This window comes from Massilia sp. DJPM01 (genome assembly GCF_030348125.1).
Taxonomy (GTDB): domain Bacteria; phylum Pseudomonadota; class Gammaproteobacteria; order Burkholderiales; family Burkholderiaceae_D; genus Telluria_A; species Telluria_A frigida.
The window spans coordinates 55,542-112,093 of record NZ_JAQOZV010000021.1 but is presented as its reverse complement, the minus strand read 5'-3'; the positions used below and the strand labels follow the sequence as shown (position 1 = coordinate 112,093).

Below are 56,552 nucleotides of genomic sequence, written 5' to 3'. Positions count from 1 at the left end.
TTCATGCTTCCTCCTGGTCTGTGTCAGTCAGACCGCGTCCATCCAAACCGGGTTCAGCCGTTTAAGCCGGCATTTGCGCCCGCTCAAACGGCCTGCGACCAAAGGCGGACAGGTCTGTCGGCGCAATCCTAATAGCCATTCCATCTATGCAAATAAGAAATGCTTCGTTTGCTTTATGTGATTCGAGTGCGATTATTTCTGCCTATTAGACGAATTTGTAATAAGAGGCCCCATGTCCGCCGTTCACCCCCTTCCGAGAAAAACGCCGCGCCGGGTCTTGCCCGGCTTCGGCCTGACGCTCGGGTTCACCGTTTTCTATCTCTGCCTGATCGTCCTGATCCCGCTGTCGTCGGTCTTCATCAAGACCTTCAGCATGACCTGGGCGGCGTTCTGGGAGGTGGTGGCGTCGGAACAGGCGCTCGCTTCGTACCGCCTCAGTTTCGGCGCTTCCTTCATCGCGGCGCTGATCAACACGGTCTTCGGCGGCATCGTCGCGTGGGTGCTGGTGCGCTACGAGTTCCCGGGCAAGCGCTTCATGGATGCGCTGGTCGACCTGCCGTTCGCCCTGCCCACGGCGGTGGCCGGCATCACGCTCACCGCGCTGTACTCGAGCAACGGCTGGATCGGCAAATACTTCACCGAGCTTGGCATCAAGGTCTCGTACACCCCGCTCGGCGTGGTGGTCGCGCTCACCTTCATCGGCTTGCCCTTCGTGGTCCGCACCGTGCAGCCGGTGCTGGAAGAGCTGGAAAAGGAACTCGAAGAAGCCGCCGCCAGCCTGGGCGCGAACGCCTGGCAAACCTTTTCGCGCGTGGTGTTCCCGGCCGTGATGCCGGCCCTGCTGACCGGCTTTGCGCTCGCGTTCGCGCGCGCCACCGGCGAATTCGGTTCCGTCATTTTCATCGCCGGCAACCAGCCGATGATTTCCGAGATCACGCCGCTGCTTATCTACATCAAGCTCGAAGCGTACAACTACGCCGGCGCCACCGCCATCGCCGTGGTGATGCTGCTGGCCTCATTCGTGCTGCTGTTGGCCATCAATCTGTTACAGGCGTGGACCCGCGCCAGGACGGGGAAAAAATGAGCACCGTATTGAACCAGGCGGCGACGCCCGCCGGCAAAGGCGCCGCGCCCAAGCGCCGCTCGCTGCGGGAACTGTTCCTGCGCCCCTCGCATCCGCTCGAACCGGTCTGGGTCAGCGCGCTGCTCAAGCTGGTCGCCTTTGCGTTCCTGACCCTGTTCCTGTTCATTCCGCTGGCCGCCGTCTTTGCGGAAGCCTTCAAGAAGGGCATCGAGACCTACGTCAAGGCGATCACCGACCCGGACGCGGTGGCGGCCATCAAGCTGACCCTGATCGCGGCCTTCATCTCGGTGCCGTTCAACCTGGTGTTCGGCGTGTGCGCGGCCTGGTGCATCGCCAAGTTTGAATTCAGGGGCAAGGCCATCCTGCTCACGCTGATCGACCTGCCGTTTTCGGTCTCGCCGGTGATCGCGGGCCTGATCTATGTGCTCATGTTCGGCGCCCAGGGCTGGTTCGGCGGCTGGCTCGCCGCGCACGACATCAAGATCCTGTTCGCGGTGCCGGGCATCGTGCTGGCCACCGTCTTCATCACCTTCCCGTTCGTGGCGCGCGAACTGATTCCGCTGATGCAGTCGCAGGGCAACGAGGAAGAAGAAGCCGCGCTGGTACTGGGCGCCTCCGGCTGGAATACCTTCTGGCGCGTGACGCTGCCCAACATCAAATGGGGCCTGCTGTACGGCGTGATCCTGTGTAACGCCCGCGCCATGGGCGAATTCGGCGCGGTGTCGGTGGTGTCGGGCCATATCCGCGGCGAGACCACCACCATGCCGCTGCACGTCGAAATCCTCTACAACGAATACAACTTCGCGGCCGCCTTTGCCGTCGCCTCGCTGCTGGCCATGCTGGCGCTGGTGACCCTGGCGATCAAAACCTTTGTCGAATGGCGTTTGCGCGAAACGATCGCGTTCACGCCGAAGCACGCAACATGGAGCACGGATCATGACGATCGAAGTCAGTAATATCAACAAGCGGTTCGGCGATTTTGTCGCCCTCGACAATGTCTCGCTGCAGTTCCCTTCGGGCGAACTGACCGCGCTGCTCGGCCCTTCCGGCTGCGGCAAGACCACGCTGCTGCGCATTATCGCGGGCCTGGAGCATCCCGATAGCGGGCGCGTGCTGCTCGACGGAGAAGATGCGTCGGACCGCCACGTGCGCGAGCGCCAGGTCGGCTTCGTGTTCCAGCATTACGCGCTGTTCAAGCACATGACCGTGTTCGAGAACGTCGCCTTCGGGCTGCGCGTCAAGCCGCGCAAGGATCGTCCGAACGAACAGCAGATCCGCCACAAGGTGCAGCAGCTGCTCGAACTGGTGCAGCTCGACTGGCTGGCCGACCGCCATCCGCCGCAGCTCTCGGGCGGGCAGCGCCAGCGCATTGCGCTGGCGCGCGCGCTGGCGGTGGAGCCGCGCGTGCTGCTGCTCGACGAGCCGTTCGGCGCGCTCGACGCCAAGGTGCGCAAGGAATTGCGGCGCTGGCTGCGTCGCCTGCACGACGACCTGCACGTGACCAGCATCTTCGTCACCCACGACCAGGAAGAAGCGCTGGAAGTATCGGACCAGGTGGTGTTGATGAACAAGGGTAGGGTCGAGCAGCTCGGCTCTCCCGAGCAGGTGTACAACAATCCGGCGTCGCCCTTCGTGTACGGCTTCCTCGGTAACGTGAACCTGTTCCATGGACGCGTGAACGACGGCATCATGGCCAGCGGCGACGCCAGTTTTTCGGTGCCGGGCAATGCGTCGGCCAGCAACGGGCAGGGCATCGCCTACGTGCGCCCGCACGATCTTGACATCGACCGCTATACGCCTGGCGCCGATGGCATCGTCGTCAAGCTGCGCCGCGCGCACGCGATCGGTCCGCTGGCGCAGCTCGACCTGGAGCGCGCCGACAACGCCGAATTGATCGAAGCGGTCATTCCCCACGAGCGATACCGCCAGTTGCAATTGAAAGAAGGCGAAACCCTGGTGGTGCGTCCGCGCCGGATGCAGGTGTTCGTCGACCAGGGAGCGGCGATATGAATTTCCAACAACTGCGCTCGATCCGCGAAGCGGCCCGGCGCGGCTACAACCTGACCGAGGTCGCCAATGCGCTGTTCACCTCGCAGCCGGGCGTGAGCCGCCAGATCCGCGAACTCGAAGACGAACTTGGCGTGGTGATTTTCGAGCGCAACGGCAAGCGCCTGACCGGGCTGACCGATCCGGGCAAGGGCATCCTGAAAATCATCGACCGCCTGCTGGTGGAGGCCGAGAACCTGCAGCAGGCCAGCATGGAATACGCGGGCCAGAACAGCGGCACCTTGACCATCGCCGCCACCCACACCCAGGCGCGCTATGCGCTGCCGAAGGTGGTGCAGTCGTTCCGCAAGGACTTCCCGGAGGTGCGCATCGCGCTGCAGCAGAGCGCTCCCGATCATATCGCCGAGTGGGTCCTGTCGGGCAAGGCCGATATCGGCATCGCCACCGAGGGCCTGTCGCAGTTCCCCGACCTGGTGTCGTTCCCGTGTTACCGCTGGAGCCATCTGATCGTGGTGCCGGACGGGCATGCGCTGCTCAATTGCTCGCCGATCCGTCTGGAAGACCTGGCCGGCTATCCGCTGATTACCTACGATGTGGGCTTCACGGGGCGCGGGCATATCGATGCGGCGTTCGCCAAGGCGGGGGTGGGCACCGACATCGTGCTCACGGCGATGGATTCGGACGTCATCAAGCAGTATGTGAGCCTGGGGATGGGCGTGGGGATCGTGGCCTCGATGGCCTTCGATCATGGGCGCGACAAGGGCTTGCGCGCGGTCGAAGCGTCGCATCTGTTCGCGCCCAACGTGACGCGGCTGGCGGTGCGGCGCGGCGCCTATCTGCGCGCGTATGCGTATCACTTCATCGAGCAGTTTGCGCCGGATGTCTCGCGCGCCGATATCGAGCGCGCGCTCGACGCCGACGCGCCGCGCGAAGCGGCGTAGTGTTTGCGCGTGGGGGACTTGGATTTCCCACGCGCGCCGCCTTGGCGCGGGAGCGGCGCAGGATGCGCGGCACGTATGCGACATGGCTTGCAAATGCGAATGATTCTCGTTTATACTTGATTTCAGCAAGCCATCCACCCACGCATAGCCCGCCGCCGCCAGCCACTGCATACCGTCAAGGAAGCATCGTGCCGAGCAAACATCCACAGAATCCAAGCGAACCTTGCCAGCATGTGACGATCGCCGACAGTACCATCGGCCACGTCAGCATCTGCCCCGAATGCAGCGTGCTGCACCTGTCGCTGAACCACGTCTCGGTGCGCTTCACGCCGGAAGCGTTCCGCGCGCTGTCCGGCATGGTCGGCGACGCCCAGGCGCGGCTTGACCACGTTGCCCAGTCCAACGCCGCTGCTGCCGCCGCCGCCGTCATCGACGACGCGCGCCACGGCCCCAAGCTGCATTAAGGAGTAGCGCATGTGCGACCACGATGCCAAAAAGCCGCTCGCGCGGTTCTTCCCTCCCGACGGCGAAGCGGCTTCGCGCACCTCGTCGTCGCGCCGCCAGCGCCTGTGGGAGCTGCCGGCCAATACCCACTGCCCGGTGATCGGCGTGTGCCTGCCGCTCGGCGCGCTGCGCAAGCTGGTGAACAAGGGCGTGCGCGGCCAGGCGCTGGCCGACGACTACGAAATCCATGTCGGCGCGGTGGCCGAATGCGCCAGCCGCAACCGCATCTCGAACCTGCTGCAGGATGCGCTCGACCAGCGTTACGCGCTGGTGCTGCTGCGCTTTCGCGACGCGCGCAGCGGCGACGCCGTCATGCTGCTGTGGCGCCAGGCGATCGCTCAGGGCGACGTGGCGGGTGCCTTCTGGGCCGCGCTGACGCACCCGCGCAGCGATTTCCTGGTGCAGGACATCGTGCTGCGCGAGATGCACATGATCCAGCACCAGGCCGGGGCCAACACGCGCATCGACCACGCGCACTACATCGAGCTGCAGGAAGAGCATGCGGCGCTGGCGGCCGAACTGGCGCAGTCGCAGCAGCGCCACGTGCGCACCCTGGCCGACAAGGCGCGCGAGCTGGAACAGGTGCAGGGCCAGTTGATGCATGCGCGCGCCGAGCTGGTGGCGCGCGACAGCAAGTTTGCGTTCTTGCAGGCGGATATGGCGGAACTGAGCGCGTCGGTGCCGGACCTGGAAGCGCGCACGCGGCTCAAGCAAAAGCTCGACGAGGCGGCGCAGCGCCTGGCCGCGCGCGATGCGCAGCTGGCGCAGTTGCGCCAGCAATTGGCGGCGACCACGCGCCAGCTCGACGCCTTGCAGGCGGCGCGCCCGCCCGAGGCGGTGGTGTGCGAGGAAGATGCGGCCGAAGCGATCGCCGCGGCGCAGCTGGCCGACAAGACCTTGTTGTGCGTCGGCGGCAGGAGTGCCAGCGTGGCCAGTTACCGCTGCATGACGGAGGAGGCGGGCGCCAGGTTTGCCCATCACGACGGCGGGCAGGAGCACGGGGCCGATTTGCTCGATGCGAACCTGGCGGCGGCCGACCTGGTGATTTGCCAGACCGGGTGCATCAGCCATAACGCTTACTGGCGCGTGAAGGAGCATTGCAAGCGCACGGGCAAGCAGTGCGTGTTTGTGGAAAATCCGAGCAGTACGAGTTTTTCGAGGGGGCTGCGGCAGATCGCGATTCTGGCGGAGGGGTAGGAGCAGCCGCGTCTGTGCGATCATGTACAATATTAGTAGCTGGTAAATGTTGCAATATGATTCTTCCAGTCGCATGGTGTCGCTTGACTATCCCTCCACCGCCCGTGAACTGAGTGACGATGCAATCCTTTTCCCCCTGCCAAAGCATGACAACCGAGGCCCTCCTCGCTGAAATCAGCATCGCCTTCCCGCCCGTCAAGATGCCGGGGAAATCAGATCTTCGCTTTCATCGGGACAGCTGCTTCCACTGCGATTACCTGGCGCGCGACCTTGAGACATTCAGGGGGAAACCCGTTGGCGCCGCGGTCATCTGGGTGCTCCATCGGGAACTGTCGTCGCTGTCGGCGAAGGGGTGGGCGTGGGCGCTCCCTCACTACCTGCCGTTCTGCCTCTCGCCAGAGGCGCAGGACAAGCGGACGGAGACCGAGTTTCTGCTGTATAGCCTCGCTCCGGTGGAGAAGTTCGAGGCCGAAACGCGGGTTCGTCTCTCGGCGTTGAACGGGCCGCAGGTGACCTGCCTGGTCCACTTTGTCGAGTGGTGCAAAGCGCATCCCCATTGGGGCACCTACTGTCCTTCGGAGATCGAGGATGCCTTGAATTTCCTTAAAAGGATGCAAGCCTGATCTGCTGATCGGGCGGCACGCTGGCGCGCCGCCCTCTGGTCTGCGCAGGCATGCGCACGGCGATCATGCGCCCGGATTGGTCATGCGCGCGTGAATGGCGTCGATCGCGGCCACCACCTCCGGGGTCAGGGTCACCGACATCGCATCGATATTTTCCTTCAACTGTGCCAGGCTGGTCGCGCCGATGATGGTCGAGGCCACGAACCAGCGCGAGTAGCACCACGCCAGCGCCATTTGCGTCGGCGTCATGCCGTTCGCGCGCGCCAGCGCCGTGTACTCCTTCACCGCCGCCAGCACCGGCGCGCGCAGATAACGCGGGCTCCACGAGGCCGGGAAAATCGTCAGGCGTCCGTTCGCCGTGGGGTCATCGAGGTACTTGGCGCTCAACTGCCCGAACGCCAGCGGACTATAGGCCAGCAAACCCACGTCCTCGCGAAAGCAGGTCTCGTCCATCAGGCTGGTCTCGAAACTGCGCGCGGTCAGGTTGTACAGGTTCTGGACGCTGGCGATGCGCGGCAACCCGCGCATGTCGGACTGCTTGACAAATTCGCTCACGCCCCACGCGCTCTCGTTCGACAGGCCGATATGCCCAATCTTGCCAGCCTCGATCAGCTGCGCCAGCGCAGCGAGCGTCTCTTCGACCGGAATGGCGGCGCGCTCCTTGGCCGGGTCGAACGCGGTCGCGCCGAAAACCGGCACGTTCCGGCTCGGCCAGTGCAGCTGGTACAAATCGATATGATCGGTTTGCAGGCGCCGCAGGCTCTCTTCCACTGCCGTGCGCAGGCTGGCGGCGTCGAGGTTCTGTTTTCCTTCGCGGACCCAGTGCAGGTTCGGATTCGGGCCGGCCGCCTTGGTGGCCAATACGATGTCGCCGCGCCTGCCGCTCTTTTTCAGCCAGCTGCCGATAAAGCGCTCGGTGTCGCCCTGCGTCTGCGGACGCGGCATGACCGGATACATTTCGGCGGTGTCGACAAAATTGATCCCGCGTTCGAGCGCGTAATCGAGCTGGCTGTGCGCATCGGCCTCGCTGTTTTGCTCGCCGAAGGTCATGCTGCCGAGGCAGATCTTCGATACCTCGAGCGGCGTGCGTCCGAGCCTGGTCTTGATCATGCTGGGTTCCTTATGGTCGAAGGGCCTGCGCGCATTCGCGGATCAAGCCGGGTCCCTGATATATCAGGCCAGTGTACAGCTGCACCAGCGAGGCGCCGAGATTCATCTTTTCCTTGGCATCGGCGCCGCGCATGATGCCGCCCACGCCGATAATCGGCAGCGCGTCGCCCAGCTCCTGGCGCAGCGCGCGGATCACGATGTTCGACAGGTCGAACACCGGATCGCCCGACACGCCGCCGGTCTCCTGGCCGTGCCGTGCGCGGTCGACCAGGCGGTGACTGAGCGTGGTGTTGGTGGCGATGACGCCATCGATCTTGTGGCGCAGCAGGGCGGCGGCGATATCCTTGATCTGGTCGCCGTCGACGTCCGGTGCGATCTTGAGCGCCAGCGGCACGTAGCGCTTGTGCTGGTCGGCCAGGCGCAGTTGCGCATCTTTCAGCCGCGTGAGCAGCGCGTCCAGTTCCGACGCGCCCTGCAGCTGGCGCAGGTTGGCGGTATTCGGCGAGGAGATATTGACCGTCACGTAGCTGGCGTACGGGTACACTTTTTCAAGGCAGTGCAGATAGTCGTCGACCGCGCTCTCGATCGGCGTGCTGGCGTTCTTGCCGATGTTCAGGCCAAGCACGCCGCGCTTATCCTGGTAAAACTTCGACGCCTGCACGTTCGCCACGAAGGCGTCGACGCCGCCATTGTTAAAGCCCATGCGGTTGATCACGGCGCGCTTGGACGGGATGCGGAAAATGCGCGGCTTGGGATTGCCCGCCTGCGGCTTGGGCGTGACGGTGCCCACTTCGATGAAGCCGAAACCGAGCGCCGACAGGCCGTCGATGTAGGCGCCATCCTTGTCCAGTCCCGCGGCCAGGCCGACCGGGTTGGGGAAGGTGATGCCCATGACGGTGCGCGGATCGGGCGCAGGTTTGCTCAACAGGCCGGTCAGGCCCAGCGCGGCCGCGCCGCGCAGCGCGGGCAGGGTGACATTGTGCGCCGTCTCCGGATTGAGGGTGAACAGCAGGGGACGGCCTAAGGCATACAGCAGTTTCTGGGACATGGAGTGCTCGGGTTGGTGCGGGTCCCGGCATTTTACCGTGTGCCGGCGCTGCCCGCCCACAAGCTGTTATCGGTTCAACAGGCTCCAGATGCCGTCGATGCGCGTTTCGAGCGGGCGGAAGTTGGTCTTGTAGGCCATCTTGGGACTTTGTTCGATCCAGTAGCCCAGATACACGAAGGGCAGTTTCAGTTCGCTGGCCTGGGCGATCTGCCACAGCACGTTATAGGTGCCGAAGGAAGCGCCGCCGACATCGGGATCGAAAAACGTGTACACCGACGACAGGCCGTCGGAGAGCACGTCGATGATCGAGACCATGCGCAGTGCGCCGTCGCCGGGTTCGCGAAACTCCACCAGGCGCGTGTTGACGCGGCTTTGCAGCAAAAACTGCGCGTACTGGTCGCGGCTATCCTGGTCCATGCCGCCACCGACGTGGCGCGTGGTCTGGTAGCGCAGGTAGAGCGCGTAGTGTTCGTCCGAAAAACTCAGGTTGGCGACCGTGGCCACCAGGCCCGCATGGCGGGTCCAGGCGCGCCGCTGGCCGCGGCTGGGCGCGAATTCGGCGGCGCGCACGCGCACCGGGATGCAGGCGTTGCAGCCGTCGCAGTAAGGGCGGTAGGTGAAGATGCCGCTGCGCCGGAAGCCATTCTTGACCAGTTCGGAGTAGACGTCGGCATTGATCAGGTGCGAAGGGGTGGCCACTTGCGAACGCGCTTGCCGTGCGTCGAGGTAGCTGCACGGGTAGGGCGCTGTGGTGTAGAACTGCAGCGTCGAGAAAGGCAGGTCGTTTAAGTGCGTCATGCAGTCGCTTTCGATACGGCGTGGTTGCGATCGGTGGCCCTGGTTGCTTCCTTCGTTGCTATTGTAGCGAAACTTTACGCTGTTTACCGCGTCTGTGTAAATGGCGATCCCGGTTTCCACTCGGCGATGCCCGGTTTGGCGATGGCGTCGCGCAAATGCGCCAGGAAGGCGGCACGCGCGATGGGGGCGGCGCCCAGCGAGGCCAGGTGCCCGGTCTCCTGCTGGCAGTCGACCATGGCCACGCCCTGGCCGCGCAGGAAGGCGACCAGCCACGCCAGCGCGATCTTGGAACCGTCGGTCACGCGCGCGAACATCGATTCGCCGTAAAACATGCGGCCGATGCACACGCCATACGCGCCGCCGACCAGTTCGCCATCGAGCCACAGTTCGGAGGAGTGGGCGTAGCCCATCGCGTGCAGGCCGGTATAGCCGGCAATGATGTCGTCCGAAATCCAGGTGCCCGGGCCATCCTTGCGCGGCGCGGCACAGGCGCGCATCACGTCCTCGAAGGCGCTGTCGAAGCGGATCTGCCAGCGCCCGCCTTCTTCCATGCTGCGCTCGACCCGGCGCAGGGCTTTGCGCAGACTGTCGCTGATGCGAAAATCGGCAGTCATCAGCACCATGCGCGGGTCGGTACTCCACCACAGGATGGGCTGGCCTTCGGAAAACCAGGGAAAGATGCCGTGCCGGTAGGCGCTCAGCAGGCGCTCGGGCGACAGGTCGGCGCCGGCCGCCAGCAGGCCCGGTGCGTCGGAGGTGAGCGCTTGGGAGACGTCGGGAAACGGCGAATCGGTTTCAAGCCAGGGAATCATGGCTCAGTCGGGATCGCTGGAGATACGCATCGGGCGCACGATGTCGTGCGTGTGAAAGCCGAAGCCGCCATCGTCGCGCATCCTGGCGCAATCGGCGAAAAACAGTTCCAGCGTCTTGCGGATGGTGGGGAAGGCCAGTTCCTCCCACGGAATCTCGTGCTCGGCGAACATGCGCGCGTCCAGGCTTTCGATGCCGGGCGCAAAGTCCAGGCTGCGCAGGCGGGCCAGGTAGAACAGATGGACTTGATGCACCTGGGCCACGTTCAATAGGCTGAACAGGCTGCCGATCTCGATGTCGGCGCCGGCTTCCTCTTCGGTTTCGCGCACGGCGGCTTCGGCCGTTGTTTCGCTGTTTTCCATGAAGCCGGCCGGCAAGGTCCAGAAACCGTGGCGCGGTTCGATGGCGCGCTTGCACAGCAGCACGCGGACCTGTTCGCCTTCCGGTTGCCAGACGGGAATGGAGCCGACGACGAGTTTGGGGTTCTGGTAGTGAATCGCCGCGCATTGCTTGCAGACATAGCGTGGACGGTTATCGCCCTCGGGGATGAGCAGGTCGACGGGATGGGCGCACTCGGAACAAAATTTCATAGGGAATGGGAAGAATGATTTTCGCTTACTTTACACCGATTGCCGGGCCAATGCGGTTCGCGCAGAGGGTAAACCGGACCTGCCGCCCCTGCGCCGCGTCCGCTTCGGGCCTATCGCAGCTCTTGATTGGATTAACATTGCCTAATTCTGAAAAGCCCCCTATAATAGCTACATACAGACGCGGGGTGGAGCAGTCTGGCAGCTCGTCGGGCTCATAACCCGAAGGTCACAGGTTCAAATCCTGTCCCCGCAACCAAATACAGCAAGCCGCTGATTCTCTTACAGGAATCAGCGGCTTTCGCTTTTGCGGGTGCTGGTATTGGCGCGCCGGCATCCAGCCCAGGGCCTGGTTTTTTCCTGCTTGTCGTTGCCGCTACCGTTTTGGCGCTCGCCGCCTTTGCTTGTCCGCGCTTTGAGCGCAAATTTGCCAGGTCCGCAGTCCGGCGCAGGCGTCATGTGGGTCCAGGGATGTTCTCGCCTGCCGAGGCTGGACAAGAACACCGCTTTATCGGATGCAAGAACACCGCTTTGTCGGATGGCCGGGCGCGCGCCGTTCAGGAGTTCTGATGCACTGCCGCCATGGCTTGCCCGATGTATGCCTTCATTTCATCGGTGATCCAGCTGCCGATCATCAGCAGCGGCTCCTTCTCGTAAGCGACGCGCACTTTCGCGTGGGTGGCGGGATCGTCGCCGGCGAAGGACTGCGACAAATCGATCCACTCGCGCATCAACTGCCCGACCTGGGGATCGGCCGGCGCGGCGCCGCTTGCAATCGCCTTGCGCACCCGCGCGATCAGCGCCGGCCACTCGTCCATGCGGATGCGGTAGTGCGCATCCATGTATGCAAACTCCTCGGGCGACAGGTATTTTTTGAACATCGCCAGGCGCGACTGCACGAACGCTTCCTTCAGATAGGCCTCGACGTCGGGCGTGACGCCGTTCTGCTCGCGCATGGCCGGTTCGTGCGCCTGCATGGCGAGAATGCGCACCATCACGTCCGGGTCGCCGTTGGTGTCGCGTTCCATCTTGAGCATCCATTCCTGCGACAGCGTTTGCGCTTCGGCGGCCGATGGCGGCGTGCCTGCGGCGATCATCTGCTTGAAGCGCGCCACCATCGCATCCCACTCGGCGATGCAGGCGGCGTCGCCGGCGAAAAAGGGCAGCTGTTTCAGTTCTTCTTTTGAAAAATAAGTATCGACCATCGTCATCAACTCCAAAGTAGTGAGCCACGCGGCCAGGTCGGGCTCCACGCCGGCATCGAGTTCACGGTGCAGCGTTGTCAGCTGCTCGCGCAAGATGCCGGCCTGGTCGATCTGCCGGGTCAGTGCGGCGATCTGCTGCTCCACGATGGTCGACAGGCTGGCGCCCGGATTGGCCAGGAAGGTTCCGATGTCGGCCAGCGACACGCCGAAACGGCGTAGTGCCTGCACCTGGTGCAGGCGGGCGATGTCGTCGCGGTTGTACAGGCGGTAGCCGGCCTCGGAACGCGCCGAAGGGGAGAGCAGGCCGATGCTGTCGTAATGATGAAGCGCGCGCACCGTCAGTCCCGACCGTTTCGCCAGCTCGCCTATTTTCAACTTCATCGAATCACTCCTTGTCTTCATGCGTCAGCGCAGTGTGGAGTCTGACGTGGCGTCAGGGTCAAGCGGCTTGTTGGTCGTCGCGCGGATGTAGGCTGGCCCACAGGTGGGCCGCGGCCATGGTACGGTGCGGCGCATAGCGCGCCAGCAGCGCTTCGGTGCGCGCCATGTCCGGCTTGGCGTCTTCGCCCAGCAGGTGCTGGAACGCCGCGCGGATCGCCACGTCGCCATGCAGCGAACAGTCGGGGTAGCCGTAGCCGCGCAGCAGGGCGTAGTTGACGGTCCACGGGCCGATGCCCTTGACGGCCAGCAGCGAGGCCGCCACGTCGGCCGCGTCCTGGTGGCGATCGAGCGTCAGTTCGCCGCTGTCGACCAGTTGCGTCAGGCGCAGCAAGGTATCGGCCTTGGAGCGCGAGAATTTGCGGCCGGTCAGGACCTCGGCGCCGAGACGGGCCACGTCGCGCGCCTCCGGATAGCACCACAAGCCGCTGCTGTGCTGGCGTCCAGCCTGCAAAATGAAGGTGCGGCGCAGCGCAATGGCGAAGGTCAGGTTGATTTGCTGGCCGATGATGGCCCAGGTCAGCGCCTCGAAAATCGTGGCTGACTGCACGATGCGCAATCCGGGCTGGCGCTGTGCCACGGGCCCCAGCAGCGGATCGCCCGCCACCGCCGCCAGGAAGGGCGCCGGATCGATGCGCAGCGCCAGGATATTGAGCAGGGCGTCGTCAATCTGGCGCAGGTCATCGGGCGTCAGTGGCCCGTCGGCCTGCACCGTGCAGTGCGCCACGTCGGCGCCCAGGGCGATATCGAGCAATACCGGCACGCCGCCGATCATCACGCCCTTGCGGATGCGGGCCGGCTCCACCTGTTCGGCCACGGCCTCAAGGTCGCGGCTGTGAAAGGCGAGGATATCGGCGCTGCGGTAAAGCGCCGGAAGGGGAATCGACGTTTGCAAGCGGCTGCCTATTTGCTGGTGGGGGAGGGCGCAACGATAGCACGCGGCCCGAACGGCGTGAATCCAGTCACCAGCGCCGTGCCGGCGATGACCACGGCGGCACCGGCGACGGTGTACCAGCCCACGTGTTCCGACAAGAACAGCACGCCCCACAAAATGCCGAACAGGGGACTGAGGAAGGTGACCGTCAGCGCGGAAGTCGGGCCGACCTGCTGTATCAGCTTGAAGTACATGATGTAGGCGATGCCGCTGCAAAGCACGCCCAGCGCGAGCGCGGCCGCCATGATGCCCGGCGTGGCCGCGGCGGGAGCGGGGAAGAATGGCAGCGCCGGAATCACCAGCACGGTGGCGGCCCACATGCTGCCGTGCGCGTTGGCGTAGGGTTCGACGGTTTTGGCCGACCTGGCATAGGTGCTGGCCACGCTGTAGCAGAAGGCGGCCAGCAGGGCCGCCGCGATGGCCAGCGGCGCGCCGGGGCGCGCGCTGACGTCGTCGAAGCCGACCAGCAGGGCCACGCCGCAGGTGCCGAGCACCAGCCCGAGCACCTGCTTGCCGGCGATGGCCTGGCGCGACCAGAACGCGCCGATCAGCGCGCCCCATATCGGCGCGGTGGCGTTCAGCACCGACAGCACGGAGGCCGACAAGGTGCGCGCGGCAAAAGCGAACAGCAGAAAGGGCAGGGCGGAGTTGATGAAGCCCAGGATCAGGTAGTGCTTCCAGTTGGCGGCCAGGTCGAGGCGCTTCTTGAGGATCACGCCGACGATGGCCAGGAACAGGGCGGCAAAGGCGACCCGGTATTCGATCAGCACGGCCGGCCCGAGCACCGGCGCGGCGATGCGCATGAAGAGAAAGGAACTGCCCCAGATGGCAGCGAGGACGATCAGGCGAAGCAGATTGGCTGTGTTCATGGGTCGACTCTCAATGCGCCCCTCGCGCTCGATAATGAAGCGGCATTGTCCACCGCCGGCGCCTTGCGGGATAGCCCATTCTTGCTATTGTTATTACGCTTGCTGTTGAATCAGCGCCACCGCGCACACCCCGGTGCTGGCCGGCTCCAGCGCCGCCGCATGGCGTACCTGGAGGTCGGCCGGCACGCCATTCTTGACGGCGGTGAGCTCGGCCAGGATCGAAATGGCGATCTCCGAGGGCGTCTTGCTGCCGATGTACAGGCCGATCGGCCCGTGCAGGCGGGCCAGCTGGTGGTCCGACAGATCGAACTCCTTGAGCCGTTCGCGCCGTTTGGCGTTATTCAGGCGCGAGCCGATCGCACCCACGTAGAACGCATCGGACTTGAGCGCTTCCATCAGCGCCAGGTCGTCCAGCTTGGGGTCGTGCGTGAGCGCCACCACGGCGCTGCGGTGGTCCAGGCGCGATTCGAGCACCAGGTCGTCCGGCATCATGTGCACCAGTTGCACGCCCGGCAGATTCCAGCCGGAGCGATATTCCTCGCGCGGGTCGCACACGGTGACGTAGTAATCCATGGCCGTGGCGATCTGCGCCAGGAAGCGCGAGAGCTGCCCGGCGCCGATGATGAACAGGCGCCAGCGCGGGCCGTGCACGGTGGTCAGCGCGCCGTCGCCCAGCACTTGCACCGCGCCGGCCTGCGCCGGCGCCAGGCTGACCGCGCCGCTGGCCAGGTCGAGCCGGCGCGCCAGCAGTTCGTGCGCTTCCAGGCGCGCGAGCAGTTCGTCGATGGCGCTGGCGCTTGATAACGGCTCGATCGCCAGTTCGATGGTGCCGCCGCAGGGCAGGCCGAAACGGTGCGCTTCGTCGGCGCTGATGCCGTAGCTGACCACTTCAGGAATGGTGCGCGTGATGCCGTCCCGGCGCACGCGCTCGATCAGGTCATCCTCGATGCAGCCGCCGGAGACCGAACCGACCACGCGGCCATCGTCGCAAATGGCGAGCGTGGCGCCGATCGGGCGCGGGCTCGACCCCCAGGTCTTGATCACCGTGATCAATTCGCAGCGGTGACCGGCGGCGATCCACGCCGAGGCGCTCTTTAATACTTCCAGGTCTATGCTGTCCATTGAATCGAATATACTGGCGCTCCTGAATCGAGCACATGGTGGTTGGAAGATGAGCAATGATACAAAAAATGACGATGGCTCGCCGAAGTTCGGGCGTTTGCTGATCGTGCTGGTGGCGGTGGTGATTTTTTGCGGCGTGCTGACGTGGGTGATGGGGACGTTCTTCCCGAATTTCCCGAGCTGAACGCGCTATCGCTTCTTGCGCTTGCAGATCACCTGTAGCGCACCGTCCGAGACGCTGTCGGGCACGATGTCTTCCGGCGCGAACTTTTCGTACTTGAAGCTTTGCGAGACCGGCCCCTTGCCCATCGCCTCGGCGTAGTACACCTGGCTGAGCAAGGTCGTGGTGCGCTCGGCGCATGAATACAGATGCAGGGCCTTCATCGACAGGTAGGGCGTGCCTTCCGGCGTGGCCTGCTCCTTCGCGTACGATACCAGCGACCACACCTTGTAGTTCTTGTCGCTGCGGATGATGCTGCCCTTGTCGATGTACGACTGGCTGCCCGCTGCCGATCCGACCTTCACCCACTGGGCGGCGTGCGCCAGCAGGGGAATCGTCAGGCAGGCGAGCAGCAGCTTTTTCATGGCGCGACCGGTTTTTTGGCCATCTGCTTGGCCCTGATATCGGCCGTGGCCTTGTCGATCGCGGCCAGGCGCACGGCCGTACCCGGGTGGTTGGCGACGTAGCCGTTCAACACCGTGGCCGGATAGGTGGCGGCCAGGCGCTTCCAGAACGCCGGGGCAGCGTCGATGCCGACGTTGGCGCGCACCAGCAGGTACATGCTGAGCTGGTCGGCGGCGGCGTCGAGTTCGGGCGGCATGGCCTTGATGCCGCCGCTGCCGATCAGCATCGAGGTATCCGGCCGCACGTTGGTCAGGTTGTCGATGATGCTGCCGATGGTGCCGGTGCTGCGCTGCGTGGCGGCGTGCCCCAGGATATTGTGCGCCATGCCCTTGGCCAGCAGGTAGGCGACTTCTTCGTCGTTCTTCGCAAACTGCAGCATGCCGCGCGTGACCAGGACGCGCGCGCCGTCGGCGTAGGAGTTGACGTTGTCGGCGTTCCCGAGTTCGACGGCGAAACCGCAGGCGCGCGTGACGGGCACGGTCAGCTCGCGGGTTTTGTCGTCGCGCTCGATCTGCAGTGCCAGGCTGGCCTGGCTGGCCACCAGGGGACCGAACACCGCGCCGACCGTGCTCGATGCGTTGGGGCCGACCGGCAGCGCCTTGCCGCTGGCGGAAACCAGGTTGTCGCCGCGCCGCAGTCCGGCGCGCGCAGCGCCGCTGCCGGCCAGCACGCCCGTCACTTGCAGGCGCTCGCCCATGTCGAAGGCGATGTTGGCCGCTTCGTTGTATTCGCCCGGATACCAGTAGCGGTTGCGCGCGGTGAAGCCGAGCAGGTTGCGCGTGGACGTCTTGCACAAGTCGGCGTTGTTGATCAGGAGCGGGGCGGCGATCCGGTACAGGCGTTCCTGCAGCGAGGCCATTTTGGTGAGCGCTTCGGCGGCAGCCGCCAGGCGTGGCGTGACGACCCGTGGCGCCGGCTCGGCCGGCTTTTGCGGAACCGGGATAGTGGGCGTGGGTTCAGGCGCTGGCCCGGTCGTCTCGCAAGCCGACAGCAGCAGTGCCAGGCAGATTACCGGCATAGCCGGACGCAGACCAGTGAAACGGGCCATAGACTTCTCCAAATTAGTGTTTGCCGGTGCTGCCGAAACCGCCCGCACCGCGTTCGCTCGTGTCGAAATCGTCGACGATATTGAATCCGACCTGCACCACCGGCACCACGATCAGTTGCGCCAGGCGCTCCATGGGGTTGAGCGTGAAGGCGGCCTGGCCGCGGTTCCAGGTCGATACCATCAGTTGTCCCTGATAGTCGGAATCGATCAAGCCTACCAGATTCCCCAGCACGATGCCGTTCTTGTGACCCATGCCGCTGCGCGGCAGGATCATGGCGGCGTAACCGGGATCGCTCACATGGATCGCCAGCCCGGTCGGAATGAGCACGGTGGCGCCCGCTTCGATGGTGATGGGCGCGTCGATGCAGGCGCGCAGGTCAAGCCCGGCGCTGCCCGGCGTGGCGTAGGCCGGCAGCTGGTCCTTCATGCGCGGGTCGAGGATTTTGACGTCAATGGTTTTCATGGTGCGGGTACTTTTTACTTGAGCAGGGAGCGCTGTTCGATGCGCTTTGCGATTTCTGAAATGAGCTGGCGCGCCAGGGTGAGCTTGTCGGCGCGCGGCAGGACGGTGTGGCCCTGGTCGTCGAACAGCATGATGCTGTTGTCGTCCTGGCCGAAGGTGTGGTGGCCGATATTGCCGACCAAAAGGGGAATGCCTTTTTTCTCGCGCTTGATGGCGCCGTATTCGACCAGGTTCTCCGATTCGGCGGCAAAGCCGACGCAGTACGGCCAGCCCGATAGCGAGGTGGTGGCGGCGACCGAGGCGAGGATGTCGGCGTTCTGTTCGAACTGCAGGCTGGGCGTGGCGCCGTCGTCCTGCTTTTTCATTTTCTGTGCGCTGGCATTGGCCACGCGCCAGTCGGCCACCGCCGCCACGCTGATGAACACATGCTGGCCGCCGACGGCGTTCATCACGGCGTCGTGCATCTGGCGCGCGCTTTGCACGTCGGTGCGGCGCACCCCGTGCGGCGTGGCCAGCGCGGTCGGGCCGGAGATGAGGGTGACCTCGGCTCCCGCTTCGCGCGCGGCGCGGGCAATCGCATAGCCCATTTTTCCGGACGACAGATTGGTGATGCCGCGCACCGGGTCGATCGCCTCGAACGTCGGTCCGGCGGTGATCAGGACGCGCTTGCCCGCCAGGACCTTGGCCTGGAACGAGGCGATGACTTCGTCGAGCAGGTCGCTTGGCTCCAGCATGCGGCCCAGACCCGTTTCGCCGCAAGCCTGTTCGCCGGCGGCCGGGCCGAAGATGCTGATGCCGTCCGCGCGCAGCTGGGCGGCATTGCGGCCGGTGGCGGGGTTTTCCCACATCTCGACATTCATGGCCGGGGCGACCAGCAGCGGCACGCGCTGCGGGCGCGCCAGGCACAGGGTCGAGAGCAGGTCGTCGCACACGCCGTGCGCGAGTTTGCGCATGAAGTCGGCCGAGCAGGGCGCGATCAGGATCGCGTCGGCACCGCGCGTGAGGTCGATGTGGGCCATGTTGTTGGCCACGCGTGGATCCCACTGGTCGGTGTGGACCGGATGGCCCGACAGGGCCTGCATCGTCACCGCCGTGATGAAGTGGGTGGCGGCGTCGGTCATGACCACCTGCACCGAGGCGCCCTGCTTGATGAGCGCGCGGCACAGGTCCGCCGCCTTGTAGCAGGCTACCCCACCCGACAGGCCGAGCACGATTTTCTTGCCTTGCAGGTCCATCGTCATCGCGTTCTCCTTATTGCCGGTTTACGCGCCGCAGCTCGTCGAAGATGAACAGCGCGGCGCCCACGCAAATGGCGCTGTCGGCGACGTTAAAGGCCGGGAAGTGGCCAAAGCTGGCGACGTGGAAGTCGAGGAAATCGACCACATGGCCGTAGGCCAGGCGGTCGATCGCATTGCCGATGGCGCCGCCCATGATCAGCGCCAGTGCCCAGCAGAACAGGCGCTGGCCGGCATGGCGCTTCAACATGTACAGGATGAAGCCGACCGCGATGACCGCAATCCCGGTGAAGAAGTAGCGCTGCCACCCGGGCTGGCTGTTCAGGAAGCCGAACGCGGCCCCCTTGTTATACGCCAGCACCAGGTTGAAGAAGGAGGTGATGACCTTTTCCTCGCCGAACGTGAAGGTTTTCTGGATCGCGATCTTGGTCAGCTGGTCGAGCAGGATCACGATGGCGGCGATGCCCAGCCAGGGCATCATGCCGGAACCGCCTTGCGGCGCGGACGAGAACAGCTGTTTCTTTTTGGTTGCCATGGGATGGTGTCTTGTTATTGTTTACGCGAAGGCGCGCTTCTCGCCGCTGCCGAACAAATTGCTGAAGCAGCGGCCGCACAGGCCCGCGTGCTCGGCGTGGGTGCCGACGTCGGCGCGGTAATGCCAGCAACGCTCGCATTTCGGCGCGGCCGACGCGGCCACCTCGATCGCTTCGGCGGCTTCGTCGGCCACTTCGGTCACGCGCGCCTGCGAGGTGATGAAGACGAATTTGAGATCGTCTTCCAGGCTGGCCAGCAGGCGGTACTTGACGGCGCTGGCCTTGATGGTCAGCTCGGCCTGCAGCGACGAACCGATGGCGCCCGACACGCGCAATTCTTCGAGCTGCTTGGTGACGTCGGTACGCACGGCGCGCAAGGTGGCGTATTTGTCCAGCAGCGCGGCGCCGTCGGCCACGTCGGGCAGGGTCCAGAAGGTTTGCGTGAAGATGGTTTCGTCGCTGGCTGCAAAGGCGTCGGCGTCGGCAAACACGGCCCACGCTTCCTCGGCGCTGAAGCTGAGCATCGGGGCCATCACGCGCAGCAGGCTTTGCGTGATGTGCCACAGCGCGGTCTGGGCCGAGCGGCGCGCCGGCGAATCGACGGCGGACGTGTACAGGCGGTCCTTGAGGATGTCGAGGTAGAAGCCGCCCAGGTCTTCCGAGCAGTAGTTTTGCAGCTTGGAGACGACCGGGTGGAACTCGTAGCGCTCGTAGTGGCTGGCGATGTCGTTTTGCAGCGCGGCCATGGCGGCGATGGCGTAGCGGTCGATCTCCAGCAGCTCGGCGTTCGGCAGCGCGTGCTTGGCGTGGTCGAAGTCGGAGGTGTTCGCGAGCAGGAAGCGCAGGGTGTTGCGGATGCGGCGGTACGATTCGGTCACGCGCTTGAGGATCTCTTCGGAGATCGACAGCTCGCCCGTGTAATCGGTCGAGGCGACCCACAGGCGCAGGATGTCGGCGCCCAGGGTGTCGGAGATTTTTTGCGGCGCCATGGTGTTACCGAGCGACTTGGACATCTTCTTGCCCTCGGCGTCGACCGTGAAGCCGTGCGTGAGCAGCGCTTTGTACGGCGGGCAGCCATTGAGCATGGAGGACGTCAGCAGCGACGAATGGAACCAGCCGCGGTGCTGGTCCGAGCCTTCGAGGTACAGGTCGGCCGGGAAGTGCGACTGGGCCGCGTGCGAGCCGCGCAGCACGGTCTGGTGGGTGCAGCCGGAATCGAACCAGACGTCGAGCGTGTCCTTGTTCTTGACGTACATGTCGGCTTCATCGCCCAGCAGGTCCTTTGGTTCGATATCGAGCCAGGCATCGATGCCGCGTTCTTCGAACATCTTCGCAATTCTCTCCAGCAGCTCCGGGGTGCGCGGGTGCAGCTGGCCGGTTTCCTTGTGCAGGAAGAAGGCCATCGGCACGCCCCACTGGCGCTGGCGCGACAGGGTCCAGTCGGGACGGTTCTCGATCATGCCGTGCAGGCGCGCCTGGCCCCAGTCCGGGAAGAAGCGGGTTTCGGTGATGCCCTTGAGGGCCGTTTCGCGCAGGGTCGGGCCGCCGTCTTTCGGCGTGACGTCCATGCCGGCGAACCATTGCGAGGTGGCGCGGTAGACGATCGGGGTCTTGTGGCGCCAGCAGTGCATGTAGCTGTGGTCGAACATCTTCAGTTCGAACAGGGCGCCGGCATCGGTCAGCGCGGCGCAGATCGGCTTGGACGCTTCCCAGATGGTCAGGCCGCCGAACAGCGGCAGGGTCGAGGCAAAGCGGCCGTCGCCCATCACCGGGGTCAGGATCTGGTCGTCCTGCATGCCGTGCGCCTTGCACGAAATGAAGTCGTCCAGGCCGTAGGCGGGCGCCGAGTGAACCACGCCGGTGCCGCTTTCGGTGGTGACGTAGTCGGCCAGGTACATTGGCGAGAGGCGGTCGAAAAACGCATCGGCCGCGTGCAGCGGGTGCTTGAAACCGATGCCTTCCAGGGCCTGGCCCAGGCAGGTGGCAATCACTTTGCCTTCGAGCTTGTAGCGCAGCAGGCACGATTCGACCAGGTCGGCCGCCAGGATCAGCAGCAGCGGCTTGCCGTCGCGCGTGGTCTCGACCAGCGCGTAGCTCACTTCCGGATTGACGTTCAGTGCCTGGTTGGACGGGATGGTCCATGGCGTGGTGGTCCAGATGACGATGAAACCGTCGCCGGCCGGCAGTGCGGGCAGGCCAAAGGCGGCGGCCAGTCTGTCGTGCTGGGCGAAGGGGAAGCCGACGTCGATGGCCGGATCGCGCTTGTCCTGGTATTCGACTTCCGCTTCGGCCAGGGCCGAGCCGCAATCGAAGCACCAGTTCACCGGTTTCAGGCCGCGGTACACATAGCCTTTGTCGAGCAGGGTGCCGAGCGAGCGCAGTTCATCGGCCTCGTTGCGAAAGGCCATCGTCATATAGGGGTTGTCCCATTCGCCGAGCACGCCCAGGCGAATGAAGCCGGCGCGCTGGCGGTCGACCTGTTCGAGCGCGTAGGCGCGTGCCTTGGTCAGCACGTCGGCGGTCGGCAGGTTTTTGCCGTGCAGTTTTTCGATCTGGATTTCGATCGGCATGCCGTGGCAATCCCAACCCGGCACGTAGGGCGCGTCGAAGCCGGCGATGCCGCGCGATTTGACGACCATGTCTTTCAAGATCTTGTTGACGGCGTGGCCGAGGTGGATGTCGCCGTTGGCGTATGGCGGGCCGTCGTGCAGCACGAACATCGGACGGCCCTTGGCTGCCTTGCGCACGCGCTCATAGATTTTTTTGTCCTGCCATTGCTTGACCCAGCCCGGTTCGCGCTTGGCGAGGTCGCCGCGCATCGGGAACGGGGTGTCGGTCATATTGACCGGGTATTTGCTGACCGGCTTGGCGTCCTTTTTGCCGTCTTTTTTGGCGGCCTGTGGGGCTTGCTGGTTCTGCTCTGGTTTGCTGGTTTGGCTATTGTCGGACATATTTTTCTTCAAGGAGGTGTATCTGGGTGTCTTGGATCGTGACGCGGGGGCAGCTAACTGCGATGCGGCGTCAAATTCGGTCGGTGGCGGTGAGGGCGGCGGCGCGCCGCGCGAACCAGGCGCGCGCCTGGTCGCTGTCGCGCGTGATCGCAGCGGTCAGGGTGGCCAGGTCGATGTACTTTTCTTCGTCGCGTATCTTTTCCAGGAATTCGACGCGCACCATCTTGCCGTAGCAGGACTGGGCGAAGTCGAACACGTGCACTTCCAGGAGCACGCGGCCGCTGTCGTCGACGGTGGGGCGCACGCCCAGGCTGGCCACGGCGGGCAGAGGTTCGGGCCCCAGGCCATGCACCTGGACGATGAAGATGCCCGACAGGGCAGGGCGGTGCGCGACGCGCAAATTGAGCGTCGGGAAGCCCAGCGTGCGGCCCAGCTTCTGGCCGTGGATCACGTGGCCGGACATGGCGTAGGGATGGCCGAGCAGCTGGCCAGCCTGGTCGAAGTCGCCCGCGGCCAGCGCGCTGCGCACCGCCGACGAGGAAATGCGCTGGGCCCCGTGCATCACCGTGGGCAGGGTTTCGACATGAAAGCCGTGGCGCTTGCCTGCGTCGACCAGCATGGCGACCGTGCCGGCGCGCCGCGCGCCGAAGCAGAAATCGTCGCCCACCATCAGCCACTTGACGTGCAGGCCGTCGACCAGCACGCGCTCCACAAAATCCTGGGGCGAAATGGCGGCGAAGTGTTCGTTGAAGTGTTCGACGATGACGCGGTCGATGCCGGCGTTCGAGAGCGATTGCAGCTTGTCGCGCAGGTTGGCGATGCGGTTCGGCGCTTTCGACAGGTCGCCGGCGCGGCGCGCGAAAAATTCGCGCGGGTGCGGCTCGAACGTCATCACTGCCGCTTCCAGTCCCAGGTCGGAGGCGGCCGCGCACACGCGCGCCAACAATGCCTGGTGGCCGCGATGGACACCGTCAAAGTTACCGATCGTGAGCGCGCAGGGCGCGCGCGCCCTGTCGTTGGGAAGTCCGCGAAAAACCTTCATAGGGTGCTCTTGGGATGACTGTGCATGAACAGGCCAACATAATCGAAACAGCGATTATACGTTCAAAGCTAAAAAGCGCTGCCTGCAAGATGCAGACAGCGCTTTTCAGTGGAACGACGGTGAAGCGGTGACGATCAAGCCATTGGATGGTTGATGGCCATGATCCAGTAGCGCGCCAGTTCGGCCGTGCCGTCCTTGCCGCCCACCGATTTGAGGGTGGAGATGGCTTTGGCTTTCTGGCCGGCGGCGGCGTAGGCCTGGCCCAGGCGCAGCTTGGCATCGTCAGGACGCTTGAGGTTACCGGCGGCGATGGATTTTTCCATCAGCGCCAGGCCCTTGTCGGCCTGGCCGGCTTGCACCATGGCATAGCCCAGGCTCACCAGGCCGTCGTTATCGGCGACCTTTTGCAGCGAGGCTTCGGTGGTGGCGAGGTTCTTGTTGAAGTCGGCCAAAGTCTTGTCGGCCAGGTCTTTCAGGCGCTGGTGACGCGGCGCATCGGCGCCCACACCCAGGATGCCGGCTTTGTAGCCCTTGTCGACGATCTTGACCGATTCGGCAGCGGCGCCATCGCGCAGGACCAGCTGTGCCAGTTCCATGTAATCGTTCGGCTTTTTCAGCAGGTTGTTGGCCAATTGCAGGCGCGCCACGTCGACCTTCAGGCGGTCGGCGAAGCCAGGCTTGCTGGTGATGCGGTTCAGCAGGTCGGCCCAGTAGCTGGACTTCGGATAGTGGGCGGCGAGCTTTTCGATCGTCGCGACGTAACCGGATTTGTCGGGGTTCTTGATCTGCAGGTTGGCCATCATTTGCAGCGGTTCTTCCGGCGGGGTGCGGCCGGATTTGTCATACGAGCGCAGGTCCGCTTCGAGCAGCCTGGTGGCTTCGGCGGTGTTACCCATCGCCATGTAATTCTGGATCAGGTAGGCGCGCAGCTTCGGATCGTCGCGCTCCTTGAGCGCGCGCTGGATGGCGGCGTTGGCCTTGCCGAATTCCTTGGCGCGCATGTAAATGCCGATCAAGCCTTCGGAGAAACTGGCGCGTTCGCCGGCGGACAGTTTGCCCGAGTCGATCAGTTTTTCAAAGGAGCGGGCGGCGGTATCGTAGTCGCCGGCGGTCGAGGCGGCGGCAGCGCGCACGCGTTCGATCAGGTATTGCTCATTGCCGGTCGGGTTTTTACCGTCGAGCTTGCGCAGTTCGTTCAGCGCATCCTTCGCGCGTCCGGCTTGCATCATTTTCTGGGCAGCTTGCAAAGGGCCACCGATTTCCGGGCGCACGGCTTCTGCCGCGTAAGCAGTGGACAGACCGAGGACGGGCGTTGCTGCGGTAAAGCCAAGAGCGGCCATGGCGAGGCCGAGATGTGCGAGACGAAACTTGATCATTGGGACTCTTTCAATCAAAAGCGAAACGGCAGGTTTACCCTGCCGTATCGTCAATTAGCAATAGCGCTTATTGGAACTGTTCGTTACCAACCATACCGATCTTTTTCACACCCAGACGCTGGGCAGTTGCCATCACGCCAGCAACATACTTGTACTCGACCAGCTTGTTAGGGCGCAGATGCACTTCCGGCTGATCCGCATCTGGCATGGACGAGATGGCGTTCATCTTCGCTTCCAGGGCAGGACGGTCAGCGACGACCTCGTTGTTCCACAAAATCGTGCCATCGAAGTCGACGTCAACCGTGATGACCACCGGTGGTACTGGCGGTGTCGAGGCCGGACCGACAGGCATGTTCAGATTGACCGAGTGGTTCTGTTTCGGAATCGTGATGATCAACATGATAATCAAGACCAACATAACGTCGATCAAGGGGGTCATGTTCATTTCCATCATTGGTTCCGGATCCGCACCGGCGGCGGGGGAACCGACATTCATACTCATGATGTTTCCTTTTCTAATGTTGGAACCCGTAAGGCGCGGGACCGGTGCCGCTGGTCCCGCGCCCTGCCGAAGGAGGGCTCTTAGCGGGTGCCGCCAGTTTTATCTGGTGGTTCCGTGATGAAGCCGACCTTCTGAATCCCAGCACGCTGTGCCGTGAAGATCACCTTGCCGATGAACTCGTAACGCGTCTGTTGATCGCCGCGTACGTGCACTTCTGGTTGCGGCAGCTTGACGGATTCCTTTTTCAGGAACTCGAACAGCTCGGTCGTGTCGTTCAGACGGGTCTGATTCCAGTACATGTCGCCTTCTTTATTGACGACGATGTTCACCGTGGTTGGCTTAGGTTTCAATGCCTGGTTGGTTTCCGAAGGTAACGCGATCTTTTGCAGCTTCAGAACCACCGGGCTCGTAATCAAGAAGATAATCAGCAGAACCAACATGATGTCGACAAGCGGCGTCGTGTTGATTTCTGACATGACTGCATCTTCTTCTCCGCTATCGGAGCCGACGCTCATGGACATGGTGAATTATCCGATCTTTTTCGCGCCGGCAGCACGGCCAGCTTCGCTCGTCGACATGGCACCCGAAATCAGGACCGAGTGAACGTCAGCGCTGAACGAGCGGACATCTTCCATCGCCGACTTGTTACGACGAACCAGCCAGTTGTAACCCAGAACCGCAGGAACCGCAACGAACAGACCGAACGCGGTCATGATCAGCGCTTCACCCACCGGACCTGCAACTTTATCGATCGATGCGTTACCCGACATGCCGATGGCGGTCAGCGCATTGTAAATACCCCACACCGTACCGAACAGACCGATAAACGGTGCGGTCGAGCCAACGGTTGCCAGGAACGACAGGCCGTCTTGCAGACGCGATTGAACTTTGTCAACAGCGCGCTGGACCGACATCGTCACCCAGGTCGACAGGTCGATCTGCTCAAGCAGGGCGCCGTCGTGGTGGTTGGTTGCCTTGGTGCCGGTTTCAGCGATGAAGCGGAATGGGCTGCCTTCTTTCAGGGTAGCCGAACCAGCTGCGATCGACGATGCTTTCCAGAACTTGGCCTGGGCTTCTTTCGATTGCTTGAAGATCTTGGCCTGGTCGATCAGCTTGGTGATCAGGATGTACCACGAACCCATGGACATCAGCGACAGGATGATCAGCGTGCCTTTGGAAACGAAGTCGCCTTCAGCCCAGAGTGCTTCGATACCGTACGGGTTATGCACCGCTTCTTTTTCGCCTTCTTTGACTGCTGGAGCTTCAGCTGCCGGCGCTGCTGGTGCAGCCGCTTCTGGAGCTGGTGCCGCAGCTGGAGCCGCTGCGTCTGCTGCAGGGGCTGCCGCTGGAGCAGGAGCGTCAGCGAAAGCTGGTGCGGAGACCAGCGCCGTAGCTGCTGTAACCGAGAACAGGACAGCCGCCAGTGCAGCGGACAAACGGGTATTCTTAAACATGCTTCCTCCAAATTTATAAAATAATCAGTTCGCTGAACATAATGACAACGAAAATCACAGTAGTGAGACTAAACTGCCGCCTCGGTTCTTAATCCAGCGTCCAGACGTATTGCATTTGCATCCACGCTTGTTCCGGCTTGCCATCAACCATGGTTGGCTTGAACTTGCATTTACTAATACCGGCCTGCGCCGCTTTGTCCAGATCGCGGAAGCCGCTCGACTTCACGATCTTCGAATCGGCGACGCGACCGTCAACACCAATCAGGAAAGACAAGGTTACCGTACCGGTTTCTTCATTACGCAGGGAAGCTTTTGGAAACTCCGGTTTGGCGCAAGTGTTGAAATCGGCGACCGCTGCGACGCGGACGGGATTTGGATTAGCCGGCGCTGGTGGTGCAGGAGGCGCTGGGGTTGTCGGGCGTGGCAGTTCCGTCGTGGTCGGCTTGACATTGGTCGCCGCGGCGATCGTGTTCTGCACCGGTACCGGTTGTTGAACGTTCACTTCGACCGGCGGAATAAATGGAGGCGGAGGCGCCTTCATTTCAGGCGGCGGTGGCGGTGGCGGAACATCCGGCGGAGGAGGAGGTTTGACCTCTTCGACGATCTTGGTTTCCACTGCTTCAGCCATTTTCGTGACCATACGGGTGCCAAGACCGCTTACGATCCCCCAAGCCACCAATGCGTGAATAGCGATAACGACCGCAATGCCAGTGAAATTCTTCCCGGGGTTCTTATCATGCGAAAAATTCATGCCTGCTTTCTCCAATACCAACTCTTTTTGTTGCTACTAAACCCACAAAACACGACAAGACCTTGAGCCGCATCCGGGACGTCGGCGAATTATACCTACGAATCCTTTTTTTACCACACATTTTTACAGCTCCAAAACGGTGTGATTCAGAGTGTGAAAACGATTGTCAAAGCCTCGCTAGAGCCCGGACCTGCATCTTCTGGTAAAAAAAGCAATACTATAATGTGAAGGGCATGTTGAAACCGTACAACGTGAGGGAAACACTCGATTGAAGCGAATATTCCTTACAACTTGCTGACATCGCGCCAAATAACATTCGACCCCCGCCGTGGCGATGATGCTAACCATAACCAGTTTCATGGAGGGAGGGCGTCCTGTTGAAAGCCACGGTTGCGCATCCGGGAACTTGCTGTCGAAATGCTGGCTGCGCAGCGCCGGAAAGGGCGGCATCGCGGAGATGCCGGACCAGCCTGGCGCGCCAAGCTATGCGCCTGGCTAATGACTGTCATCACGTCAGCAATATAGCATATTGATGCGCGCGTACCAGTCTTTTTTGCGCGGGCATGGACGATTCTGTTGCGCTCATCTGGTAGGACCGGGTGGAGGACCCGGCAGCCGGACTTCCACCGGCTGGCGGCTCAGGCGCGGGTGCGCTTCTCGCGCTTGCACTCCAGGCTGCTGAGGATGGTGCCGGACGGGTCCACAGTGTCCAGGTGGACGTCGAAGCCCCACAGGCGCGCCACGTGCTTGAGCACTTCCTGGGCGTGCTGGTTGAGCGGGCGGCGCTGGAACTGGGTATGGCGCAAGGTCAGTGCCCGGTCATCGCGCGTGTTGACTTGCCAGACCTGGATATTCGGTTCGCGGTTGCCCAGGTTGTACTGTTCGGCCAGCTGCTGGCGCACGTAGCGGTAGCCGCGTTCGTCGTGGATGGCCGAGATGGTCAGCTTTTCATTCTTGTCGTCGTCGAGCACGGCGAAGAAATGGAAGTCGCGGATCAGCTTCGGCGATAGGTATTGAGCAATGAAACTTTCATCTTTGAAATTGCGCATCGCAAAGTCGAGCGCCACCTGCCAGTCGGTGCCGGCAATCGCGGGGAACCAGTCGCGGTCTTCCTGGGTCGGCTCTTCGCAGATGCGGCGGATATCGCTCATCATGGCAAAGCCGAGCGCGTACGGATTGATGCCGCTGTAATACTGGCTGGTGGCGGGCGGCTGGTACACGACGTTGGTGTGGCTTTGCAGGAACTCCATCATGAAGCCATCGCCGACGATGCCCTCTTTATATAGTTCCTGCAAAATCGTGTAGTGCCAGAAGGTGGCCCAGCCCTCGTTCATGACCTGGGTCTGGCGCTGCGGATAAAAGTATTGGGAAATCTTGCGCGTGATGCGCACCATTTCGCGCTGCCAGGGTTCGAGCAGGGGCGCATACTTTTCTATGAAGTACAGCAAGTTTTCTTCGGGCTCGGGCGGGAAGCGCGGGATCGCGACATCGGCCGCTTCCTCGTCGCGCCGCGGCACCGTGCGCCACAGGGCGTTGACCTGGGACTGGGCATATTCCTCGCGTTCTTTCTGGCGCGCATTTTCTTGCGCCATCGAGAGTTTGGCGGGGCGCTTGTAGCGGTCCACGCCATAGTTTTGCAGCGCATGGCAGGAATCGAGCAGCAGTTCGACCGCATCGATGCCGTAGCGCTGTTCGCATTCGGCAATGTAGTTCTTGGCGAACACCATATAGTCGACGATGGCGTCGGCATCGGTCCAGGTGCGGAACAGGTAGTTGCCTTTGAAAAATGAATTGTGCCCGTAAGCAGCGTGCGCGATCACCAGCGCCTGCATGGTCAGGCTATTCTCTTCCATCAGGTAAGCGATGCAGGGGTTCGAGTTGATGACGATCTCGTACGCCAGGCCCATCTGGCCGCGCTTGTAGCTTTTTTCCGTGGACAGGAAATGCTTGCCGAAGGACCAGTGGTTGTAGGACACCGGCATGCCGACCGAGGTGTAGGCATCCATCATTTGCTCGGCGGTGATGATTTCGAGCTGGTTGGGGTAAGTGTCGAGGCCGAATTTCTTGGCGACACGGCGGATTTCTTCGTGCGCGTGCTCGATCAGGTCGAAAGTCCATTCCGACTGCTCGGGCAAGGCGCGCGGGTGTTTGGGGTCTCTTGGCATGGCTGGTTCTCCTGGTGCCGACGAGTTAACTATTTAGGCTGCTTCTTGAATAGTTCACGGAAGACCGGATAGATGTCGGCCGGCGTGACAATTTTTTGCATCGCAAAGTTCGCATGGTGATCCGACACTTCGGCGTACTGCTCCCACAGGTTCTGCGGCGGGCCATCGGTGATTTCCACATAGGTGTAATACTGGACCGACGGCATGATGGTGTTGATCAGCAGCTGCTTGCACAGCAGCGAATCGTTGTCCCAGTTGTCGCCGTCCGACGCTTGGGCGACGTAACTGTTCCACTCGCCGCTGCCGTAGCGCTCGCCGATAATCTTGGTCAGCAGGTGCAGGGCCGAGGACACCACGGTGCCGCCCGATTCGCGCGAATGGAAGAATTCTTCCTCGTCCACTTCGGACGCGGCCGTGTGATGGCGGATGAACACCACCTCGATCTTGTCGTAGGCGCGCTTGAGGAACAGGTACAGCAGGATGAAGAAGCGCTTGGCGGTATCCTTGCGCGTCTCGTCCATCGAGCCCGACACGTCCATGATGCAGAACATCACCGCTTGCGTCATCGGCTTGGGCACCTTGATGCGGTTGCTGTAGCGCAGGTCGAACGGGTCGATGAAGGGAATCGCCAGCAGCTTGGTGTGCAGATGATGGATCAGGCGCTTGAGTTCGACCACGCGCGGATCGTCCAGCGGCGTGCCTTCTTCCAGCAGTTCGATCAGTTCGCTCTCGGCTTGCAGCACCGCCTTGCGCGAACTGCCGCCGACCGCGATGCGCCGTCCCAGCGCCCCGCGCAGCGAGCGCAGCACGTGGATATTCGACGGCGTGCCCGACATATTGTAGCCGGCGCGCTGGTTCTTGAATTCCGTGGTCGCGGTCAGCTGGGTCTTGACCATGTTCGGCAATTCCAGGTCTTCGAAGAAGTAATTCATGAATTCTTCGCGCGAGAGCTCGAAGATGAAATCGTCTTCCGATTGCTGGTCGCTGTTGCCGGCCTTGCCGCGTCCCGCTCCGCCGCCGCCCTTGGGCCGGCTGAACTGGTCGCCCTTCTGGTATTCCTTGTTGCCGGGGTTGATGGTTTCCCACACGCCGCCGTGGGCGTGGCCGAAATTCGGTTCGTTCACATCCTTGACGGGAATCGATACCTTCTCGCCATTTTCAATATCGGTGATCGAGCGCCCCTTGATGGCGCGCCCGACAGCGTCCTTGATCTGGCTTTTGTATCGCCGGAGGAAGCGCTCTCGGTTGATCGCTGACTTGTTCTTGCCTTGCAAGCGTCGGTCGATGAGGTAAGTCAAAACGGGCCTCCTGCTTCAAATCCTGTTTGCGCCTGGCGGGCGCCGTGGCGGCCAGGCGGACCATGACAGCCCGCCAAAGGCCGACTTACGACGACTTGCGCACGCGCAGATACCATTCGCACAGCAGGCGCACCTGCTTGGCGGTATATCCTTTTTCCACCATGCGCGCCACGAAATCGGCGTGCTTGTTCGCATCCTCGGCGCTGGCCTTGGCATTGAACGAAATGACCGGCAGCAGTTCCTCGGTATTCGAGAACATCTTTTTCTCGATCACGGTGCGGAACTTTTCATAGCTGGTCCAGGCCGGATTCTTGCCGCCGTTGGTCGCCCGCGCACGCAAGCCGAAGTTGACGATCTCGTTGCGGAAATCCTTGGGATTGCTGATCCCGGCCGGCTTTTCGATCTTTTCCAGCTCGTTGTTGAGCGAATCGCGGTCGAAGCTTTCACCGGTGTCGGGATCGCGGAATTCCTGGTCCTGGATCCAGAAGTCGGCGAAGGTCACGTAGCGGTCGAAAATATTCTGGCCGTATTCCGAATAGCTTTCCAGGTAAGCGGTCTGGATTTCCTTGCCGATGAACTCGACATAGCGCTGCGCCAGGTGCTCCTTGATATAGGAAAAGTAGCGCTGCTCGGTTTCGGGCGGAAACTGCTCGCGCTCGATCTGCTGCTCCAGCACATACAGCAAGTGCACCGGATTGGCCGCCACTTCGGTATTGTCGAAGTTGAAGACCTTCGACAAAATCTTGAACGCGAAGCGGGTCGACAGCCCGTTCATGCCTTCGTCCACCCCGGCGTAATCGACATACTCGTGCATCGACTTGGCCTTGGGATCGGTGTCTTTCAGGTTTTCGCCATCGTAGACCAGCATTTTGGAGAAGACGCTCGAATTTTCCGGGTCTTTCAGGCGCGACAGGATCGCGAACTGCGCCATCATCTTCATGGTGCCCGGCGCGCACGGGGCCAGCTCGAGCGAGGAATTGCGGATCAGCTTATCGTAGATCTTGATTTCGTCCGACACGCGCAGGCAATACGGTACCTTGACGATGTAAATCCGGTCCAGGAAGGCTTCGTTATTGCGGTTGTTGCGGAAGGTTTTCCACTCCGATTCGTTCGAGTGCGCCAGGATGATGCCGTCGAAAGGAATCGCGCCGAAACCCTCGGTCCCCTTGTAATTGCCTTCCTGCGTGGCCGTCAGCAGGGGATGGAGCACCTTGATCGGCGCCTTGAACATCTCGACGAATTCCATCAGCCCCTGGTTGGCCAGGCACAGGCCGCCGGAGTAGCTGTAGGCATCCGGATCGTCCTGGGCGTAATCTTCGAGCTTGCGGATATCGACCTTGCCAACCAGCGAAGAAATATCCTGGTTGTTTTCGTCGCCCGGTTCGGTCTTGGAAATGGCGATCTGCTTGAGCACCGAGGGGTAGCGCCTGACCACGCGGAACTGGTTGATGTCGCCATTGAATTCGTGCAGGCGCTTGACCGCCCATGGACTTGGAATGGTGCGCAGGTAGCGGCGCGGAATGCCGTAATCCTCTTCCAGGATGACGCCATCCTCTTCCTCGTTGAACAGGCCGAGCGGCGATTCGTTCACCGGCGAGCCTTTCAGCGCATAGAACGGCACCTGTTCCATCAGTACCTTGAGTTTTTCGGCGATCGACGACTTGCCGCCGCCCACCGGGCCGAGCAGGTAGAGGATCTGCTTGCGTTCCTCCAGGCCCTGCGCGGCATGGCGGAAGTACGACACCACCTGCTCGATGACTTCCTCGGTGCCGTAGAAATCGCGGAAGGCCGGATAAATCTTGATCACCTTGTTGGCGAAGATGCGCGACAGGCGCGTGTCGTTGCGCGTGTCCACCAGGGTCGGCTCGCCGATCGCGGCCAGCATGCGTTCCGGCGCGCTGGCATAGGTGAGCTTGTCCTTCTTGCACAGTGCCAGATACTCAGAAAGGGAATATTCCTCTTCGCGGGTACGCTCGTAGCGAGCTGCGTAGTTGTCAAAAATGGTCATTTGAATGTCCTTTAATGTGCTGTCACTACTTCACTGTCACTGGCAGACGTGCCATCGGGGTGCTGTCCAGCCCTGGTCGTTGGCGTACTCCTTTTGGACCGTCACGTGCTTTCCCGTTCCAGCATTTCTGAAACAAAAACGGATAACGATATTTATTATTTTTACCGGTTTTTTCCGGTGATTTTGCGCGTGCCGACAAGGTCTACTTACGCCTATGAAATTTATTATGTGCCTAATAGTTCCGGAAGTCAAAGTAATGTAGAGTAAGCTGATGTAACTGTCTTAAGTGGTTGATTTAAAACGGAAAAATGACATGTTTACGTCCATGTTCGCTGTCTCATTTTTGCCTTGGATGTTCGTTATGCATGTCGTCTTGATCAAGGTTTCCCGCACTAATGCGAGAAGAACATCGCGCGCATCGAAGGTGATTGGATAGTGCACGAACTCGGCGTCCGATGGCGCACGAAAATCGCCTTTCGTGTCACACATTTTCTGCCGTGAACTTTGGCGGTGGCGCGCTTGCGGCGTGCGCTTGCGGCGTGCGCTTGCGCTACACTGCTGTCTGACGACACACCCATTACCGACGGAGAAATACGATGCTGAACGACCAGATGAGAAATATTGTGCAACAGATGCCCAAGGCGGAATTGCACATCCACATCGAAGGTTCGCTCGAACCGGAACTCATTTTTGCGCTCGCGCAAAGAAACGGTGTTTCCCTGGCCTATGGCTCGGTGGAAGAGTTGCGCGCCGCCTATGCCTTCAGCGACCTGCAATCCTTCCTCGACATCTATTATGCGGGCGCCAGCGTCTTGCTCAAGGAGCAAGACTTCTACGACATGACCATGGCCTACCTTGAGCGTGCCCATGCCGACCATGTGCGCCATGCCGAAATCTTTTTCGACCCGCAAACCCACACCGCGCGCGGCGTCCCGTTCCAGACGGTGATCGACGGCATCTGGCGCGCCTGCCAGGATGGCCCCATCAGCGCCACCCTGATCATGTGTTTCCTGCGCCACCTGAGCGAAGATGACGCCATTGCCACGCTGGAAGAAGCTTTGCCCTTCCGCGACAAGATCATCGGCGTCGGCCTCGACTCGTCCGAGCGCGGCCATCCGCCCGAAAAATTCACCCGCGTGTTCGAGCGCTGCCGCCAGCTCGGCCTGCGCCTGGTCGCCCATGCCGGCGAAGAAGGTCCGCCGGCCTACATCGAAACCGCGCTCGACGTGCTCAATGTCGAGCGCATCGACCACGGCGTGCGCTGCCTGGAAGACCCGGAACTGACCGCCCGTCTGGCGCGCGAGCAGATCGCGCTGACCGTTTGCCCGCTGTCGAACGTCAAGCTGCGCGTGTTCGGCGAGATGCAGGAACACAACCTCGTGACCCTGCTCGACGCCGGCCTGGTGGCCACCGTCAATTCGGACGACCCGGCTTACTTCGGCGGCTACATGAATGCCAACTTCCTGGCCGTGTTCGACGCACTGCCCCTGAGCGCCGCCCACGCGCGCCAGCTGGCCCGCAACAGCTTCACTGCCTCTTTCCTGGAGCCGGAAGCCAAGCGCGCCTTTCTGGCTGAAGTCGAGCAGTATTTTGCGAGCGTCAGTGCCGGCGCTGGCGCCACCATCTAAATCGATCACCACGCCGCCATGCTGATTCAATCGCTTCGAATGACCGCGCGCGACTGGCGCGCCGGTGAACTGCGCTTCCTGCTGATCGCCCTGATCATCGCCGTCTCTTCGCTGTCGGCGGTCGGTTTCTTCATCGACCGCATGCGCAGCGGCCTCAATCGCGATGCGCACCAGCTGCTCGGCGCCGACCTGCTGGTCAATGCCGACCAGCCGCTCGATCCCGCCTGGCGCGCCGAAGCCGTCAAGCGCGGCCTGGTGCTGGCCGATACGGTGACCTTCCCCAGCATGGCGCAGGCCGGCGAGGGCGAGCAATCGGTGTCGCTGCTGGCGGCGGTCAAGGCCGTTTCGCCCGCTTACCCGCTGCGCGGCCAGCTGCGCATCACCACCAGCATGGAGCAGGCCAGCGCCGCGCTGGGCCAGAAGACCGATAGCACGCCCGCGGCGGGCACGGTGTGGGTCGACCCCAACATCGTTAGCGCGCTCAAGACCGGCGTCGGCGGCCGCATGCGCGTGGGCGACAAGGAATTCACGATCGCCCAGCTGATCGCCTCGGAACCGGACCGCGGCCCCTCGTTCGCCAATTTTTCGCCGCGCGTGATGCTCCCCCTGGCCGACCTGGCCGCGACGGGCCTGGTCGAGAACGGTTCGCGCGTCACCTACCGCTTGCAGGTGAGCGCGCCGTCCAACAACGACACCAACAGCGTCAAGGCGTTTGAAGAATGGATCACGGCCCGCATCGAGGCGGACAAGGTGCGCGGCGTGCGCGTCGAGTCGCTCGAAAACGGCCGTCCCGAAATGCGCGCCACGCTCGACCGCGCCGACCGCTTCCTGTCGCTGGTCGGCCTGCTCTCGGCCATGCTGGCGGCGGTCGCCGTGGCCATGGCTGCGCGCCGCTTCATGCAGCGCCACCTGGACGCCTGCGCCATGCTGCGCTGCCTCGGCCTGACGCAAAACCAGGTGACCGAGCTGTACCTGATCGAATTCGCCCTGGTCGGCCTGGCCGGCAGCGCGCTCGGGGTGCTGGCCGGCTTCGGCGGCCACTTTGTACTGATGCAGCTGATCGGGTCCATGCTCAGCACCGACCTGCCGCCGGTGTCCTTCCTGCCGGCGCTGCAAGGCATCGCCACCGGCATGCTGCTGCTGGTCGGCTTTGCGCTGCCGCCGATCCTTCAATTGCGCAACGTGCCGCACAACCGCGTGATCCGGCGCGAACAGGCAGCGCCCAAGCCGATGGCGCTGGCCACCTACGGCCTGGGCCTGATCGTGTTCGTCGGCCTGATGCTGTGGCAGGCGGGCGACGTCACGCTGGCGCTGTCCACCGCGGCCGGCTTCCTGGGCGGCTTCGCGGTTTTCGCGCTGGTGGCCTGGGGCGGCCTGGCCGCCCTCAAGACGCTGCGCGGCGCGATCGACAACCAGAGCTGGCGCTTCGCCGTCACCTCGCTGCAGCGCCGCCCGGGCGCCACCATCGTGCAGGTGGTGTCGCTCGCGCTCGGCCTGATGGCCCTGCTGCTGCTGACCGTGGTGCGCGGCGACCTGATGACGGCCTGGCGCAGCGCCACCCCGCCGGACGCGCCGAACCGCTTCATCATCAACATCCTGCCCGACCAGAAAAACGAAGTGGCCCAGCGCATCGCCGCCGCCAAGGTCAGCGAAGCGCAGATGTTCCCGATGATCCGCGGACGCCTGACCGCCGTCAACGGCCAGACTATCACCGCCGCCACGTACCAGGACGACAATGCGCGCCGCCTGGCCGAGCGCGAATTCAACCTCTCGACCATGAACGAGTTGCCGGCCTCGAACCAGATCGTGGGCGGCCGCTGGTACCAGGATGCGCCGGGCGTGGCCGAAGCCTCGGTCGAACAGGGCATCGCCAAGACGCTCGGCCTGAAACTGGGCGACACGATGCGCTTTGATGTCGGCGGCACCCTGGTCGACGCCAGGGTGACCAGCCTGCGCAAGCTGGAATGGGGCTCGATGCGCGCGAATTTTTTCGTGATCATCAACCCGGCCGCGATGGAGAAAACCTCGCAAACCTTCATGACGGCCTTCCACCTGCCGGCGGCGCAAAGCACCTTCACCAACGCCCTGACGCGCGACTACCCGAACCTGACGGTGATCGACGTGAGCGGCATCATCCGCCAGTTGCAGGAAGTGCTGGACCAGGTGGTGGCCGCGGTTGAATTCCTGTTCATGTTCACCCTGGCCTCCGGGGTGCTGGTGCTGTACGCGGCGCTGATGGGATCGCAGGACGAGCGCACCCGCGAAGCGGGCTTGCTGCGCGCGCTGGGCGCGACCCGCAAGCAGCTCTCGCGCGCGCAGTGGATCGAGTTCTCGCTGGTGGGCGGGCTGGCCGGTTTGCTGGCCGCGTCGGGCGCGGCGGCGCTGGGCTGGGCGCTGGCCACTTACCAGTTCAAGTTCCCCTGGACTTTCAGCCCGATGGTGTGGCTGGCCGGGCTGGTGGTGGGCGCGCTGTGCGCCATCATCGGCGGCTGGCTCGGGCTGCGCAATGTGCTGCGCCAGCCGCCCTTGCAGACCTTGCGCGGTACGTAAGCACGCTGGCATCAGGGCGCCGTCTCGCGCGCGCGCAGGAAGGCCGCGAACGGGTGGGCTGGCTGCTCCAGTTCGCCCGGCTCCAGCGCGAACAGTGCCCAGTAATAGGTGGTCTGGCCGCCCCGACAGCGCTGCGCGGGCGCGGTCCAGCGGTGCCAGTTCTTGGCGAAATCGCGCGCATACATGCCGTCGCCCTCGCGAAAATACGGCACGATGCAGCGCTCGCGCACCGCCTGCAGGAACGACTGCGGCGCATCGTTGTCGCAACCGACCTCGTAGTGCGCGTTCATCCCGGCCTCGGTTTCGACCACCATCAGCTGGGCGCGTCCGCGCGCGTCGTACAGCAGGATGCCGGCCGGATTCGGATACAGATAGTGTTCCACGATCCCGTGCTGCTCCACCACCATGCGCACCACCGCGGAAAACGCCGGGTCGCTCAGGAAGCTGTGGTTGTGCAGCTCCAGCAGGTCGCGCAGCGGGTCCGAGCGGGCGGCGAAATACGCCTGCTGGAGCGACACGATTTCGGCTTCGAGCTTGTCGAGCGCACCATCGTCGCTCTTTTTGATGTAACGGTCGATCAGGCCGCGGTTGAAGGCGTCGACCGCCACCTTTTCGTCGGCCACGCCGGTAAACAGGATCTTCTTGCAGGGCAGGTGGCGCAGCGCCTCGCACAGCTCCAGGCCATCCATCTGCGGCATCGAATAATCGACCACCACCACCGACGGCGTCATGAAGCGCTGCGGCTCGAAACTGATGCGGTGGATCTGGTCGATGTCGAAGGCCACGTTGCAGCGCTCCGTCGAGCCGGGATAGGTATCGTAGCTGGCCGCCAGCCGGCCTGGCTGGCGTTCGCCGTGGGCGCCGATCCAGGCCAGCGCGCTGCTGGTGTCGGCAAAACATTTGCTGGCCAGGGCCGGGTCGAGCTGGAAGGCGACGCTTTTCAGGAAGCTGTCACTGTCGTCGATCAGGACGGTCAGGCTGGGATGGCTGTAAATCGGCAGGGGCATGCTGGGCCTTTCATGGCGGGTCAATGCGCGGGCGGCTCTGCGGCCACGCGCGGAAATTCGAGCACGAACATGGTGTAGCCACGCTCGCGCGACGTGCAGCGGATGCTGGCCTGCCAGGCATCGATGATGTCCTTGCACAGGGCCAGGCCGATGCCGGCGCCGGAACTGGTTGGGTAGGAAAAGAAGCGCTGGAAGATCATCGGCAGCTGGCGCGCGGCGATGCCGCAGCCGGTATCGATCACCAGCAGGCGCGGCGTGTCGGGACGGCCGTCGACGACGATGCGGATGCGTCCCTTGCCGGCCCTGTGCAGCGCCTTGAGCGCGTTGCGCAGCAGGTTGAGCAAAACGACGACCGACAGCTCGTGCTTGCCGGCGAAGCGGAAGTCGGCGCGGATGGCGACGCTGACCGCATCGCGCTGCGCCTGCGCCGCGAACGGATAGCGCCGGATCACCGACTCGACCACCTCGCGCATCGAGATCACCTCGCTCGCTTCGAGCTGCTGCTGGACCGCGCTGGCCGACAGCAGGAACAGGTCGATCATGTGGTTCATGTGGCGCACCTCGTACTGGATGCGCGCCATCGCTTCGCACATCGCCTGCCAGTCGGCCTCGCTGGCCTGGGCCGGCGGCGTGATGCGGCGGTAGATGCCGCGCACATTGGCCTCGACGCTGATCAGGGGCGTGCGCAGCTCGTGCGACACGCTGGCCAGGCCGTGCGCCACGCCGGCCAGCTTCGCGCGCGCCAGTGCCCCGCGCCCGGCCTTGGCCACCGACACGGCGACGATGGTGAAGGCGTAGATGGGCAGCTGTTCCAGCACCGTGGGGCTGAGCATGAAAGCCGGCTCGCCGACCAGCGCAAACAGGGCGCAGGCCAGCACGGTGCCGGTGGCGCAGGCGCTCAGCGCCAGACGCGTGCGAAAGTGGAACAGCACCGTCAGCGCGATCAGCAGCGACTGGCTCCACACGGCCGAACCGTGATTCATCAGGTACATGAAGGCGAACTGGAACGGCAGCACATAGGTCACCGCGATGAACAGATAGGCATGCACGAAACGCCCGCGCAGCAGGCGCCCCGGGGCCAGCGCGGGCAGGCACAGGGCCGCGCCGATCAGGCGCAGGGCGAGGCTCTCGAACTCCTGCGGAAACCAGTAGGTCCAGATCGAATAATAGGCCGGCATGCCCAGGAAGCCGATCCATGCCAGCACGATGAACGGTCCGGTCGCATGGGCGTGGTGACGCTCGTTGTGCACCAGCCAGCGCAGCAGCCAATGCAGCAGGAACTCGCGCAGGCGGTCGGTGAAAAACGGGGCGGGGGCACTGGCAAACATCATGGAAGGGTTTCCGGGACTCGCAGCGGTGGGCGGGGAAGAGCAATCTTGACCCATGTTGATATTTTGCAATTTGATATATGTCAAGCTCCATCGATGTTGCAGGAATGGCAAGGAGGGGCGGCACAGAATGGATAATTTTCCCAAGGAGAAATCATGTCTTTTGCTGCCGATCACATTTCGACTGCCGTGCGCGCCGAACTGGCCATGCCATCCTTCGTCACAGGCCGCATGGATGAGCATTACGTGACCCGCGTCGCGCAGTTGCTGGGCGGCGAGCACCTGCATGTCTGGACGCCACCCCAGTCCGACGCGATCATGTTGGCCAGCAACGACTACCTGTGCATTTCCGGCGAAGCGGCCTTGCTGGAGGCGCAGGCGCGCTGCCTCGTCACGAGCCGGGCGGGCATGCTGATGTCCTCCGTATTCCTGCAAGAGGGCAGCGCCCAGCACCGGCTGGAGGCGAAGCTGGCCGCCTTCATGGGCGCCGAAGACGCGGTGCTGACCCAGTCCGGCTGGGCCGCCAACGTCGGCCTGCTGCAAACCATCGCCGGGCCGGGGGTGCCGGTCTATCTCGACATGATGGCGCATGCCTCGCTGTGGGAAGGCGTGCAGTCGGCGCAGGCCACCGCGCTGCCGTTCCTGCACAACGACGCGGCGCACCTGGAGCGCCAGGTGCGCAAGCACGGTCCCGGCGTGATCGTGGTCGATGCGCTGTACAGCACCAACGGCAGCGTCGCGCCGTTGGAACAGGTGGCGCGCATCGCCACCGGCAGCGGCAGCATCCTGGTGGTCGACGAATCGCATTCGCTCGGCACCCACGGCCCGCGCGGGGCCGGGCTGGTGGCGGCGCTGGCACTGGAGGGGCAGGTGCACTTTCGCACCGCCTCGCTGGCCAAGTGCTTCGCCGGGCGGGCCGGCTTCATTACCTGTTCCAGCCACTTCAAGGGCTACTTCCTGTCGGCCTCGCGCCCGGCGATCTTCAGCTCCTGCCTGCTGGAGCACGAACTGGCGTGGTTCGATGCGGCGCTCGACTTCATCGCCGCCGCCGATGGCCGCCGCGCGGCGCTGGCCCGCGTCACGCGCACGGTGAGGGACGGCCTGCGCGGGTTGGGCTACAACGTCGATGACGGCAGCGAACAGATCGTCGCGTTGGAGGCGGGTCCGGAACCGCGCACGCTGGCGCTGCGCAAGGCGCTCGAGCGGCGCGGCATCCACGGCGCCGTGTTCTGCGCGCCGGCCACCGCCAAGAACCGCTCGCTGGTGCGCCTCACGCTCAACAGCGGCCTGACAAGCGCCCAGTGCGCGCGCCTGCTCGACGCCTGCGCCGACATGCGTCCGGAGGTCGGGATGGACAGCTGGCCGTCGACGCGGCGCCTGCGCCGCCTCACACTGGTCTGACAGCGGCGCGCGCGCTGCGCTATCATGGCGGCATGAGTGAACCACAAACCCTGTATGACGTCATCGGTGGCGAAGCGCGCGTGCGCGAAATGGTCGACCGCTTCTACGACCTGATGGAGCTGGAACCCGAGTTTGCCGGCATCCGCGCGCTGCATCCGCCGTCGATGGACGGCTCGCGCGACAAGCTGTTCATGTTCCTGAGCGGCTGGATGGGCGGGCCCGGCCTGTTCGTCGAACAGTACGGCCATCCGCGCCTGCGCGCGCGCCACCTGCCGTTTGCCATCGGCGGCAGCGAGCGCGATCAGTGGCTGCGCGCGATGGCGTGGGCGATGGAAGATATCGGCATCGATGAAGCGCTGCGCCTGCGCCTGATGGAGTCGTTCTACCAGACCGCCGACTGGATGCGCAACAAAGACGGCTGATGCGATGACCCAAAGCGAATTCCTGATCCTCGCCGCGCTGGCGGTTGTCATCATCATTCTGCAGGCGGTGCTGCTGCTACGTGCGCGCGGCAGTGGCGGTGGCGCCGCGCAGCTGGAACGGCTGGAGCGCGAGCTGCGCCTGGAATTGCAGGCCGGCGCCCAGGGCACGCGCCAGGATATCGGCGCCAGTCTCGCGCAGTACCACGGCGCCACCGTGCAGCAGCTCGACAGCATGCGCCAGCAGATTCACCTGGCCAGCGTCAGCGGGCGCGAAGAGCAGTCGGCCACGCTCAAGCGCTTTGCCGACACCATGCACCAGACCCTGTCGGCGCTGACCGAATCGAACGCCCGGCGCATGCTGGAAGTGCGCGCGACGCTGGAAGCGAAGATCGGCGACCTGCAAAACGATAACGGCGCGCGCCTGGAAGAGATGCGCAAGACGGTCGACGAGAAGCTGCACGCCACGCTGGAGACGCGTTTGTCCGAATCGTTCCGCCAGGTGTCGGAGCGCTTGGAGCGGGTGCACCAGGGACTGGGCGAGATGCAGCAGCTGGCGATCGGCGTGGGCGACCTGAAGCGCGTGCTCACCAACGTGAAAACGCGCGGCACCTGGGGCGAAGTGCAGCTCGAAATGCTGCTCGAACAGGTGCTGACGGTGGACCAGTATGCCAAGAACGTCGAGACCATTCCCGGCACCGGAGCGCGGGTCGAGTTTGCGATCAAGCTGCCCGGCCATGTCGAAGGCGGCGCGCCGGTGTGGATGCCGATCGACGCCAAGTTCCCCAAGGAGCAGTATGAACGCCTGCTCGACGCGGCCGACCGGGCCGATGCCGACGGCGTGGCGCTGGCCGGGCGCGAGCTCGAACGCGCAGTGCGGCTGGAAGCGAAGACCATCTGCGACAAGTATGTCTCGCCACCGCTGACCACCGATTTTGCGATCCTGTTCCTGCCCACCGAGGGGCTGTACGCGGAGGTGATGCGCAGGCCCGGCCTGGCCGACGATCTGCAGCGCAGCTTGCGCGTGTCGATTGCGGGCCCGTCGACCCTGTCGGCGATTCTGAATAGTTTGCAGATGGGATTCCGCACGCTGGCGCTGGAAAAGCGCTCGTCGGAAGTGTGGCAGGTGCTGGGGGCTGTGAAAACGGAATTTACCAAGTTCGGCGATGTGCTTACGCAGACCAAGCTGACGCTGGAAAAGGCGGCCAAGAATATCGAGAACGCCGAAGTGCGCAGCCGCCAGATGGCGCGCAAGCTCAAGTCGGTGGAGGCGTTGCCGAGCGAGGCGGCGCAGCTGATGCTGGGGCCGGATATCGACAGCGAGGGGTGAGGTGCAAGCGCTTACCTGCTTCCTTGCAAACCGTCGCCCCGCGCCAAGGCGGGCGACGGGGCTAACGACGGCGCCGCGCGGCGCCCAGCACCGCAGCCAGCCCAAATCCCATCATCATCCATTGTTCCGGCTCCGGCACTGGCAACGCGGGCAGATCGGTGTCGGGGACGGGTGTGAGATCGATGCCGGTAGTCGGACTGTCCCTGAACGGCGGCCCGAAGCTGCCAGGCCCGATCGGCGGGACCGGAACCCCACCCTGGTAGGCAATCAGTCCCGGTGGCGTGCCCGGTGCGCGCTCCGGGACAGGCAATTTGGGCTCGGCGCTGGTGCCGCGCAGCGCGAGCGCCAGTTCGCTTTCCGGTGCCGCTGGCTCCTCGGACAGCGACATCGACGAACCGGGGCCGCCCTCGGCGCGCCGCCGCGACGGTCCGCTGGTGCCCAGGCGATGAATGCGGCTCACGTTGCGGCACACGGTCGGCACCAGGATGCAGTGGTCGCCTTCGCAATACACCAATCCCGCCTGTTTGGTCCTGGCGCTCCAGCCGGCGCGCGAGACGCTGCCGCACACCGTGCCGGCGCCGAAATGCATGTCGCGGATTTTTGGTTCGTAGTAGTTCTGGCCCTTGATCGAGTCGCGTCCGATGGTCACGAATTCGTCGAAATTGCGGTCCGCCATGCGCTCCTTGAGACGCGCACGCACCAGCGGCGGAATGTCGCGGTAGCGGTCCACGGCCGCCACCACATCGCCCATGAAGGGATTCACGCCGGGATGGTCCCAGTCGCATTTCTCGATCCGTTGGCCGGACGCTGCCTGGACTTGGTTCGCCGCCAGTATCAGCAACGCTCCCAGCATCAACACCCAGGCCCGCACAGGGAGAGAAACCTTGTAGCTTGCGACGGCAATGCGGCTTGCGGGCATCATGATCTCTGACCAATCTGATTAGCGTAGAGATTGAGACTAGCAGCCTGTCGGACTATGGGTACAAAAGAAATATTTTGCCCCCACTGCTGAAAATTTAGGCTGAATTTCGGCATTTAAATGCCTCGGATGGTGTCCGCAGTTCATATTTTTTCGTTTGAGGCGCGCCATCGCGTTTTCGTTTTCTAAGTCCGACAGACTGCTAGCAAGCGGACAGGTCCGTTCGCCCATAAAACATGCCCATCAGGGCGATAGTATTTTGCTATCAAGGATGCTTTTAAGGCATTTCTCCTATGAACATTCCATGGAAAATACGGCAACGAATAGGCAAGCTATGACAAATCACAGTGATTGAAAAACAACGTAATTATCATAACGACCACAATTAAACCGATTTGCAATAGATTTGTCAGATCAAGCCGTCGAACACGATGATGTCGACAAGATCGCCCGCATCGACGTTGCCCTGCTCATCATGCAAGACCACCATGCAATTCGCCTCGCTCATCGAGCGCAGGATGCCGGAGCCTTGCGACCCGGTGATGCGCACGCTTTGCCGGCCCTCGCCATCGTGTTCGAGGATGCCGCGCTGGTACTCGGTGCGGCCCGGTTTTTTGCGGATGGCGCCGGCCGAACGCACCTTGAGCATCGGCAGCGGCGCATCGGCGCCCATCATGCGCAGCAGCGCGTCGCGCGCGAAGAAGTAGAACGACACCATCACGGCGACCGGATTGCCGGGCAGGCCAAACAAAAAGGCACTGTGCCCGTTCGAGGCGATGCGGCCGAACGCCAGCGGCCGGCCCGGGCGCATGCCGATCTTCCAGAAGCTCACGTCGCCCAGTTTGGCCATGATCTGGCGCGTGTAGTCGGCCGCGCCGACCGACACGCCGCCCGAGGTGACGATGGCGTCCACGTGTTCGCAGGCGTGGCGCAGTGCGTCTTCCAGCGCTTGCGGATCGTCGCGCACGACGCCCATGTCGACGATCTCGCAACCTAAGCGCGTGAGCATGCCGTGCAGGGTGTAGCGGTTGCTGTCGTAGACGCAGCCGGCGTCGAGCGGCTGGCCGATCGAGCGCAGTTCGTCGCCGGTGGAAAAGAACGCCACGCGCAGGCGCCGCGCCACCGGTACCGTGGCAATGCCGAGGGAAGCCAGCAGCCCCAGGTCGGCCGGGCGGATGACTTTCCCTGTGCGCAGGGCGGCGCTGCCGGCCATCAGGTCTTCGCCCGCAAAGCGGCGGTTGTCGCCGCTGCGGATCACGTTGGGCGCGATGGTGATGCTGTCCGCGCCGATTGCCGCGACCAGTTCCTGCGGGATCACGCTGTCGCAGCCGGCCGGCATGACGCCGCCGGTCATGATGCGCACGCATTCGCCGCTGCCCGGAATCACCCCGGACGGGCGGCCCGCGAACACGCTGCCCACCACCGCCAGGGTGACCGGGCTAGCGCCGGACAGGTCGGCGCCGCGCAGGGCGTAGCCGTCCATGGCCGAGTTGTCGTGCGCCGGCACGCTGATCGGCGAGATGATGTCCGCACCCAGCACCCGGTCCAGCGCCGCCAGCAGCGCTACCTGTTCGATGGCGCCGACCGGCTCGATGAAGTCGCGGATGACGCGCTGCGCGTCGCGCACGGGCAGGGCGTCGGGGTCGTAGGCGGACAAACAGCTGGTGATGTCGTTCAGGGTTGGCGTGGTCATGGTGTGCGTGGGTGAGGGATTATTCAGGTTCGCACTGGCGCAGTTCGTCCAGCGTGTTGATGTTGCGGAAGGCGCTAGCGTCGTCGAAGCGCACGCGCACCACCCTGATGGCGCCGTACCAGCCATCCATGCGGCGTCCGCCGCCGGCAAGGTAGGCTTGCAGCCGGGGCAGGGCGCTGGTCCGGACCAGGGCGAACACGGGCTGCGGCTGGATGCGCGGCACGCCATCCGCGCCGGCTTCTTCGGTTTCGGCCAGCGCCAGGTCGGCGCCGCTGGCGTCGAGTGCCTGGCGCAGGCGCGCTACCAGGTCGGGCGGCAAGAATGGCGAGTCGCATGGCGCCGTGACCAGCAGCGGCGTGGCGCAGCGGGCCATGCCGGTGGCCAGCCCGGCCAGCGGACCCTCGAAACCGGTCAGCTGGTCGGGCCACACCGGCACGCCGAAAGCGGCGTAGACGTCGAGGTTCTGGTTGGCGTTGATGGCCAGCGTGCCGACCTGCGGCGCCAGGCGCCGCATCACATGCTCGGCCATGCTGGCGCCGCGAAAGGGCTGCAAGCCCTTGTCGACGTGGCCCATGCGGGTGCCGCGTCCGCCGGCCAGAATCAGGCCGGTCATATCGTCAAGGAGTGTCATTTAACCGCCGATGTAGGACATTTCGACGCGTTTGCCGCCTCTTTCAATGCCGCTGGTATTGATGGTGCGGGTTTCGGAATAGCGGTCGGCGCGCACCTGCCACAGCGCGCCGACGGCGGCCGAGATTTCGGCGTCGCTGCGGCCTTCGCGCAGCAGGGCGCGCAGGTCGTGGCCACGGGTGGCGAACAGGCAGGTGTACAGCTTGCCCTCGGTCGACAGGCGCGCGCGCGAGCAATCCTTGCAAAAGGCCTGGGTGACGCTGGAGATCAGGCCGATTTCGCCGCCACCGTCGGCGTAGCGCCAGCGCGCGGCGGTTTCGCCGCTGTAGTTCGCTTGCAGCGGTACCAAAGGCATCTCGGCCGAGATGCGGCGCGCCACTTCCGCCGACGGGATCACTTCGGCCAGGTTCCAGCCGTTGGACGCGCCCACGTCCATGTATTCGATGAAGCGCAGGATGTACGGGCTGCCCTTGAAGTGGCGCGCCATGGGCACGATTTCCTGGTCGTTCATGCCGCCCTTGACGACCATGTTGATCTTGACCGGTCCCAGGCCCACGGCGTGGGCGGCATCGATCCCGGCCAGCACGTCCGCCACCGCGAAGTCGACATCGTTCATGCGCTTGAAGGTGGCGTCGTCGAGCGAGTCGAGCGACACCGTGACCCGGTTCAGGCCCGCATCCTTCAGGGACTGGGCTTTTTTCGCCAGCAGCGAGCCATTGGTGGTGAGCGTGATGTCGAGCGGACGGCCGCTCGGGGTGCGCAGGGCGCTGAGCATGCCGACCAGGCGTTCCAGGTTCTTGCGCAGCAGCGGCTCGCCCCCGGTCAGGCGCAGCTTTTCCACGCCGTGGGCGACGAACAGGGTGGCGATGCGGGTGATTTCCTCGAACGAGAGCAGCGAGGCATGCGGCAGGTAGGCGTAGTCCTTGTCGAACACTTCCTTGGGCATGCAATACACGCAGCGGAAATTGCAGCGGTCGGTGACGGAAATGCGCAGGTCGTGCAGGGGCCGCCCGAGCGCGTCGGCCAGGAGGCCGGTGGGCGCATCGAGCCGCGCGGGGATTGCCGGCGGCGGCGCGCGGCCGTCGCTGAGCATGATAATTTTTTCAGCCATGCCGATACGATAGCACGAGGCCCGCGGCGGCACAGGCGGCGAGCAGTTTGATGGTCCCCGCCTTGAAGCGGAACAGGGCCACGCAGGCGGCCGTGCTGATGGCGAGCGCCGCGATATCGATCCCTCCGCCACGCATGAACACGTGCTGGCCGAAGAACAGCGCCAGGCTGACGATCACGCCCACCACCGCCGCCGAAATGGCGGTCAGCGGCGCCGTCATGCGCACATTGTCGCGCGTCGCTTCCACCAGCGGGCCGCCGGCCAGGATGAACATGAACGAGGGCAGGAAAGTGAAGAAGGTGGCCACGCAGGCGCCGGCCACGCCGGCCAGCAGCACGCCGCCCGGGCCGAAGATGGCGTGGCTCCAGGCGCCCACGAAGCCGACAAAGGCGACGATCATGATCAGCGGACCGGGCGTGGTTTCGCCCAGCGCCAGGCCATCGATCATCTGGGACGCGGTCAGCCATTGATAGTGCTCGACGCCGCCCTGGTAGACATAGGGCAGCACGGCGTAGGCGCCGCCGAAGGTCATCAGCGCGGCCTTGGTGAAGAACCAGCCCATCTGCGCCAGCGCGCCCGCCGCCCCATAGCGCCACGCCAGCAGCAGCCACACGCCGGCGCCCAGGGCCAGGCCGCCAAGGGCTACCCGCGCCAGGCGCGGCCAGGTGAAGCGGGCATGCGCGGGCGTGGGGGTGTCATCGTCGATGAGCGCGAGGCCGTACGAGGCGCGGCTGTCCGGATGCTGGCCGCCGACCTGGAACTGGGCCGGCAGCACACGGGCGCCGACGAAGCCGATGGTGGCCGCCGCCAGCACGATCAGCGGGAACGGCACTTCGGCCAGCGCGATGGCGAGGAAGGCGGCGACGGCAATCGCCAGCAGGGTGCGGTTTTTCAGCGTGCGCGAGCCGATGCGCCAGGCGGCGGCCAGCACCACGGCCACCACCGCCGGCTTGATTCCGTACAGGATGCCGGCGACCACGGGCAGGGTGCCGTACGCCATGTAGATCCACGACAGCACGATCAGGATCAGCAGCGAGGGCAGGAAGAACAGCAGTCCGGCCAGGATGCCGCCTCGGGTCTTGTGCATCAGCCAGCCGATGTAGATGGCGAGCTGGGTCGCTTCGGGGCCGGGGAGCAGCATGCAGTAGTTGAGCGCGTGCAGGAAGCGCTGTTCGGAAATCCAGCGGCGCCGCTCGACCAGTTCGGTGTGCATCAGCGCGATCTGGCCGGCCGGACCGCCAAAGCTGATGAAGCCGAGCTTGAGCCAGTACCAGAACGCCATGCGCAGGGTGACGGGAGCGGGAGGGATATCGGCCGGAAGGGTCATCGTTGACTCAGGTTCAAGGTAAATACGCTGATTTTCACGTAAAAAAAGGGGAAGCCTCAGCTTCCCCTTTTTTTGTTGCGCCTTGATTACTGGCGGCTGGTGTCCACCTGGACCAGCGGCTCATCGACTTGCGGCGGCAGCGGCTTGCGCTCGCGTGGCACGCGTACCGGTGGCGCTGCGCTGGCGGCCGCTTCCTGGGCTGCACGCAGCTTTTCAGGATCGGTGGCAGCCAGGGTCAGGCCGGCCGAACCGAGGATCTCGGCCAGGTCGGCCACTGGCGTCGCTGCAACTGGCGCTGCTGCAACCGGTGCTGGTGCGACTGGCGCTGGTGCGACTGCTGCTGGTGCAACTGGAGCTGGTGCAAGTGGCGCTGGTGGCGCGACAGGGGCGGGCGCAGGTGCTGCAACAGGCGCAGACGCTGCTTCGACCGGCGCAGCTGCGTCAGCAGCCGTTGTTTCGGCAGCCGCCGCTTCGGCAAGCGCTTCCGCAGCTTCCTCCGCAACCGGATCGGCCGGGGTGAACATCGTTGCCGGCACGATTTCTTCGCGTACCGGGGCAACTACTGGAGCAACTATTGGAGCAACTTCCGGCGCTGCTTCGACTGGTGCTGCGGCAACTACCTCAGCCACTGGAGCTGGCTCGGCAGGTGCCGGTGCCGCTTCCATTACCGGAGCCGGGGCTGCTGGTGCAGCGTCGACTGGCGCAGGCGCTGCTGCTTCCACTGGTGTCGGTGCCGGAGCTTGCACCGGTGCTGGCGCTACCACGTATTCCGACACGGGCTCAGGTGCGGCTTCCGCTTCAGCTTGCACAGCTTCCACTGCTGCTGCCTCGGCAACGACCGGCTGGGCCACAACAGGCTGGGCGGCGGCGAACACCGGCGCTTCGGTCTTCTCGACGGACAATGGTGCATCCGCTGGCGCTGGTTCGACGGTGAAGCTGGCTTCATTGACAACGTCGCCGTCTTCGCCGTCCATGCCATCGGCCTGGTCGCGGTCGCGGCGATTGCGGTTGCGTCCGCCACGACGACGACGGCGGCGCGGCTCATCGCCACCGGCTTCGACTTCGATTTCTTCACCGTTCGGGCCGATCGTGGTGATCATTTTCGGCACGGCTGCTTCTTCATCGCCTTGCGGCACGGCGACATTGACCATGACTGGGTCAGCCACGACCGGCGCCACGGCCAGTTCATCGGTTTTCGCTTCGGCTACCGGGGTGCGGTAGTCGGCGCGTTCGCGCGGTGGACGCGGTGCGCGCTCGGTGCGCTCGCCACGTTCCGGACGTTCGCCACGCTCTGCGCGCTCGCCACGTTCGGCGCGCGCTGCCACTGGCGCGCCGGCGGCGTCGACCTGAGGCTCACGCGGCTCGCGCGGTGGACGTGGAGGGCGCGGCGGACGGGCGGCCTTGTCGGCATCGCCCGGCTTGCCCGCGTCTTCCAGTGCGGCTGGCTTGCCTGGCTCGCGCTCAGGACGGCCGTCCGGCTTGCCGCCACGGGTGCGGGCACGCGGGCCACGGCCGCTGCGGTCTTCGCGGCCGGCAGGCGCAGCGGCCGGCTTGGCCGGGGCGACTGGCGCCGGAGCGGCGATGACGGGTGCTTCCTTCTTGAAGAAGAAGCCCATGATCTTGGCCAGGAAGCCTTCTTCCTCGGGCGCGGTCAGTACCGGTGCCTGGACTGGCGGGGCGACTGGCTTGAGCACTTCGGAGCGGTCCACCATTGGGGCAGGCTGGTCCGGGGTGATGGTCTTGACGACGGCTTCCTGGCGCGGCTTGACTTCTTCCTTCTGGCGCTTGCTGTAAGCCATGTCGGTTTCCGCTTCTTCGGCCAGGTTGTAGCTGGCCTGGCTGTCTTCGAGGCGCGGATCGTCGTGCTTGATGCGTTCGAGCTTGTAGTGCGGCGTGTCCAGATGCTTGTTCGGGATCAGGATCACGCTGATGCGGTGGCGGTTCTCGATCTTGAGCACTTCGCCACGCTTTTCATTGAGCAGGAAAGCGGCAACATCGACGGGCACTTGCACGTGGATGGTGGCCGAATTTTCCTTCATCGCTTCTTCCTGGATGATGCGCAGCACCTGCAGGGCGGACGATTCGGTATCGCGGATGTGGCCGGTGCCGGAGCAGCGCGGGCAGGTCACGTGCGAGCCTTCGGACAGCGAAGGGCGCAGGCGCTGGCGCGACAGTTCCATCAGGCCGAAACGGGAAATCTTGCCCATCTGGACGCGTGCACGGTCATGGTGCAGGGCATCTTTGAGGCGGGTTTCGACTTCGCGCTGGTTCTTCGCCACTTCCATGTCGATGAAGTCGATGACGATCAGGCCGCCAAGGTCGCGCAGGCGCAGCTGGCGTGCTACTTCTTCGGCGGCTTCGCAGTTGGTATTGAATGCGGTGGTTTCGATGTCGGAGCCGCGCGTGGCACGGGCCGAGTTGACGTCGACGGAAACGAGGGCTTCGGTGTGGTCGATGACGATCGCGCCGCCGGATGGCAATGGCACCGTGCGCGAATACGCGGTTTCAATCTGGTGTTCGATCTGGAAGCGCGAAAACAGCGGTACATCGTCGCTGTAACGCTTGACCCGGTGGATCATGTCGGGCATCACGTGGCGCATGAACTGGTGCGCTTGTTCGTAGATATCGTCGGTATCGATCAGGATCTCGCCGATATCGGGCTGGAAGTAGTCGCGGATCGCGCGGATCACGAGCGACGATTCCTGGTAGATCAGGAAGGCGCCGCTGGCCGACTTGCCGGCGCCTTCGATCGCGCGCCACAGTTGCATCAGGTAATTCAAGTCCCACTGCAGTTCTTCGACATTGCGGCCGATGCCGGCGGTGCGGGCAATCACCGACATGCCTTGCGGCAAGTCCAGCTTGTCCATGGTTTCGCGCAGTTCCTGGCGTTCTTCGCCTTCGACCCGGCGCGAGACGCCGCCGCCACGCGGATTGTTCGGCATCAGGACCAGATAACGGCCGGCCAGGGAAACGAAGGAAGTCAGGGCGGCGCCCTTGTTGCCGCGTTCTTCTTTTTCGACCTGGACCATGATTTCCTGGCCTTCGCGCAGCGCTTCCTTGACCGAAGCGGTACGCACATCGACGCCTTCGCGGAAATAGGTGCGGGCGACTTCCTTGAATGGCAGGAAACCGTGGCGGTCTTCGCCGTAGCTGACGAAGCAAGCTTCGAGCGAGGGTTCGATCCGGGTAATCACGCCCTTGTAGATATTCGACTTGCGCTGTTCGCGACCAGCGGTTTCGATATCGATGTCGATCAGTTTCTGACCGTCGACAATCGCTACGCGCAGTTCTTCCTGCTGCGTAGCGTTAAACAACATGCGTTTCATTTTTATTGACTCCGCGACCCGGGGGCCGTTCTAGTGCCGCTCTGCGCTGGGCGCGGGGCGGCGAAAAGTACAGGGATGTACGCGGGAAGGGAAGTGGAGGGTGGGTATGCCTTTTCGCACGGCGCAGCAACGCAAAGCGTTACGGCCGCAACAGGGCGCGGTGGGGTCGATCGACATGCCGAGTGCACGCATCACCTGCAACTTAGCTGAAGCAGCCCCGGTGTGACCGGGGCACAGACAAAGCCAGGCTGAGCGAAATCATTGAGCCAAACCGTAGCCAGCGAACATACTAAGACTCGATACCAGGCTTAAACACCAGCCCTTCTTCTCAAGCCTTCAGGATGAGGCTTACATCGGGTCGGGCGAAAACGACAAGCGTTATCGACGCCATCATCCGGCAAGCTGGCCCCGAGGGACAGCTTGCCAGTACTTATCCTTACAATTCCAAACAATCCATTCCGCAGCCTTGCGCGTTATCCGATTACAACAACGGTGCAACCTTGATTCGCGCCGGGATGTGCGTACACATTTTTTCCATCGAATTTGCAATTTGGCGGGGCCGATGGAGACGCCCCTGTGTAAAATATCGTTTTAATTCTTACACCAGCAGAGGTTTGACCGCCGCCTGTCGATTATATATTCAAAATGAAGGACTTAGAGAGAATTTCTGGGAAGACAGAGCAAATGAAGATGCAAAACGATGTTGTTCCCCCTTCATCACAGGCCCCCGTTCAAGCCCAATTTGTCACAATTACCGAAGAGGAAGCCGGACAGCGGATCGACAACTACTTGTTGCGGGTCTGTAAGGGCGTTCCGAAAAGCCATATTTACCGCATCCTGCGCTCGGGCGAGGTAAGGGTCAACAAGGGCCGTATCGACCAGTTGTACCGGCTCGAAAGCGGCGACGTGGTGCGCATTCCGCCGGTGCGGGTGGCCGAGAAATCGACCGCCGTGGTGCCCGGCGCCGAGTTCCCGATCCTGTTCGAGGACGCGCACCTGCTCATCATCGACAAGCCTTGCGGCGTGGCGGTGCATGGCGGTTCGGGCGTGTCTTACGGCGTGATCGAACAGTTGCGCGCGGCCCGGCCGGATGCCAAGTTCCTGGAACTGGTGCACCGGCTCGACCGCGAAACGTCCGGCCTGTTGTTGCTGGCGAAGAAACGGTCGGCCCTGACCAATCTGCACGAGCAGATGCGCGACGGCCTGACTGACAAGCGCTACCTCACCATGGTGTACGGCGACTGGAAAAACGCGCGCCAGCACATCAAGCTGCCGCTGCACAAGTTCACCACGGCCGATGGTGAGCGCCGCGTCTGCGTGCAGGCCGGCGGCATGGAATCGCACACCGTGTTCAGCCTGCTGCGCAAGTTCGATAAGTTCGCCCTGCTCGAAGCCGAGCTGAAAACCGGGCGTACCCACCAGATTCGCGTTCATCTGGCTTCGTCGGGCTTTCCCATCGTTGGCGATGACAAGTACGGCGATTTTGCGTTAAACCGCGTCCTGCTCAAAGCCGACGCCACGCGCGGCGCGCTCAAGCGGATGTTCCTGCACGCGCACCAGATTACGTTTACCCATCCTGAAACCGGCAAGGACGTGACGATAAATGCACCGTTGCCAGCAGAATGCGAACGTTTCTTGGTAAGCTTGGGGAAACCGCTGAACACAGCACCGCGCTAGTCTCACTAGACTTGGCGCGTTGATCAATCCTGGAAGGAGCCGGCCGCCACAAGCGGCCGCAATACATGGCACGTAAGCAATTTGATCTGATCGTTTTCGACTGGGATGGAACTTTGATGGACAGCACGTCCACCATCGTCAAGTGCATCCAGGCCGCCGCCAAGGACTTGGGCTTGCCGATCCCGCGCGACGATGCCGCTTCGCACGTGATCGGCCTGGGCTTGCACGAAGCGATGCAGGCCGTGATGCCGAATATCGACCCCGCTTTCTACCCGCGCATGGTCGAACGCTACCGTTTTCACTTTCTGTCGAAAGACCACGAACTGGTGCTGTTCAAGGGCGTTCGCGAGATGTTGACCGAACTTTCGCAGGAAGCTTACTTTTTGGCGGTAGCCACCGGCAAGAGCCGGGTTGGCCTGAACCGTTCGCTGAACGCGGTCGGCCTGCTGTCGCTGTTCGATGCCACCCGTTGCGCCGATGAGACATTCTCCAAGCCCCATCCAGCCATGCTGCAGGAACTGACCCGTGAACTGGGCCAGGATATGAAGCGCACCGTGATGATCGGCGACACCACGCATGATGTGCTGATGGCGAATAACGCCGGTGCGGCCGCGATCGCCGTGCAGTACGGCGCCCATCCGCACGAGCAGCTGAGCGCCTGCAATCCCATCTACTCAGCCGAAAGCGTGGCCCAGCTGCGCACCTGGCTGAGCGAGAACGCATGATGGCGGACCAGGCTGGCGGCGTGCTCGTCTGCGGTTCCGACCAGGTGCTCGAGGGCGGGCGCGGCGTGCGCTTTGGCGTGCGCGCCTTCGGCGACAAGGCCACCGGCTTCGTGGTGCGCCACAAAGGCACGGTGTACGCCTACCTGAACCGCTGCGCCCACGTGCCCATCGAGCTGGACTGGGCCGAAGGCGAGTTCTTCGAGTCGAGCGGCCTGTACCTGATGTGTTCGACCCACGGCGCCATTTATGTACCGGAAAGCGGCTTTTGCGCGGGCGGACCGTGCAAGGGCGGCCGCCTGCGTCCGATCGGCGTGCGCGAGGAAGACGGGCAGATTTACTGGCAACCCGACGAGTTCATCAAGCCGCCCGCGGCGTGAGCGCGCAGTACCGACACCGGCAACCTATAATTAAAGAGATTTATGAGCGACAACACTTTCGGCGATTCCAAGGAAACCACGCTGGCTGCGGCACCGACCACGGGCAACTGGGAGCGCGATACCCTGGAAAAGCTGGTTTTTGCCACGGTGCGGGAACAGCGCGCCACGCGCCGCTGGGGGATTTTCTTCAAGCTGACCTTCCTCGGGCTGGCATTTTTCGGGCTGTGGGCGTTTTTCGATTTCGATTTCAGCGGTTCCGACATGGAAACGCTGGGGCGCCATACCGCGCTGATTGAAATCGATGGCAGCATCGAATCGGAAGGCAGCGGCTCGGCCGATGTGGTGATTCCGTCATTGAACAAGGCATTTGCCGATGCCGGTTCGGTGGCGGTGGTCCTGCGCATTAACAGCCCGGGCGGCAGTCCGGTCCAGGCCGGCAATATCGTCGATGAGATCCTGCGCCTGAAACAGGCCTATCCCAACAAGCCGGTGTATGTGGTGGTCGATGAAATCTGCGCCTCGGGCGGCTATTACATTGCCGCCGCCGCCGACAAGATCTTTGTGAATAAGGCCAGCATTGTCGGATCGGTCGGGGTATTGATGGACGGTTTCGGCTTTACCGGCACCATGGACAAACTCGGGGTCGAGCGGCGTTTGCTGACGGCCGGCGAAAACAAAGGCTTCCTCGATCCTTTCAGCCCGCAGTCCGACAAGCACAAGGCGCATGCCCAGGCCATGCTCAACGAAATTCACCAGCAATTCATCTCCGTGGTGCGCACCGGGCGCGGCAAGCGCCTGAAAGAGACGCCGGAGACCTTCTCCGGCCTGTTCTGGAGTGGCGCCAGGGCGGTCGAGATGGGCCTGGCCGACGGCTTCGGTACGGTCGAGACGACAGCGCGCGATGTGGTCAAGGCGGAAGATATTGTCGACTACACGGCGCATGAAGGTTTGCCGGAACGGGTGCTGAAAAAATTCGGCGCCTCGGTGGGCGCGGGGATGGTCAACACCCTGGGTCCAGCGGCACGGCCAGCGTTGCGTTGACAGCGCCGGCAAATATTTTCCTTGAATGTTCGGGCAGGTGTTCTATATTAGACCTGTAGTTCTTTCCAAGGGAGGCCGATATAAAAAGTAAAGCGTGTGTTGGCAGCATATTGTTTGAAATGAACTACTAACCGCATCGTGATGCGGCATAGAGAGAATTACAATTCCTCGCATGAAGTCCTCGCACGGGGACATGGGAACGGCGGCCTAAAGCCGTCGTTTTCCATCTGGCCGATGTTATTCCCGCCCTTGTTTATTTCGCCATCTTGTCGATGTGCGATCGCTTGGCCAAATGGCTTGGGTATCGCCGTTGGCGACATTCTTTTTGATCCCGCCATTGCCGCGTGGACTGCCTTCTAGCCGCCAGCACGACACGGTAGGCCGCATCGTTGGCACATGCGCCGGCGCGGATCCGGGGCGATGCGCGTACCGACACAGGCTGCTCCTCGCCGAGCAGGGTCAGCATCGCCGGCAGGTCCAGGCCGTTGATCGCGGCCTGGAAGCGGCGGATCAGCTCGCGGCAGAGCTTCTCGCTGGCCGGCGTTGCGGCTTCGTCCTCACGCAGGCGCCGGCGTGCGCGCGCCAGGTACTGGCGTGCATTCACGGTAGTGGTGCCGAGCGCCGCCGCAATGTCGGCGTGCTCGCGTTCGAACACTTCATGCAGGATCAATGCCAGGCGCTCGGACGGCGACAGGCAGGCCAGCAGGCGGGCCAGCGCCTCGCCCAGTTCGGCGCGCCGCAGCAAGCCCTGTTCCGGCGGCGCGGGCGGCACCTCGGGCACCAGTTTCATGGCGCCGCGCGCGGCCACGCTATCGCGGGCGCGTTCGCGCAGGCAGTCGAGCGACTGGTGCCGCACCACAGTGGTCAGCCAGGCCGCCGGCGTTGCCAGCGCCGCCTGATCGGTGCCTTGCCATTTCAGAAAGCAGTCCTGCACGATGTCCTCGGCTTGCGCTTCGCTGCCGACGATGCGGCGGCTGATCGCGGTCAGGCGCGGCCGCAGCTGTTCAAACAATGCACCCTCGGTATCGGTCGTGCGCGGCATCGGGAATCTCCTGTGAGGGTGTGGTACCACCTGACGCCCGGCATTGCCCGGATGTGACACGCCAGCGATCTATTTTTTTATTGTCACATGGCGCAGCGGCGCAGGCGTCAAGCGGGCGGAATCGGCTCCGCGATTCAACTCTACCGCGAAAGAATGCATATGACTTCGAATTTTCCTATGGGACTAGGCTTGGTGCCCACCGTGATCGAACAGACAGGACGCGGCGAACGCGCCTTCGACATTTACTCGCGCCTGCTGAAAGAACGCGTGATTTTCCTGGTGGGGGAAGTGAC

At 63.5% G+C, this 56,552-nt stretch carries 51 protein-coding genes and 1 tRNA gene (1 of these 52 only partly in view); 19 read left to right on the top strand and 33 right to left on the bottom strand.

The features are described 5' to 3' along the window. The first annotated feature begins 232 nt into the window (after nucleotides 1-232). The 7 genes from cysT to PO883_RS15660 all read left to right on the top strand — a co-directional run bounded on the left by cysT (nucleotide 233) and on the right by PO883_RS15660 (nucleotide 6,356). A complete protein-coding gene (cysT, locus tag PO883_RS15690; RefSeq protein WP_289310600.1) occupies nucleotides 233-1,084 on the top strand; it encodes a sulfate ABC transporter permease subunit CysT in 852 nt (283 codons plus the stop codon). Then, complete coding sequence (cysW, locus tag PO883_RS15685; protein ID WP_289310599.1) at nucleotides 1,081-2,040, top strand: sulfate ABC transporter permease subunit CysW; 960 nt, start codon at nucleotides 1,081-1,083, stop codon at nucleotides 2,038-2,040. Before cysT ends, cysW begins: the two co-directional genes overlap by 4 nt. Next, complete coding sequence (locus PO883_RS15680; RefSeq protein WP_289310598.1) at nucleotides 2,021-3,094, top strand: sulfate/molybdate ABC transporter ATP-binding protein; 1,074 nt, start codon at nucleotides 2,021-2,023, stop codon at nucleotides 3,092-3,094. The genes cysW and PO883_RS15680 overlap by 20 nt, the downstream gene beginning before the upstream one ends. Beyond that, nucleotides 3,091-4,032, top strand: coding sequence for a CysB family HTH-type transcriptional regulator (locus PO883_RS15675; protein WP_289310597.1), 942 nt, complete (start codon nucleotides 3,091-3,093; stop codon nucleotides 4,030-4,032). The genes PO883_RS15680 and PO883_RS15675 overlap by 4 nt, the downstream gene beginning before the upstream one ends. Nucleotides 4,033-4,220: 188 nt before the next feature. Continuing rightward, a complete protein-coding gene (locus tag PO883_RS15670; protein WP_187363331.1) occupies nucleotides 4,221-4,496 on the top strand; it encodes a hypothetical protein in 276 nt (91 codons plus the stop codon). Nucleotides 4,497-4,506: 10 nt separating this feature from the next. After that, the gene (locus PO883_RS15665) at nucleotides 4,507-5,733 is read left to right on the top strand and encodes a DUF2325 domain-containing protein (RefSeq protein ID WP_289310596.1); all 1,227 of its coding nucleotides are present in this window, start codon (nucleotides 4,507-4,509) and stop codon (nucleotides 5,731-5,733) included. Nucleotides 5,734-5,852: 119 nt separating this feature from the next. Beyond that, a complete protein-coding gene (locus PO883_RS15660; protein WP_289310595.1) occupies nucleotides 5,853-6,356 on the top strand; it encodes a DUF6714 family protein in 504 nt (167 codons plus the stop codon). 63 nt (nucleotides 6,357-6,419) lie between these two features. Here PO883_RS15660 and PO883_RS15655 read toward each other — a convergent pair whose 3' ends face one another. From PO883_RS15655 to PO883_RS15635, 5 genes are all read right to left on the bottom strand, one after another. Then, a complete protein-coding gene (locus PO883_RS15655) occupies nucleotides 6,420-7,466 on the bottom strand; it encodes an aldo/keto reductase (protein WP_289310594.1) in 1,047 nt (348 codons plus the stop codon). 10 nt (nucleotides 7,467-7,476) lie between these two features. Then, nucleotides 7,477-8,514 (bottom strand): quinone-dependent dihydroorotate dehydrogenase, encoded by a 1,038-nt coding sequence (locus PO883_RS15650; RefSeq protein WP_289310593.1) that lies wholly within the window; start codon nucleotides 8,512-8,514, stop codon nucleotides 7,477-7,479. A 66-nt stretch (nucleotides 8,515-8,580) separates the two neighbouring features. Further along, nucleotides 8,581-9,312 carry an arginyltransferase gene (locus PO883_RS15645; RefSeq protein ID WP_289310592.1) on the bottom strand — a complete coding sequence of 244 codons (732 nt, stop codon included), beginning with the start codon at nucleotides 9,310-9,312 and terminating at the stop codon, nucleotides 8,581-8,583. Between the two features lie 83 nt (nucleotides 9,313-9,395). Next, on the bottom strand, nucleotides 9,396-10,124 hold the full coding sequence (gene aat / locus PO883_RS15640; RefSeq protein ID WP_289310591.1) for a leucyl/phenylalanyl-tRNA--protein transferase: 729 nt from the start codon (nucleotides 10,122-10,124) through the stop codon (nucleotides 9,396-9,398). Between the two features lie 3 nt (nucleotides 10,125-10,127). Beyond that, the gene (locus tag PO883_RS15635; protein WP_167087883.1) at nucleotides 10,128-10,712 is read right to left on the bottom strand and encodes an NUDIX hydrolase; all 585 of its coding nucleotides are present in this window, start codon (nucleotides 10,710-10,712) and stop codon (nucleotides 10,128-10,130) included. Between the two features lie 179 nt (nucleotides 10,713-10,891). On the opposite strand from PO883_RS15635, the gene PO883_RS15630 reads away from it, so the two are divergent. Then, nucleotides 10,892-10,968, top strand: a tRNA-Met gene (locus PO883_RS15630). Between the two features lie 298 nt (nucleotides 10,969-11,266). Here PO883_RS15630 and PO883_RS15625 read toward each other — a convergent pair. The 4 genes from PO883_RS15625 to PO883_RS15610 form a co-directional block, all read right to left on the bottom strand. Then, complete coding sequence (locus PO883_RS15625) at nucleotides 11,267-12,295, bottom strand: MerR family transcriptional regulator (protein WP_289310590.1); 1,029 nt, start codon at nucleotides 12,293-12,295, stop codon at nucleotides 11,267-11,269. Nucleotides 12,296-12,353: 58 nt separating this feature from the next. Continuing rightward, complete coding sequence (locus PO883_RS15620; RefSeq protein ID WP_289310589.1) at nucleotides 12,354-13,247, bottom strand: DNA-3-methyladenine glycosylase; 894 nt, start codon at nucleotides 13,245-13,247, stop codon at nucleotides 12,354-12,356. A gap of 8 nt (nucleotides 13,248-13,255) precedes the next feature. After that, nucleotides 13,256-14,155 carry a DMT family transporter gene (locus PO883_RS15615; RefSeq protein WP_289310588.1) on the bottom strand — a complete coding sequence of 300 codons (900 nt, stop codon included), beginning with the start codon at nucleotides 14,153-14,155 and terminating at the stop codon, nucleotides 13,256-13,258. Nucleotides 14,156-14,248: 93 nt separating this feature from the next. After that, nucleotides 14,249-15,277 (bottom strand): XdhC family protein, encoded by a 1,029-nt coding sequence (locus tag PO883_RS15610; protein ID WP_289310587.1) that lies wholly within the window; start codon nucleotides 15,275-15,277, stop codon nucleotides 14,249-14,251. A gap of 49 nt (nucleotides 15,278-15,326) precedes the next feature. Here PO883_RS15610 and PO883_RS15605 point away from each other — a divergent pair, with 49 nt between their 5' ends. Then, nucleotides 15,327-15,461, top strand: a complete 135-nt coding sequence (locus tag PO883_RS15605) for a hypothetical protein (RefSeq protein ID WP_267877607.1) — start codon at nucleotides 15,327-15,329, stop codon at nucleotides 15,459-15,461. Between the two features lie 5 nt (nucleotides 15,462-15,466). Here PO883_RS15605 and PO883_RS15600 read toward each other — a convergent pair whose 3' ends face one another. The 15 genes from PO883_RS15600 to PO883_RS15530 all read right to left on the bottom strand — a co-directional run bounded on the left by PO883_RS15600 (nucleotide 15,467) and on the right by PO883_RS15530 (nucleotide 32,728). Then, nucleotides 15,467-15,862 (bottom strand): surface-adhesin E family protein, encoded by a 396-nt coding sequence (locus tag PO883_RS15600; protein ID WP_289310586.1) that lies wholly within the window; start codon nucleotides 15,860-15,862, stop codon nucleotides 15,467-15,469. After that, complete coding sequence (locus PO883_RS15595; protein ID WP_289310585.1) at nucleotides 15,859-16,950, bottom strand: M48 family metallopeptidase; 1,092 nt, start codon at nucleotides 16,948-16,950, stop codon at nucleotides 15,859-15,861. Before PO883_RS15595 ends, PO883_RS15600 begins: the two co-directional genes overlap by 4 nt. A 13-nt stretch (nucleotides 16,951-16,963) precedes the next feature. Continuing rightward, entirely contained in the window at nucleotides 16,964-17,413 is a 450-nt protein-coding gene (gene dut / locus PO883_RS15590) for a dUTP diphosphatase (RefSeq protein WP_289310584.1), read from the bottom strand. Nucleotides 17,414-17,427: 14 nt separating this feature from the next. Then, complete coding sequence (gene coaBC / locus PO883_RS15585) at nucleotides 17,428-18,648, bottom strand: bifunctional phosphopantothenoylcysteine decarboxylase/phosphopantothenate--cysteine ligase CoaBC (RefSeq protein WP_289310601.1); 1,221 nt, start codon at nucleotides 18,646-18,648, stop codon at nucleotides 17,428-17,430. A 16-nt stretch (nucleotides 18,649-18,664) separates the two neighbouring features. Next, complete coding sequence (lspA, locus tag PO883_RS15580) at nucleotides 18,665-19,183, bottom strand: signal peptidase II (protein ID WP_289310583.1); 519 nt, start codon at nucleotides 19,181-19,183, stop codon at nucleotides 18,665-18,667. Between the two features lie 21 nt (nucleotides 19,184-19,204). Beyond that, entirely contained in the window at nucleotides 19,205-22,132 is a 2,928-nt protein-coding gene (ileS, locus tag PO883_RS15575) for an isoleucine--tRNA ligase (protein WP_289310582.1), read from the bottom strand. 70 nt (nucleotides 22,133-22,202) lie between these two features. Beyond that, nucleotides 22,203-23,174 carry a bifunctional riboflavin kinase/FAD synthetase gene (locus PO883_RS15570; protein ID WP_289310581.1) on the bottom strand — a complete coding sequence of 324 codons (972 nt, stop codon included), beginning with the start codon at nucleotides 23,172-23,174 and terminating at the stop codon, nucleotides 22,203-22,205. 134 nt (nucleotides 23,175-23,308) lie between these two features. Then, nucleotides 23,309-24,550, bottom strand: coding sequence for a lipopolysaccharide assembly protein LapB (locus PO883_RS15565; protein ID WP_289310580.1), 1,242 nt, complete (start codon nucleotides 24,548-24,550; stop codon nucleotides 23,309-23,311). Nucleotides 24,551-24,617: 67 nt separating this feature from the next. Next, the gene (locus PO883_RS15560; RefSeq protein WP_289310579.1) at nucleotides 24,618-25,052 is read right to left on the bottom strand and encodes a biopolymer transporter ExbD; all 435 of its coding nucleotides are present in this window, start codon (nucleotides 25,050-25,052) and stop codon (nucleotides 24,618-24,620) included. 80 nt (nucleotides 25,053-25,132) lie between these two features. Further along, on the bottom strand, nucleotides 25,133-25,573 hold the full coding sequence (locus PO883_RS15555; protein ID WP_099875535.1) for a biopolymer transporter ExbD: 441 nt from the start codon (nucleotides 25,571-25,573) through the stop codon (nucleotides 25,133-25,135). A 6-nt stretch (nucleotides 25,574-25,579) separates the two neighbouring features. After that, on the bottom strand, nucleotides 25,580-26,506 hold the full coding sequence (locus PO883_RS15550) for a MotA/TolQ/ExbB proton channel family protein (RefSeq protein ID WP_289310578.1): 927 nt from the start codon (nucleotides 26,504-26,506) through the stop codon (nucleotides 25,580-25,582). Between the two features lie 88 nt (nucleotides 26,507-26,594). Continuing rightward, a complete protein-coding gene (locus tag PO883_RS15545) occupies nucleotides 26,595-27,257 on the bottom strand; it encodes an energy transducer TonB (RefSeq protein ID WP_167087908.1) in 663 nt (220 codons plus the stop codon). Nucleotides 27,258-27,895: 638 nt separating this feature from the next. After that, nucleotides 27,896-29,422, bottom strand: coding sequence for a SpoVR family protein (locus tag PO883_RS15540; protein ID WP_289310577.1), 1,527 nt, complete (start codon nucleotides 29,420-29,422; stop codon nucleotides 27,896-27,898). Nucleotides 29,423-29,451: 29 nt separating this feature from the next. Further along, nucleotides 29,452-30,720, bottom strand: a complete 1,269-nt coding sequence (locus PO883_RS15535; protein ID WP_289310576.1) for a YeaH/YhbH family protein — start codon at nucleotides 30,718-30,720, stop codon at nucleotides 29,452-29,454. A gap of 85 nt (nucleotides 30,721-30,805) precedes the next feature. After that, nucleotides 30,806-32,728 (bottom strand): PrkA family serine protein kinase, encoded by a 1,923-nt coding sequence (locus PO883_RS15530; RefSeq protein WP_289310575.1) that lies wholly within the window; start codon nucleotides 32,726-32,728, stop codon nucleotides 30,806-30,808. A gap of 596 nt (nucleotides 32,729-33,324) precedes the next feature. Here PO883_RS15530 and PO883_RS15525 point away from each other — a divergent pair. Continuing rightward, entirely contained in the window at nucleotides 33,325-34,356 is a 1,032-nt protein-coding gene (locus tag PO883_RS15525) for an adenosine deaminase (RefSeq protein ID WP_289310574.1), read from the top strand. A gap of 18 nt (nucleotides 34,357-34,374) precedes the next feature. Then, nucleotides 34,375-36,906, top strand: a complete 2,532-nt coding sequence (locus PO883_RS15520; RefSeq protein ID WP_289310573.1) for an ABC transporter permease — start codon at nucleotides 34,375-34,377, stop codon at nucleotides 36,904-36,906. An 11-nt stretch (nucleotides 36,907-36,917) separates the two neighbouring features. Here the strand turns inward: PO883_RS15520 and PO883_RS15515 are convergent, their stop codons facing one another. Together PO883_RS15515 and PO883_RS15510 are read right to left on the bottom strand one after the other, a co-directional pair. Beyond that, entirely contained in the window at nucleotides 36,918-37,913 is a 996-nt protein-coding gene (locus PO883_RS15515) for a response regulator (protein WP_289310572.1), read from the bottom strand. Between the two features lie 20 nt (nucleotides 37,914-37,933). Further along, nucleotides 37,934-39,244, bottom strand: a complete 1,311-nt coding sequence (locus tag PO883_RS15510) for a sensor histidine kinase KdpD (RefSeq protein ID WP_289310571.1) — start codon at nucleotides 39,242-39,244, stop codon at nucleotides 37,934-37,936. 153 nt (nucleotides 39,245-39,397) lie between these two features. Between PO883_RS15510 and cqsA the strand changes: the two genes are divergently transcribed. Genes cqsA through PO883_RS15495 form a run of 3 tightly spaced genes read left to right on the top strand, consistent with a single transcriptional unit; the run spans nucleotide 39,398 to nucleotide 42,391 of the window. Then, nucleotides 39,398-40,642, top strand: coding sequence for an alpha-hydroxyketone-type quorum-sensing autoinducer synthase (gene cqsA, locus PO883_RS15505; RefSeq protein ID WP_289310570.1), 1,245 nt, complete (start codon nucleotides 39,398-39,400; stop codon nucleotides 40,640-40,642). A 32-nt stretch (nucleotides 40,643-40,674) separates the two neighbouring features. Then, complete coding sequence (locus PO883_RS15500; protein WP_289310569.1) at nucleotides 40,675-41,064, top strand: group II truncated hemoglobin; 390 nt, start codon at nucleotides 40,675-40,677, stop codon at nucleotides 41,062-41,064. Between the two features lie 4 nt (nucleotides 41,065-41,068). After that, nucleotides 41,069-42,391 (top strand): DNA recombination protein RmuC, encoded by a 1,323-nt coding sequence (locus PO883_RS15495; RefSeq protein ID WP_289310568.1) that lies wholly within the window; start codon nucleotides 41,069-41,071, stop codon nucleotides 42,389-42,391. 61 nt (nucleotides 42,392-42,452) lie between these two features. Here PO883_RS15495 and PO883_RS15490 read toward each other — a convergent pair whose 3' ends face one another. The 6 genes from PO883_RS15490 to PO883_RS15465 form a co-directional block, all read right to left on the bottom strand. Beyond that, a complete protein-coding gene (locus tag PO883_RS15490; protein WP_289310567.1) occupies nucleotides 42,453-43,313 on the bottom strand; it encodes an MHFG family PEP-CTERM protein in 861 nt (286 codons plus the stop codon). 406 nt (nucleotides 43,314-43,719) lie between these two features. Then, nucleotides 43,720-45,003 (bottom strand): gephyrin-like molybdotransferase Glp, encoded by a 1,284-nt coding sequence (gene glp / locus PO883_RS15485; RefSeq protein WP_289310566.1) that lies wholly within the window; start codon nucleotides 45,001-45,003, stop codon nucleotides 43,720-43,722. A 19-nt stretch (nucleotides 45,004-45,022) separates the two neighbouring features. Beyond that, nucleotides 45,023-45,634, bottom strand: a complete 612-nt coding sequence (mobA, locus tag PO883_RS15480; RefSeq protein WP_289310565.1) for a molybdenum cofactor guanylyltransferase MobA — start codon at nucleotides 45,632-45,634, stop codon at nucleotides 45,023-45,025. After that, nucleotides 45,635-46,744: a GTP 3',8-cyclase MoaA gene (moaA, locus tag PO883_RS15475; RefSeq protein WP_289310564.1), complete on the bottom strand. Its 1,110-nt coding sequence runs from the start codon at nucleotides 46,742-46,744 to the stop codon at nucleotides 45,635-45,637. Further along, the gene (gene chrA, locus PO883_RS15470) at nucleotides 46,737-48,071 is read right to left on the bottom strand and encodes a chromate efflux transporter (protein WP_289310563.1); all 1,335 of its coding nucleotides are present in this window, start codon (nucleotides 48,069-48,071) and stop codon (nucleotides 46,737-46,739) included. The genes moaA and chrA overlap by 8 nt, the downstream gene beginning before the upstream one ends. 86 nt (nucleotides 48,072-48,157) lie before the next feature. After that, the gene (locus PO883_RS15465) at nucleotides 48,158-51,397 is read right to left on the bottom strand and encodes an Rne/Rng family ribonuclease (RefSeq protein WP_289310562.1); all 3,240 of its coding nucleotides are present in this window, start codon (nucleotides 51,395-51,397) and stop codon (nucleotides 48,158-48,160) included. Nucleotides 51,398-52,081: 684 nt separating this feature from the next. On the opposite strand from PO883_RS15465, the gene PO883_RS15460 reads away from it, so the two are divergent. From PO883_RS15460 to PO883_RS15445, 4 genes are all read left to right on the top strand, one after another. Continuing rightward, entirely contained in the window at nucleotides 52,082-53,074 is a 993-nt protein-coding gene (locus PO883_RS15460; protein WP_187363333.1) for an RluA family pseudouridine synthase, read from the top strand. Between the two features lie 65 nt (nucleotides 53,075-53,139). After that, entirely contained in the window at nucleotides 53,140-53,799 is a 660-nt protein-coding gene (locus PO883_RS15455; protein WP_167087941.1) for an HAD-IIIA family hydrolase, read from the top strand. Then, on the top strand, nucleotides 53,796-54,176 hold the full coding sequence (locus tag PO883_RS15450; RefSeq protein WP_229423569.1) for a Rieske 2Fe-2S domain-containing protein: 381 nt from the start codon (nucleotides 53,796-53,798) through the stop codon (nucleotides 54,174-54,176). Before PO883_RS15455 ends, PO883_RS15450 begins: the two co-directional genes overlap by 4 nt. Before the next feature lie 42 nt (nucleotides 54,177-54,218). Further along, entirely contained in the window at nucleotides 54,219-55,217 is a 999-nt protein-coding gene (locus tag PO883_RS15445) for a S49 family peptidase (protein ID WP_289310561.1), read from the top strand. A 253-nt stretch (nucleotides 55,218-55,470) separates the two neighbouring features. Here the strand turns inward: PO883_RS15445 and PO883_RS15440 are convergent, their stop codons facing one another. Then, nucleotides 55,471-56,259: a sigma-70 family RNA polymerase sigma factor gene (locus PO883_RS15440; RefSeq protein WP_289310560.1), complete on the bottom strand. Its 789-nt coding sequence runs from the start codon at nucleotides 56,257-56,259 to the stop codon at nucleotides 55,471-55,473. Between the two features lie 159 nt (nucleotides 56,260-56,418). Here PO883_RS15440 and clpP point away from each other — a divergent pair, with 159 nt between their 5' ends. Then, nucleotides 56,419-56,552 carry the start of an ATP-dependent Clp endopeptidase proteolytic subunit ClpP gene (gene clpP / locus PO883_RS15435; RefSeq protein WP_289310559.1) on the top strand. 481 nt of this gene lie beyond the right edge of the window, so the window shows 134 of its 615 coding nt (coding positions 1-134); the start codon lies at nucleotides 56,419-56,421; its stop codon lies off the right edge, out of view.

Coding starts and splice junctions, on each gene's coding strand:
- cysT (WP_289310600.1), top strand. CDS start 233: ATGTCCGCCGTTCACCCCCTTCCGAGAAAAACGCCGCGCCGGGTCTTG.
- cysW (WP_289310599.1), top strand. CDS start 1,081: ATGAGCACCGTATTGAACCAGGCGGCGACGCCCGCCGGCAAAGGCGCC.
- PO883_RS15680 (WP_289310598.1), top strand. CDS start 2,021: ATGACGATCGAAGTCAGTAATATCAACAAGCGGTTCGGCGATTTTGTC.
- PO883_RS15675 (WP_289310597.1), top strand. CDS start 3,091: ATGAATTTCCAACAACTGCGCTCGATCCGCGAAGCGGCCCGGCGCGGC.
- PO883_RS15665 (WP_289310596.1), top strand. CDS start 4,507: ATGTGCGACCACGATGCCAAAAAGCCGCTCGCGCGGTTCTTCCCTCCC.
- PO883_RS15660 (WP_289310595.1), top strand. CDS start 5,853: ATGCAATCCTTTTCCCCCTGCCAAAGCATGACAACCGAGGCCCTCCTC.
- PO883_RS15655 (WP_289310594.1), bottom strand. CDS start 7,466: ATGATCAAGACCAGGCTCGGACGCACGCCGCTCGAGGTATCGAAGATC.
- PO883_RS15650 (WP_289310593.1), bottom strand. CDS start 8,514: ATGTCCCAGAAACTGCTGTATGCCTTAGGCCGTCCCCTGCTGTTCACC.
- PO883_RS15645 (WP_289310592.1), bottom strand. CDS start 9,312: ATGACGCACTTAAACGACCTGCCTTTCTCGACGCTGCAGTTCTACACC.
- aat (WP_289310591.1), bottom strand. CDS start 10,124: ATGATTCCCTGGCTTGAAACCGATTCGCCGTTTCCCGACGTCTCCCAA.
- PO883_RS15635 (WP_167087883.1), bottom strand. CDS start 10,712: ATGAAATTTTGTTCCGAGTGCGCCCATCCCGTCGACCTGCTCATCCCC.
- PO883_RS15625 (WP_289310590.1), bottom strand. CDS start 12,295: ATGAAGTTGAAAATAGGCGAGCTGGCGAAACGGTCGGGACTGACGGTG.
- PO883_RS15615 (WP_289310588.1), bottom strand. CDS start 14,155: ATGAACACAGCCAATCTGCTTCGCCTGATCGTCCTCGCTGCCATCTGG.
- PO883_RS15610 (WP_289310587.1), bottom strand. CDS start 15,277: ATGGACAGCATAGACCTGGAAGTATTAAAGAGCGCCTCGGCGTGGATC.
- PO883_RS15605 (WP_267877607.1), top strand. CDS start 15,327: ATGAGCAATGATACAAAAAATGACGATGGCTCGCCGAAGTTCGGGCGT.
- PO883_RS15600 (WP_289310586.1), bottom strand. CDS start 15,862: ATGAAAAAGCTGCTGCTCGCCTGCCTGACGATTCCCCTGCTGGCGCAC.
- PO883_RS15595 (WP_289310585.1), bottom strand. CDS start 16,950: ATGGCCCGTTTCACTGGTCTGCGTCCGGCTATGCCGGTAATCTGCCTG.
- dut (WP_289310584.1), bottom strand. CDS start 17,413: ATGAAAACCATTGACGTCAAAATCCTCGACCCGCGCATGAAGGACCAG.
- coaBC (WP_289310601.1), bottom strand. CDS start 18,648: ATGGACCTGCAAGGCAAGAAAATCGTGCTCGGCCTGTCGGGTGGGGTA.
- lspA (WP_289310583.1), bottom strand. CDS start 19,183: ATGGCAACCAAAAAGAAACAGCTGTTCTCGTCCGCGCCGCAAGGCGGT.
- ileS (WP_289310582.1), bottom strand. CDS start 22,132: ATGTCCGACAATAGCCAAACCAGCAAACCAGAGCAGAACCAGCAAGCC.
- PO883_RS15570 (WP_289310581.1), bottom strand. CDS start 23,174: ATGAAGGTTTTTCGCGGACTTCCCAACGACAGGGCGCGCGCGCCCTGC.
- PO883_RS15565 (WP_289310580.1), bottom strand. CDS start 24,550: ATGATCAAGTTTCGTCTCGCACATCTCGGCCTCGCCATGGCCGCTCTT.
- PO883_RS15560 (WP_289310579.1), bottom strand. CDS start 25,052: ATGAGTATGAATGTCGGTTCCCCCGCCGCCGGTGCGGATCCGGAACCA.
- PO883_RS15555 (WP_099875535.1), bottom strand. CDS start 25,573: ATGTCCATGAGCGTCGGCTCCGATAGCGGAGAAGAAGATGCAGTCATG.
- PO883_RS15550 (WP_289310578.1), bottom strand. CDS start 26,506: ATGTTTAAGAATACCCGTTTGTCCGCTGCACTGGCGGCTGTCCTGTTC.
- PO883_RS15545 (WP_167087908.1), bottom strand. CDS start 27,257: ATGAATTTTTCGCATGATAAGAACCCCGGGAAGAATTTCACTGGCATT.
- PO883_RS15540 (WP_289310577.1), bottom strand. CDS start 29,422: ATGCCAAGAGACCCCAAACACCCGCGCGCCTTGCCCGAGCAGTCGGAA.
- PO883_RS15530 (WP_289310575.1), bottom strand. CDS start 32,728: ATGACCATTTTTGACAACTACGCAGCTCGCTACGAGCGTACCCGCGAA.
- PO883_RS15525 (WP_289310574.1), top strand. CDS start 33,325: ATGCTGAACGACCAGATGAGAAATATTGTGCAACAGATGCCCAAGGCG.
- PO883_RS15520 (WP_289310573.1), top strand. CDS start 34,375: ATGCTGATTCAATCGCTTCGAATGACCGCGCGCGACTGGCGCGCCGGT.
- PO883_RS15515 (WP_289310572.1), bottom strand. CDS start 37,913: ATGCCCCTGCCGATTTACAGCCATCCCAGCCTGACCGTCCTGATCGAC.
- PO883_RS15510 (WP_289310571.1), bottom strand. CDS start 39,244: ATGATGTTTGCCAGTGCCCCCGCCCCGTTTTTCACCGACCGCCTGCGC.
- cqsA (WP_289310570.1), top strand. CDS start 39,398: ATGTCTTTTGCTGCCGATCACATTTCGACTGCCGTGCGCGCCGAACTG.
- PO883_RS15500 (WP_289310569.1), top strand. CDS start 40,675: ATGAGTGAACCACAAACCCTGTATGACGTCATCGGTGGCGAAGCGCGC.
- PO883_RS15495 (WP_289310568.1), top strand. CDS start 41,069: ATGACCCAAAGCGAATTCCTGATCCTCGCCGCGCTGGCGGTTGTCATC.
- PO883_RS15490 (WP_289310567.1), bottom strand. CDS start 43,313: ATGATGCCCGCAAGCCGCATTGCCGTCGCAAGCTACAAGGTTTCTCTC.
- glp (WP_289310566.1), bottom strand. CDS start 45,003: ATGACCACGCCAACCCTGAACGACATCACCAGCTGTTTGTCCGCCTAC.
- mobA (WP_289310565.1), bottom strand. CDS start 45,634: ATGACACTCCTTGACGATATGACCGGCCTGATTCTGGCCGGCGGACGC.
- moaA (WP_289310564.1), bottom strand. CDS start 46,744: ATGGCTGAAAAAATTATCATGCTCAGCGACGGCCGCGCGCCGCCGCCG.
- chrA (WP_289310563.1), bottom strand. CDS start 48,071: ATGACCCTTCCGGCCGATATCCCTCCCGCTCCCGTCACCCTGCGCATG.
- PO883_RS15465 (WP_289310562.1), bottom strand. CDS start 51,397: ATGAAACGCATGTTGTTTAACGCTACGCAGCAGGAAGAACTGCGCGTA.
- PO883_RS15460 (WP_187363333.1), top strand. CDS start 52,082: ATGAAGATGCAAAACGATGTTGTTCCCCCTTCATCACAGGCCCCCGTT.
- PO883_RS15455 (WP_167087941.1), top strand. CDS start 53,140: ATGGCACGTAAGCAATTTGATCTGATCGTTTTCGACTGGGATGGAACT.
- PO883_RS15450 (WP_229423569.1), top strand. CDS start 53,796: ATGATGGCGGACCAGGCTGGCGGCGTGCTCGTCTGCGGTTCCGACCAG.
- PO883_RS15445 (WP_289310561.1), top strand. CDS start 54,219: ATGAGCGACAACACTTTCGGCGATTCCAAGGAAACCACGCTGGCTGCG.
- PO883_RS15440 (WP_289310560.1), bottom strand. CDS start 56,259: ATGCCGCGCACGACCGATACCGAGGGTGCATTGTTTGAACAGCTGCGG.